We start from the raw sequence: 48,428 nt of genomic DNA, 5'->3' as shown, positions 1-48,428 counted from the left end.
GACTAATGCGCAGCTTAGTTCTTAACTAGCAAAGTCTAAAGTTCACCTCTGCTTTCCTTTGAATAAATTTAAAGTTTTTATCAAATCCAAAGTAAAGGCAAATGTCTCTGACTTTGCGCAATTTTTTTAATGTTACTATAATTCTAAATCTCTCAAAAGTCCCCCAACTTTTTTACAAAACGTTATTTAATTTACAGTACAAATTTTACAGAAATCCTTATTTAATTTATTGAACTAATTCAATCTTTTAGGAATAATTTATAAGCACGGTTCATGAAATATTTTTTTAAATAAAGTCTGTTTTTCAAATCACAAAATCAGTATTATTCTTTGAAAAAATTATAGGCCTTACCAAATCTAATAAATCTTGATTGCTTACTTTTACTGCATAATACCGAATCAATTTTGTTTTAAAATCCTCATTATGTTCCAAAAAATAACTTTTTCTTTAGCTTGTCTTTTTATTTTAAATTCATGTGCGGTTCAACAAAAAAGCCTGTCAGCAGATGACTGGTACGCTTTTACAAAAACCAGTACTGAAAGACAGCAGCCTTCAGAAGTTTATGAATTCTCAGATAACATGATTAGAATGTACGGTGAAACAAACAGTTATCTGATGTCTAAAAAAAGTTATAAAAATTTTGAACTGAGTTTGGAATACCGATGGAATACAGAAGAGAAATTTAAAAACAAGAATAAGAAAAACAGCGGTGTCATGTACAATATTCCTGCAGATTACCCTGATAAGATCTGGCCAAAAGGAATTCAGTTTCAAATTAAAGAAAATACTACCGGCGATTTTATCTTTTTAGATCAGGTAACTGCAAAAGTAAACGGAAAACTGATTGAGGCAGGCGCAAGCGTAACTTCTGCCAAATTTATTGAAAACGAAAAGCCTTATGGTGAATGGAATTCTATTGTAATCAAATCTTTCAACGGAAAAATTACACAATATTTGAATGGTAAACTAATAAACGAATGTACGGAAGCAACCGCAACAGAAGGTAAAATTTCTTTAAATTACGAAAGTTCACCTATTGATTTCAAAAATATTGTCATTAAAAATATATCTAAAGAGTAAACCTAGATTTTATATTTTCTGATTTCATTTTACTGTAGAATTCATAAGAAAAAAATACTCCAACAACTTTATTTTCAGAGCTTTATTCTATGTTTCATTTACAGGAATATAAATATCAAAAGTGGCACCTTTATTCTGTTCACCACTTGCAGTAATAAATCCGTTATGGTTTTCTACTATCTTTTTTACAATTGCCAGACCTATTCCAGTTCCTGTATATTCCAGTTTTCCGTGCAAACGCTGAAACACTTCAAATATCTTTGCACTATATTGCTGATCAAAACCAATACCGTTATCTGAGATGGTGATATGACAATAGTCAATAGTATCTTTTGCTTTTTTATTTCCCAGTGCTGATCCTTTAATTATTTCGCAACTAATTTTTATCACTGGGGAAATTTCCGGCTTAGCAAACTTAATTGAATTACTCACTAAATTATACAACAATTGCCTAAACTGAAAAGGAATAAGATCGACTTGAAAGGTATTGCCTTTTTCTATAACAGCTTTCTTAATTTCTAGTTCTTCTTTGAGGTCTTCTTCTACCTCATCTATAATCTTTGATAAATCTGTTTTTTCGAATATTCGTTCCTGAATATTCGTTCTGGAATAAGACAAGAGATCATTAATTAAAGTCTGCATTCGCTGAGCAGCATTCTGCATTCTTTGAAATTTGTCTTTTCCAAAATCTGATAAATTATCTGATTCCTTTTCTATAATCTGGGTAGCAAAAGTCTGTATTTTTCGAAGAGGTTCCTGTAAATCATGACTTGATATATAGGCAAACGACTGAAGTTCTTTATTCATCTGCTCCAGTTCAGCATTTTTCTGTTCGAGCTCCATTGCATTTTGTTTCAATTTGTCATTGGCTTGTTTTTTTTCTGTAAGGTCATGTGTCACTTTTGAAAAACCTATAACCTCCTTTTTTTTATTATGTACAGCCGTGATGACAACACTTGCCCAAAATAATGTCCCGTTTTTTCTAACACGCCATCCCTCATGGATTGCTTTGCCTTTCTCGCGGGCAATTTGAAGCACTTTGTGGGGAAGGTTATTTTTTCGGTCTTCTTCTGTGTAAAAAACAGAAAAAGATTGTCCTATAATTTCCTCACTCTTATATCCTTTAATCTTTTCGGCACCGATGTTCCAATTCTCCACAATCCCTTCATGATTCAAATACAAAATAGCATAGTCCTGAACTTCTTCAACCATTAAATGATAACGCTGCTCACTTTTTCTAAGTGATTCATTCATTAGGTTTAATTCCCTCGTGCGTGCATTAACCTGCTCTTCCAATTCATGAGCAAAAGCTTTATCGGCGTGGATATCTGTAAATGCCCCAACCCATTTAATGATTTCATTGTTTTCATTTCGAATAGGCTCGCCAATTACTGCATGCCATCTGTAAGTTCCGCTTTTACTTTTTATCCTTACATCAGCTCTGTACCTTTCACCTGTTGTTAAGGAATGGTGCCATATTTTTGTATTTTCCTCCAAATCTTCCGGGTGTATCATCTTTTCCCAACTGTCATCTTTTCCCGGATGTATCCCTGTATATTCAAACCATTTTCCTGAGGTAAATAAGGCATTCCCATTTTCATCGGTTTCCCAGATTAACTGTGGAAGACTTTCTGTTAAGGAGCGGAACCTTTTTTCGCTTTCTTCTATTGCCTCCTGATGTTTATTTTCGGCTGTAGTGTCCCTGATTGTACCGATCAGCTTTTCGGGATTACCATTTTCATCATAAAAAACTTTTCCTTTTCCTTCCATCCAGTGAATGGATTTATCTTCCCAAATCAAACGGGCTTCATAATTGAGACTTCCTGAAATGAGTGCTTCTTTAAAGGCCTTGTTTCTAATGTGCATATCATCCGGATGAAGATGTTCCAGCAGCTGTTCGTGTGTTAGATTAACATGCTCTTTATATCCACCAAGAATTTCGAGATATCTCTCGGAATAAAGGAGCTCTTTGGTCTTTACATTCAGTTCCCAGGTACCGAGTTCACTGGCTTCAACTATAATATTTAATCTCTCTTCATTCTGTTCTGTTTTTTTACGCGCCAGTACTTTTTCGCTTACTTCAGTAACAGTTACAATAATACCCGAAATAGTGCCATCTTCTTCTTTTAATGGATAATAAAGAAAGTCGAAATAAGAAATCTCCAGTTTCCCAAAACGGTTTAAGGGAACGGGTACTTCGTTTCCATGATATGGAATTCCCGTTCTTAAAACATTTTCCAGCAATGAACTCACTGTTGTTTCTACTTCGGGCAAAGATTCAAATAAAGGTTTGCCTACAAAAGTATTCTCTTTCTTATCTACTAATTTTAGATAGGCTTCATTGGCCATTTCTACAACATATTGATGTCCTCTCAGAATCGTAATTCCAACCGGAGCCTGCTTAACTGTATTTCTAAAGCGTTTATCTGCCTCTTCTATTTTTTTCTTGGCAAGATTCAAATCAGTCAAATCGACACCTGTATTCATCACCCCATATACATTTCCGTTCGTATCATACAATGGGGTAAAGCTGTAATTAAAGTAAAAAGTTTCTAATTTACCCTCTATTGTGAGATCTAACCTGGTATTTTTACTGTGAAAAGATTCCCCCGTTTCAAAAACAGTATTTAGCTGTTCAAAAACATGTTGATTTTCAAGTTCTGGCAGAATGTCTTTATATAATTTTCCTATTACATCATTTCCTTTTCCCCAAATATCCATAATAGACTGATTGGCGAGTTCGATGCGCATCTCTTTTCCAACATAAACACCAATAGGAAACGGTGCATTTTCTACTAATTGCCTTATTTTTTGTTCACTTTCCTCTACTTTAGAACGGGCTAAAACCTGTGCCGTTACTTCAATAGCAATTGCTACAACTCCGGAGATTTTTCCGTTTGGTCCTGTAAGCGCTTCATATAAGAAATTAACGTACCTGCTTTCTGTATTACCATTTCGAATTAATTGTACAAGCTGTTCATTCGCAACAAAATTTTTGCCTGTATTAAAAACATTATCTAAAATATCTTCTACTGCTTTTGATTGTGGTAAGACTTTAAAAATAGGCTGGTTTATTACTTTTTCAGCTGCGATACCCATTAACTGAATCATTTGTGTATTTGCAATTTCCACAATATGATCTTTGCCTCTAAACACACACATAGGCACAGGTGCCTGCATGATATTATTTATAAACCTTTCATTACTTTCCTTTAATGCTTCAGCTGCTTTTTTCTTTTCTGTAGTTTCGATTACGGTTACCAAAACACCACCTACTTCTCCATTTTCTTTTTTTATAGGACTGTAAGAAAAATCGAAATAACAATCTTCATCGAAACCATTCCTGTTTAACAACACCTTAAAATCAGGGAAACCAACAGCTTTCCCAATCATTACATCATGAAACATAGATCCTATCGTCTCCCAGATTTCTGAGAATGTTTTTTTTGAGCTTATTCCTAAAGCATCCGGATGTTTAGACGAACCCAAAATAGGACGAAAAGCATCATTGTACAACTGCGTGTAATCGCTGCCCCATGCAATATACATCCCAAAATTATTATTGAGCATTATCGATACTGCTGTGCGAAGACTTTGTGGCCAAGTATCAGGATTTCCTATGGATGTTTTACTCCAGTCTTTGGAGCGAATCAATTCTCCCATTTCTCCTCCATCAGCTAAAAAATAATATTCCTGATCAGTAAAAGCCATAGAAAAATGATTGATTAGGGTTGAAGAATAAATTGTTCTCTTTCAGGCTGTTTAAAGCTGCTTTCGGATGCTTTTGTGAGTGCATCTGAAATTACTTTTTTTAATTTTGAAAAATCACCGGGTTTACGAATATAGTGAGTCGCGCCCATGTCATAGAGCAAATCGACAATTTTACTATCGAGAGACGTTGAAAAAATAATGACAGGAATGTTTTTAAACTCCTCAATGTTCTTAATTTCTGCCAGACATTCATGTCCGTTTTTGCGTGGCATATTTAAATCAAGAAAAAGTATATCTGGTAAATTAGCTGCGTTTTCCAAATGATGCATAAGCTCTACTCCATCATGAACTGTTTCAAGTGTTGCAGAAAGCGAAAGCTCATCAAGTGCTTCCTTAAAAAAAATACAATCATCATCATCATCGTCAGCTAATAGAAGATTGTAAATCTGTTTGTTCATTTTATGGAGGATAAATTAATTATTTGATGGTCATTTTTTCGAACCGCACCGGTATATTATTTTTTTTAAAATAAATCCAAATTAAAACTTTTCATAACAGCTAAGATAAAACTAATTTTAATATAAGCTGTCAATGCCTTACTGTAAATTAACACTTACTCTATATTTTATCTATACTTTCTATTTCTTACCAAATGGTAATTGCTGCCCGGAAATCGGTTGGTAATTTTGTGTTAATCAAAATCAATTAAAAATGGAACATAATTTCATCAATAAAAGAGTTTTGCTTACTGGGATATCAGGCTTTCTTGGTTTACATACAGCTATTCAATTACTAAACAAAGGCTACAAAGTGACCGGTACGGTACGGAATTTAAGCAGGGCTAACGAATTAAAAACAATAATTCAAAAACATACTCCACATATTGCGCATTTGAACATTGTGGAAGCTGATTTAAATGCAGAAACCAAATGGAAGGAAGTAACCAAAAATATAGATTTTATACAGCATATTGCATCTCCGTTTCCTCGTGTACTGCCAAAACATGAATCTGAGCTAATTGATCCTGCCAAAAATGGTATGCTTAGTATCCTAAAGTATGCCTCTGTAAATAATGTTAAACGCGTTGTAGTTACATCATCTATTGCAGCTGTGGTATATGGTAAAAATAAAAATGAACTCCATACCACTTTTACTGAAAATGACTGGACGAATGAATCCAATAAAAAAGATTCGACTCCTTATTTCAGAAGCAAAACTATCGCAGAAAAGGCTGCATGGGAATTTATTAAGACAGATCAGTCCGGGTTAGAATTGGTGACCGTTTTGCCAGGCGCAATCTTAGGTCCGGTTTTAGAAGAAGACTTTGGAACTTCAGCAAATATTGTAATCAAAACTATTGATGGCAGTATGCCTGCAATTCCAAAAATTGGAGTTGATATAATTGATGTAAAGTCTGTAGCCGATTTATTGATTAAAGCCATGGAATTGCCACAGGCTAATCAACAACGCTATTTTGCATCTTCGGGATACTTATCATTCAGGGATATTGCTAAAATTTTAAAAAAAGAATATCCTGACAGAAAAATTCCATCCCGTGAAATACCTGATTTTTTTGTTAAATTGCTATCCATTTTTGAAACAGCCCTCAAGCCTATATTAATTGATTTAGGAGAAAAGAGAAAAATAGACAGATCTAAAGCTTTAAAAGAACTAAACTGGAAGCCGTTGCCAATGGAAGATGCTATTTTATCCTGTGCCAAAAGTGTTATAGAATTAGGTATCGTAAAATAACCTTTTATATGGAAAAATTAAAATCGGTCTTAGGTTTCGGAAGCATACTTGCTGACCATGATATTGAAGCAATTTCGATTTTATTTGAAAAAAAATATTTCAAAGCGAATGAAATGATTCAGAATTTGGATAAAATCACAAGTAGAGTTGGTTTTGTTGATGAGGGAATCGTTAGGGTTTACACTAATGGTAAAGATGATTTGGAAGTTACTAAATATTTTGTCCGTGAAAATCAGTTTTTTGTAGATCTGGAAAGCTACAATTGTTCCCTGCCTTCTAAAGATGCTTTTCAGGCGGTTGTCAGCACATCTGTTTTTTTTCTGTCTAAAACTACGATAGATCAATTGACAGAAAGAATCCCTAACTTTTATATTTACCTCAAAACTTTAACAGAAGCACATCTTTTAAACAAAATAAAAGACAATGATTTTTTAAATTATGGCAATGCAAAAACTAAATATTTAGAATTTATCAACGGTTATCCTATGCTCGCACAAAATGTACCTCAGCAGTATATCGCCTCTTATTTAAAGATTACACCTCAGTCGCTAAGCAGACTAAGAAATCAAATTGTAAAAAGAGATAAATCCATATAATTAAAGCCTTTGTTATGTCCCGGCATTAATCTGCGTTTTCTGGAGAAATACCTTTAAAATCCAAAAATAGTACTGAATCCTTTTTTTTGAAGATTCATGATAGCATCCTGCAAACCGGTTTCAAGGTTTTCAGCAATTGAATGTAAAATATGCTTTAAATCAGCATAACTATTGGGCTTTACAAAATAACCAATCGCACCCAGACTGAAAGCAGTCTCAATATCATTTTTATGTGAAGATGTCGAAATCATAATAACAGGAACATTTCTGTATTGCTTATCCTTTTTTAATAACTGCAAACATTCCCAGCCATTCATTACAGGCATATTGAGATCTAGAAAAATAAGTTTCGGACTTTCATCTAGTTCAGCAAGTAAATTTAACGCTTCTATTCCATTAGATGCTGTGTAATATAAGATTTGTTTATCTATATCTGCCAATGCCTCACAAAACATTTCGGTGTCATCGGTGTCGTCATCTGCTAGTAAAATTATTTTATTATTCATTTTTTAAATATCATTTTCTTTTTGTAGTAATGGAAGTGTAATAATAAACGTAGCCCCTAAGCCAATGCTGCCTGTTGCAGTTATGTTTCCATCATGTCTCTCAGCTATCTTTTTACAAAGTGACAATCCTAAACCTGTACCTTCATATTTGTCTTTAGAATTTAAACGCGTAAAAGTGTCAAATATTTGCTCTGCCTGATTTGGCTCAAAACCAATTCCATTATCAGACAACGTGATTACAGCAGATTTTCTGCCATTTTCAATAACAATTTTAGAAAGTATGGTTATTTGTGGTGGTGCATCTACTTTAGCAAATTTGATAGAATTATTGATAAGATTATAAAAAAGCTGATAAATCAATACAAATGCTCCCTCCAGAGATGGCAAATCATGGTAATGGATTCTACCTCCTGTTTTTTGCAAGGAAACCTCGAGATCGGTTTCAATGTTTTTGATGACTTCATTTAAATCAATCAATGTGGGTTTTTGCAAATCGGCATTAATTTTAGAGTATGCAAGCACACCGTCAATCATGCTGAACATTCGATCTGTTGCAACATGTATCCTTTCGATATATCGCAATGCTGCTTCGTCCAATTTGCCCTGAAGCTGGTCCTCCAGACGACTGGTAAACGTTTTTATCTTACGTACCGGTTCCTTTAGGTCATGAGAAGCTACATGGGCAAACTGCTGCAGGTCCTGATTTGAGCGTTGTAATTCTTTTGTGCGCTCAGCAACGAGACTCTCCAGTTTTTCAGTAATGGTTTTTTGTTCATGTATGTCTGTACAGGTTCCAAACCATTTTTTTATTACTCCCGCCTTATCTATAATAGGCAACGCCTTACTTAAAAACCAACGGTATTCTCCTGTTTTTCCATTTCTCAGACGAAGTTCTAACTTATAAGGATTTCCACTCTGAATACTTTTATACCATAAATCTACTACAATTGGCGCATCATCGGGGTGCATTAGGGGAATCCAGCTAGCGTCTCCAAATTCATTTTCATCAAAATCGGTATATTCAAACCAGCGTTTGTTATAATAATCAACAAAACCGTCTGGCTCACTTGTCCAGATGATTTGCGGTACCAGGTTAGCAAGCTTTCTGAATTTTTCTTCGCTTTCTTTAATAATTTCCTGTACCTCTTTTTGTGCCGTAATATCAGTTGCAGAGCCAAACCATTCAATAATATTACCTTGTTCATCCAATACAGGTATGGCTCGTGAAAAAGTCCAGCTCATCGAGCCATCTGAGTTTAACACCCGATGTTCCAGTTCTACTATACTTTTCTTTGCTATAGCCTCATTTGTAGCTTTTTCAACCTTTTCCTGATCATTAAGATGAATATATTTATCCCTCCAATTTAAAATGGGTTCGCTAATCTCAGAAAGCACTCCCCTTTGTTCCAGATTCCACATCACAGACCAGTCTGCATTCATTCGATATACCACATCAGATGAAGCATTTACCAAAGCCCGAAAACGATTCTCGCTCTCTTCAAGTTTTTTTCGGGCTCTAACCTGTTCGGTAACATCAATGGCGGTCTGAATCATACCTGTTATCAGGCCTTGTTCAATTAACGGCCTATAAGCAAGATTATAATAATAGTCTTTTATTTCTCCTGTCCTGTTGTGAGGAACCAAAACTTCACTTTGATAAAAAGGAATTCCTTTATTATAAACATTCCTAACCTGAGTCCACACATATTGGCCTTGCAATTCCGGTAAAACATCAATTAAAGGCTTCCCAATAATTTCTTCACCACGGCCAATCATTTCAAGCATGTGTTGATTAATTTGTTCTATTACCAGATCATCGCCCTTTAAAACCAGTGTCGGGCAAGGAGTCTGATCAATCATAGATCTTAACCGGCTCTCGCTGTCTTCTAACTTTTTTCGGGAAAGCACTTTGTCCGTTACATCCATAGCCATGTGCAACACTGCCGAACTTTCATCAGTTTCTTTAATAAGATCATACGAGAAATTAAAATAACGACGTTCAAGTTTCCCGTTAATCATTAAATCAACAGGTTGTTCATCTCCCCTGAACGGTATTCCCGTTTCCTGAACATCAATAACAGTCTGTATTGCAGGCTGACCTGCAAGTTCAGGTAATGTTTCCAGCATTTTTTTTCCCAGTACTTCTTCTTCCGTTTTTTTATTCATGAACTTCAGCATAGGCTTGTTTATGCTTTCAACAACAACATCCCTTCCTTTAGAAAGTAACATAGCTATTGGCGCCTGTTCAATCATGTTACGAAAGCGTGTTTCACTTTGCTGGAGCTTTTCCTCCGCCTTCTTTATATCCGTAATATCCCGGGTTGTTCCCGAAACAGCTTCGACTGTACCGTTTTCATTAATAACAGGAGTAAGAATGTAGTCATAGACACGGCTGCCTAATTCTGCATGCGGAAACGAAACTGTTCCCCTTATTGTTTTTTTATTGGCAACAATTTCATCAATTTCCCTTTCATGCATTTGTGCATGCCACTCTTCATAACCATTTTCACGTAATCCGAAGCCGATAGCGTTTTCAGCAGATTTGCCCCACATTTTAAGCAAGGCTTTATTGGCATATGTAAAATTGTAGTTTAAATCGAAAACATACACCAGGTCAGGCGTATTGTTTGTAATAGAATCGTAAAGTCTTTTTTGTTTTTCTGCTTTATCCAGTGCTTCACTAAGGGCTGTTTCAGACTGTTTACTTTCGGTAATATCATCCGTTGTGACCACTAATATTTCATGCTGCTTTACAGCAGTAAAACAAAACCAATATTTTATACCCCCTATTTCATATGAAGTTTCAAATTTGGCTGTAATTCCGGTTTCTGCTGCCTCAATAAATTTAGTAAGGATACCAGTCTCTTTTATCATAGGAAAAACATTGCTGCATGACTTTCCTTTATAGTCTGTGTCTTCAACCCAATTAAGGATGTAATTATTGAGTAGCAGAATTGAAAAGTCTTCAATCTTACCTATGCTGTCATAAAGAGACTCTAATACTGCTATACCGTTTGATACGGAGTTAAAAACGGCCTGAAAAAGATCTTTGTTTTCTGTTAATTTCATGGATGCATTTTATGACTGACTACAGGTGTTCATTTTTATTACTTTTTGTACTATCAGTCATAACGATTTAATATGAAAGAAAAAAAGCGTCTTCATAGCTAAAATATAAAAAAAAGCACAAATATACAATGCCAGTAAACAAGATAAATGCGAACATTTATATAGCGTTACGTATAATTAATCTTTACATTTGATACTCAAATTATAAAAATGAGCGAAAAAACGAAACCGTATGCCTTAATTACCGGTGCCAGCAAAGGCATTGGAAAATCTATTGCTTATGAATTGGCCAAACAGGGTTATCCATTATTGCTTATTGCTAGAAGTGCCGAGGAATTAAAAGCATTATCTGATGACCTTGAGTTTAAATATGAGATCAACGCTCCTATTTTATCGATTGATCTTTCGATAAAGGATGCCTCGCTAAAAGTAACCGATTGGATAAAAACAAATAACTATCCGGTTGGCATTTTAGTGAACAATGCCGGTTATGGAGTGTGGGGCGATTTTAGTCGGTCTGCCCTAACCGATCAGCTTGGCATGATGCAGCTTAACATGAATGTAGTGGTAGAACTTTCACATTCATTAATACCAATACTTTCACAAGAAAAAAAAGCCTATATTTTAAATATATGTAGTACTGCTGCTTACCAGGCTGTACCTACGCTGGCTGTTTATTCGGCTACAAAGGCTTTTGTTTTATCGTTTACCCGTGCTTTGCGTTTTGAACTTTCCCAAACTTCAATTTCAGTAACCTGTTTTAGTCCGGGGCCGGTTGCTACTGGTTTTGCTGATAGAGCTGGTTTAAGCGCTCTTAATAAAATGGCTGAAAAGTTTAATATGCAGCCTGATGAAGTGGCAAAAATGGCAATTAAAGCCATGTTCAGCAAAAAATCTGAAGTTATTCCGGGGATTACCAATATCATTTCGGTTTATGCCAATCGCATACTACCAAAGGCTTTCATCGAAAAAACAGCGGCCGGAATTTATAAAATTTAATTTTTTTTCAAAAAAGTAAAAAAACATTTGATTGTTAAATAAAAATTATATTATCTTTGCTTTAAACTCTACTAACTCGATAGAATATGTATAATAAAAGAAATATGTTTAATTTCCCTAAAAGCCAAATGGCCGCAAACATGCGAATGTGTTGTTGCTGTTGTTGCTGTTGCTAACTTTTAGATAAAATTTCAAACTTATTATTTCATTTATTAAATATAATTTATCATGGTATCTTCTTATAAAACATTTACCCTTGCTAATCAATTAACTGACGAGCAAATCAACTTTTTTAACCAACATGGTTTTATCCACTTCAAAAAATTTATAACTCCCGAAACTGTTTCATCCATCATTGATGCCTCGAAAGAAGTACAGCAAAAATGGATTGACAATAACCTTGAAAAAGTAAATGGTGTTCCGATTAAATATGGAAAAGATTTAGATGGATCCCCTATTGTACAGCGTTTTGCCTTTATCAATCAGCATCATCAAACCTTAAGCGGTCTTTTACTTGATCCAAGATTTGATGGTTTATTACCATTGGCAGGTGAAGGCGCAAGATTAGGTACTGAAGAAAAAGACGGAATGGTTTTCAATCATTACATTAACGGACCGGAAAGTAAGTTTGCAAAAATGGGCTGGCATACCGATGGTTTGAGAGATATTTTTTATGGTGCAAAATTAAACCCGATGCTCAATGTGGGTATTCACTTAAGCACTTTAAAACCTGAAAATGGCGGGCTTAAAATCATTCCAGGTACACATAAGCAAAGTATTTATCAAATGCTTTTTCGTAAAAAGTACTTCTTAGATCATAAAGCCGATCCAGAGGAAATTTCCATCAGTCCGGAAGCTGGGGATTTAACCATTCACGATGGCCGTTTGTGGCACAGAGTGGCAGAATCATCTATCCGTGGCGAAGAAAGCAGAAGAAGGGTTATTTACATTCCAATTATAGCCGGAAAATATGCTCCTAAAGACGAGAACAGCCCAACGGTTTTTTATCAACGTTTTGCGGGTATTGTTAAATAATTATGCTGTTTATTATCGCATTTAGTTACCTGGTTAGATCAGGTAAGCTAAAACGTACCACCGATTTTTTTAAAAATACTCAAAGAAAAATAAAATTAAAAATTGTTAAACTAGAGTTGGCTATAGTATCTGGCTTACAAATATTGAGCAATTAATGGGGAAAGAAACACAGATTGAAGGTAATACAGCAATTGTGCAAAGAACATTTTCAGACCGCAAGCGAACTAATATCTTAAAAAGTGCAGAACAGGCAACGATTGCATTTTTGCTACCAAAGGTGCCCAAATTTATTTCGCCAAACGTACTCACATTAATTGGTACGCTTGGTTCCGGACTTATTTTTTTAGCTTTTGTTTTGGGTACTTATGTAACAAACTGGTATTTGCTTCTCGGAATTATTGGATTGATTATAAATTGGTTAGGTGATTCTTTGGATGGAAGACTGGCTTATTACAGAAATATTCCGCGTCGTTGGTATGGTTTTGCACTTGACATTATTGCCGATTGGATTGGTATTGTATTGATAGGCTTTGGCTACTACATTTATGCTCAAAACGGAACACAAATAGTGGCCTTTGCTTTTGTCGCATTGTATGGCTGGTCGATCATCATCAGCCAGTTACGCTATAAAATTACAAATGAATACAGTATAGATTCCGGCTTCGTAGGCCCAACAGAACTTCGGTTTATTATTGCTTTCATTTTAATTACAGAAGTTTTATATCCGGGATCAATCGCCTATTCCGCTGGATTAATCACTATTTTATTATTGGCAATCAATATTATAGACAGTATTAAACTTTTAAAATTGGGTGATTTAAAAGATAAAAGCCAAGACTAATGTTTAAGAAAAAAGCGATTTTCACTTTTCTAAAAGCACAAGTTGCAGCATTTTTAGGCGGTATTACTGATTATGCCTTAATGGTTTTATTGACAGAAGTATTCAAATTGCATTTTACCTTTTCTATTCTAATCTCCGGAACCATTGGCGCCATTATCAATTTCAGCATCAATAGATTTTGGGTATTTAAAAACCAATCCGGTTATAGCGGCCACATCAATAGTCAGCTTTTCAAATTTGCATTGGTTGTATTGGGAAGCATTTCACTAAAATCACTTGGTACGCTTATTTTCCAAAAAGTATTTCAAATCGATTATAGAATTGGAAGATTAATCACGGATCTTTTTGTTTCTTATGGTTTTAATTATCCGCTGATCAAATATTGGGTTTTTAAGACAAACGACAAACAAAATGTAATCCAATCAAATTAATTCGTGTAGTCCAAAATAATAATTTAACACATAGAAACATAGGTTTTATATTCCTAATAAGAATATTTCAAGAAAATAGTTTCTAACACATAGCTACTATGTTTTTAAAACAAGTGAAACGCCTTTTTTAAGCGCCCTAAATTCTATGTGCCTATGTGTTTAAAATAATCGAACCGACAGGTTATATAAATATTTCGTTATGAATAAATTATCACTTAAATATTTTACAAAATCAATAATCGTTATAACGATTTTAATAAATATACTTTCAGAGGATCTATTGGCACAATCCAAAAATCCGTCGCCATTACATTTCCCAACGCCTAAGAACATAGATAATATGCTATTTTACGTTCAGCGGGACCCGAATATAAACACTGCCATTTATGCCTTAAATTACCAGGAAAACGGAAAAATAAACAATAGCAATCCTATAAAAGCGTATTGGATTCGATATGCTGAGAAAGGAGAAAAAAAAGATTTTAATTATATTCAACGCAAATTTGGATATGGAATAGAAAGTAAAACGGTAAATAATGAGGAGTTTGAGCTTCAGTTTGTCTCATATAAAAAGTTATCCTTAACTTTAAAAAAGACAGATTCAGATCAAAAATATCATGTTTTTGTAACTGTAAACCAGAAAAAAATTCAGGTAGAAAAAATATTTGTACGCATTGAAGGAGGTTCTTTTTGGCTTCCAAATGTAAAGTATGCCGAAGTTACCGGAATTGATGGTTCTTCAAATAAAACGATTACTGAAAGAATAGTATTGAAATAGATAACCATATACCTGGATAAACTAAAAAAGGCAGAAAAACAATATGTTTTTCTGCCTTTTTGTGGAGTCGCCGGTTCTTGAACTTCTTATATTTTATTTTGTTGTTAATTAATATTTAGCCCTATAAAAGCCTTATAAACAAAGGAATGTTTATATTTGTTATAAGAAAGCAATTATAACGAATTATAACAAAAACGGCAACAAAAACGGCAACTGGACGTTTTTTTAACTAAAAACGGCAACGAAAACAGCAACGATTTTTTAGCCTTAAAACATTCCAAATATGAAGTACACTTTCAAACTCAAAGAACCCAATTCAGAGAAAGAAACATTAATTCTATTTACTTGTAATTTCAAAGACGAGAATAAAAAGTTTGTTTACTCAACTGGAGAAAATATACTTCCAAAGCATTGGGATAAGGGGAATAAATTTCCGTTTATTTCCGGGAGCAGAAAGGCAAAGACAGCCGAAACAATCAAACAGCAATTAAACCGCTATTCAGATTTGCTTATTGAAACAGATAGTTTATATAAAAGGATTGATGAAAAGTTAACTTCAACGACTTTAAAAAAAGTTTTTGATGAGGAATTTAAAAAAACCGTTACTGGGAAGAATGTTTTTTTCGATGCTTTTGACGAGTTTATGGCTGAAAAGAAAAAAGGACAAACGTGGGCAAAGGCTACCATAATGCGATATGACAATATTAAGAATATTCTCGAAAACTTTGAGAAAGCCAAAAAGTACAAACTCACTTACAGCCGGATAAACAAAACGTTTCACAACGAATTTACGTCTTACTGCATGGGGGATTTGAAGCATATTAATAACACTTATGCAAGAAACTTAACTTTGTTTAAATCTTTTATGTACTGGTCGGTTGAAAAGAGGTATACTTTCAATAATGCGTTTATCGGGTTTAAGAAAGTGCCAAAAGTTATTACGAATCAAATTGCACTTACTATTGACGACCTTAATAAATTGATGCAACACAAATTTACAACCGAAAGTTTGGAGCGTGTGAGGGATGTTTTTGTGTTCGCTTGCGTTACCGGTATGCGTTTTGGCGAATTGTCCTTAATTTCAAAAAGCAATGTTTCTGACAAGTATATTACACTTAAAGAGGACAAAGACGAAACAAAGGAGGCTAGGGAAATCCCATTAACCAGCCTGTCGAAATACATTTTATTGAAGTATGATTACAAATTACCACTTATTGCGAACCAAAAGCAAAACAAGTACATCAAAGATTGTTTTCAAGAAATGGAGTACACTAGCAAAGTACAAAAGATAACCACGAAGGGGAAAGAAAATATCAAAGAGGAAATGTTTTTTTATGACCGGATCAGCACTCACACAGCTCGCCGAACATTTATTACTATGATGAAAAGGCAAGGGAAAAGCGATAAATTAATTGCTTCAATAACAGGGCATAATGACATGAAAACATTAAACCAGTATTACCAAGTCAATGACGATGAGAAAAAAGAAGCAATGGACGAGGTTTTTAATGTTGAAATCCCGTTAAAGAAAATTATTTGATTATGACAAACGAGCAACATAATATAGCTTTAAACGAGTTCATTGATAAAAACCCACGTGCAGACGAGATGTTTTATATTGATTATCAAATAGGAGTTTTACAAGATGTTTTACAAGACACCATAAAAACAGCAGATTTTGCGGAGGGAGAATATTTGGACGGCAAGGAATTAATAAACGGTAGTTTGATAACGACCAGAATGGGAACGGCTTCCGATTATTTTGATTTTAAAGAATGGTTAGTTTTTTTGCAAAAGAAAAAAGAAGCTCTTAAAGATTCACAAAGGGAGCATTTTAACAAAGGGCTGAAAAGTGCAATTTCTGAAAATAAAAAGTCTGGACTTACTTCGGAGGAGCAAGCTTTAAAAATGTTTTATGAGGGTAAAACGAATGTAACTAGAGTGAATGACGGCAATTCATTGTATAATAAATTTACAAAATGGTCGGATCGTAGTAATAGAATCGCAAACGACGGTTCAGACCGGCAGTTACAAAATAAAATCAAAAGGTTTGAAAATGTTATTAGAGTTTTAGATGATAAATTCAAACCGAAGGCGATAGATGAGCTTAAAATACTTAAATCTTATTTGATTAAATACTAACTACTTACAAAAGAGTAACCAGTTATAACCAGTTACCGTCAAGCCTTATTTATAATCTTTGTTAAACTTAAAAGTACAAAGATTATGAGCAATCCATTTGAATCAATTGACCAAAGATTAAGCAATATCGAAAACTTACTTCTCGATATTAAGCACCCACCACAAAAAGAAGAAAATAGACTTCTATCAGTAAAAGAAGTAGCCAAATTTGCGGGCTGTAGCGAAATATCCATTCGTAACTACATAAAGGAGGGTAAAATCAAAGCCAAAACGATAGGCCGCCGCATTTTTGTTGAGCAAAGCCAATTTGAAAAAGGGCTATCGGAGGTTAAATCTTTGAAGTATAAAAGATAGGGTTATGGTTCAGTCAAACCATAACCCCGATAATCACGACCACAGAGATAGTTTTAAATTCTCTTATTTCAATACTGTAAAATCAGTTAAAAAACTGAAAGACATTTACATAAATGAATATTTAGCAATCGTAAGCAATCCAGCGAGAGAATCCGAAGCTGTAAAGTTGAGAGCGTTACCCCTTGCCGATTACAGAAAAGCCAAATTATTGCAGCCTTGCATTACTGGAAGCGGAACGACTAGAAGCAGTAGAAAGATCGAGATTAAAAACGGTTTAGCAGTGGTTGATTTCGACGAATTACCAAACAGTTATACCAATTGGGATGAATTTAAAAGCGACCTTGAAAGCGACCCTTTTACTTTTATCACTCATTTTTCGTTAAGTGGTCGTGGTTTGTGTGTATTCGTGAAAGTACCAATTGAAAACAACTTCAAAGAAACCTATTTTTCATTGGCTGAATATTATGATTTCATGAATGGGGCAAAAATTGATTTTCTTGCCGATGAAACCCGGATGAGGTTTATATCTTACGACCCAGAACCATACTACAACCCCAAAGCCTCAATTTACACAGATACTTTGCAAGGTGAGCCAAAGGAAACCGAACAAAGACCAGGATCAACAAACGACTTTGATTTATTGTATAAATATTCGGATGAACCAGCAACAGCTTTTAATAATAGCGGTTTGGTTGGTTTGGAAATAATCAACGAAATATTAACCGCTTTGGGCTATACCATTACTGACGGCAAAAAGCCCGGAATCTATGAGTACCAGCGTCCGGGCGGTTCTTTAAAATCGATCGTGGCATTTTATAACCAAGATATTGTAAAATTCGAGGTTTTCAGTTCAAATACTGGATTACTCAAGCAGAAATACAACCTTTACGACTTATACAGGGAGTTGAAAGGATTTTCAGATTATGAAGCCAGCAAGGAACTGGCCAGACTTGGATTTGGCAAATTTATTGAAAGCAGTAAAAACCCGTTTCCTATCCAAGTTTTACCCCCGATTTTTAGGGATTACACCATTAACCTAAACGAATCAGTAAACTACCCTATTGATTACACGGCAACGTCTTTACTGGTTGCAATAGCTACCGCAGCAGGGGCAAATTTTAAGGTTTTGGTAAAAGCTGGTTGGATTGAACGAGGTTCTTTGTTTGCCTGCCTAATTGGAAACGCTGGAGCTAATAAAACACACCCGATTAACGCGGTATTTGCGCCGATCAAAGCAATAGACAAAGAGAGTCATCAGGAATTTGAATTTCAATTTGAAATGTATTCCAGCTATGAAAAATTATCGAAAAAGGATAAAGAGCTAATGGAAAGCGTACTTAAACCTATCTTAAAAAAGAGTGTGTTAAGCAATTTTACTACTGAAATTTTATTTAAAAGGTTATCGGAAAACGAGAGAGGTTGCACAGTTGTATCGGATGAGCTTATTAGTTTCCTTGAAGGTATGAACAATTATAGTAAGTCGGATCAGATAGGTTTTTATTTAAGTGTTTGGAGTAATCAAAGTACAACTATAGACCGTGTTGGGAGTCCAATCCCTTTGTTTATAGCCAACCCTTATTTAAGCATCATTGGCGGATTGCAACCGCGAGCCTTAAACAAAGCTTTTCCAGTAGATAAATTGAATAACGGATTTTATCAGAGATTCTTATTCGCTTTTCCGGATAGTTCCCTAAAACAGCCTATCAATGACAATGAAGCAAATGAAGAATTGGCAGAGGATTACGAAAGATTTATTAAAGGCCTTTATGAAGTTGACGAACCCCGAACACTTACTTTTTCAGTAGAGGCAAAAAGGTTCTTTTATGAATGGCAAAGTGATAATTGCGATAAAGTGAACCAGCACCAAAATTCTATAAAAGGGGAAATTCTATCAAAATTCGATAACCACTTTGTAAGGCTTGCTTTATTGGTTCAGATAATGAGCGACCCAAATAGTACAGAAATCGAAATGGTATCCGTGGAAGCCTCAAAATTGCTTTGTGAATATTATTTAACATGTTCGAGCAAAGTGCTGGCAAAAATTCAAAATACTGAAAGTTATCTTTTGACTTTACCAACTGCCAAACAGGGCTTTTTTAATTCATTGGGTGCAGTGTTTACCACGTCGGAAGCCGTTGAGGTCGGAGAGGAAAACGGACTTAATGAAAAGGCTGTAAAGAGGCTTTTAAATGATGTGCTGCTTTTCAAGAAAATAAAACATGGCGAATATCAAAAAATATCTGTTTCAAACAATTAGAAAAGGACAAAAGGACAGAAAGGACATAGGACAAAGTAAAATGACATAATACCATATTCATTTATAAGTATTTTTAAAACATATAACTACCTAATTACTAAGTGTTTGTAAGGTAAAATCACAAAGAAGATAATTTACATATAACCTTGTTCTTATTTTACCCTTTGTCCTTTCTGTCCTTTCGTCCTTTTCATTTAAAAAAATTATTAATCAATTAAATTAAATATTATGAATTCACAAAAAAGAAAAAGTTTGATAATGGAGTTAATCCCATTTTTGAACCAATTGCAAAACACTTATGCTGAGAATGAAACCTTTCAAATTGTAGCGGTTGTTAGAATGCCGATCACGTTTAGGGATTTAATGGCTTTAAGCGATACAGAACTGGAAGAGCTGGAAAAATTAATGCTAAGTGCAAAAGCTGCAAAGCGGACAGAGAGAGGTAACACCCAGTATATGAAAAACATGCCAAATTACAATTTAGTACACGAAACAGGAAAAAATTATAAAATAAAATAAAATAAATAAACAATTATGAAAAATAGAATCTTATTAGACGAGAACAAAGAAGCTGCAAATGAATTAATTACTTATCACCAGTTAAAGGTCAGTAACGGGCATAAGCTTATTTCTATGCTAGACCGCATAGGCTTAACACTTACACACGTATCAGATTGGTATTTAGAAGTAGAGCAGCACCTTTCAAAGCAATTCCCTAATGCGTCGGTAACCTTCAATGTTGAAGCTGCAGGACTAAAATCGGAATATGAAGAAGCCGAAGCCTTTTATTTAAAAAATAGGTATAATATGAGCTTTGAACCATTTACCGAAGATCAAGCGGAAAATATTAGAGAGCAGGCCCGACTTTATGCGGAGGGCGCAGGACAAATTGAAGCCCATAAACATTTTACTTCGGTAGTGGAGAGCTTAACAAGACTTAAAGAGCTTGGGATTAGGATTGATATTGATGAGGCTTATCGTCTTAGTCCTGTCTTTGCCGGAGGCAATAGGTTTGAGTCTTTGCGCCTGGTCCCAAAAGAATTAAATGCTGTTTTAATGAAACTAAAATAGTTAGAATTTAGAGTTATGAATAACACCGGGAAAAAATATGGTGGAAGGGTCAAGGGGTCAAAGAACCTCTTGACAAATTCCAGTAAGGAAATAGTAAAGAGTATAATCGAAAAAGAATTAGATAAGTTGCCGGAGCTATTGGCTAATCTAACACCAGCCGAGAGGGTTACCGCCCTTATTAAAATGCTTCCTTTCGTCTTACCAAAACAATCCGAATTAAGTATAGAGGCACCAATACACCAATTGCGACCAATAAGTCTAACGCTAATTGAAGAACCGTTAAAAATTGAAGGAAATGACTAAAAAGAAAATAACCTCATTGGACACACTGGAAAAGTTAGTACTGAATCCTAAAATATCCAAAGCAGATAAATACCAAGTATTCTCACAGGCTTTAGAAAGTTTCCCGATTATATTTATTGAAATCGTCTTGGATGATGATGAATCCCGAAACGGGATTGAGGATAAGGATAACACCTTAATACCTCAAATGCTAAAAATACTCGCTGAAATTAGGAATAATCCAGCAGCAAAACACTATTCGGGACTTTCTGTCATGCGAAACGATACCGAAAGGGTTAGTCCAGCAGATGCAATAATTGATTTTAGAGAATAAAAGCAAAACCGTTTAGACATGAGCGGTTTTTTATTTAGAAGGAAAATCTAATAAATCTTTAAGTTCTAATTCTAAAGCATTGGCAATTTTTATTAACGTTTTCAGAGTTGGGTTTATTTCGGCCCTTTCAATTCTCCCAATTTGTCTTTTAGGGATGTTACAGTCATTTGCTAAGTCTTGTTGGCTGAGATTTTTTACTTCTCTCAGTTGTCTTACTCTGCTGCCTAGTTTTACGAAAAAAGTCCCTTCTGAAATCATATTCAAAAGTCATAATATTTTTTTTTCACATGAGGACTTTAATGTCCTTAATTGCTGTATATTTGAATAAATTTTAAAATCTATAAAAATGAAAAAACTACTTTTAGCATTATTTTTGGTATTTTCTGTGGTAAATACAAATGGCCAAGTAAAAAAAGAACAAAGAGAAAAACCAACAAAAGAAATAAAAATATCTCCAATGGGTAATTTTTTTGCCTCAGCTGATATTTTTGAGGACAAAGTAATTTTATCTTTTGAAAGTACTAACCAGTTTGCAGAGACGGATACATTTACTGTTTCGAAAGATACTTATAAACAAATGTTTGAAACTATATCAAAAGATAATTTTGAAAAGGAGGATGTTTATAATGTGGAAACAATAGATGGTTCTATTGTGAAAATTATGTTTAGAAAACAAATGATGTGCTATAACGGCTACGTAGCATTATTTCTTAAAAATGGGGAGCCTAATATTCTGAACAAAAGTACAGTTATGAGTAAAAGTCAAATGAGAAAACTATTCGATGTAAAATAGTTATATTTAATGGTGAATTAAAAACTTAAATATGAAAAGAATTATTTTACAGGCGATATTGTTGGCGATATTTTGCTCTTGCTCTAAATATTCTGAGCAAGTAAAAGTTGTTAAGAAAGATACGGAGAAAAATTTATCCGAAATCGAAAAGAGTGATATAAAATATACTTGTTTTGAAATGTCTGATCGGAAAGCATACAACGAAATAACAAATTTTGATTTAATGAAGTTGCAGAAAGCCGAGAAGGACTATAATGATATTCTGTTGGAATTTAAATTAGGTAAATATCGGAGTGATCCATTAGATGAGATGTCAGATGCTGAATTGATAAACTATGAAAAGAAGTTCAATTACAGTAGGCCTTTTTCTGATAGAGTAAAAGCTTCAATGAAAAAGTACTCAAATGATGTAAAAGAACTTGCTAAGCTAAAAGGTGAAAAGATTTATTATAAAGTTGAGGTTCTTAAAACTAATACAGACACAATTATTTATCGGAATGTTTATTTAGATAATCAGAATAAAATTATTTATACCATGGCTTTCAAGTAATAATCAAAAACCGACACTATAAATGTAGTCGGTTTTTTTATGCTTTAGAAAGTTATTAACAGAGGTGAACGGCAACTAAAATGGCAACTGTAAAAATAAAAGCCTCACAATCAATTGATTACAAGGCTTTTTGTGGAGTCGCCGGGAATCGAACCCGGGTCCAAACAAGCAACTAAAGAGCTTTCTACACGCTTATTTCCTGATTAGATTTTCGATGTTGAGCAAGGCCAGAAACAGCCACTCAACACTTATCTTCTTAATTTTCGAAATCCACCCGAAGCTCATGGAAATCTAGGTTTATTTTTACGGTTCCCCTAAACAGAACGCCACAAACCAAGGCTTTCAAGGAGAATCCAGCTTCCCTACCTTGTAGGGACGTGGCTAATCGTACTATAATTCAGATTATGCAGCTAAAGCGTAGTTATTTTCGCCGTGTAAAAGTGTGAGATCTTATATTTACGAGCAAGGTCTCAATGCTCGACGTGCTTACTTTTCAATTCGACTTGCTGTCAAAACCAGTCGACCCCAAAAATGAGTTTGCAAATTTATACTATTTGCAGTTACTTTTTATTAAAATTTTCAGAAAAATTCTGTTATTCTTCATCTTTAAACTGAAAAGGGTAATCTCCAAAAATAGGAGCCAGTTTACGGACTGCATACGTATTTCTTGTCATTTTATTGGATAGGGCAATTATCGTTACGCCTTCTTTCATAAGTGGAATATAAGAAGAGGTGTTTCCGTGCCACCAACCGTTATGAAAGTAAAAGTTCTGACCAGTTTCCCAATTGATCATTCTAATTCCGAGACCATAATTTTTAGTACCTTTTCGTTCATTACTCTGTCCGGTGTAAACTTCTTTTAACAAAGCCGGTTTTAAAAAGTTGGGCGCATTTCTGGCTCTGTCAAATTTTAAAAGATCACGTACCGTCGAAAAGATATTTTTATCGCCATAAACGTTATCCAAATAATCGAAACCAATTTCTACCCCATTTCCTTTGTATGAGGGAACAATGTTTTTTCTCTCTTTATCATCATCAAAAACATACGTATGCGTCATTCCAAGAGGTTTGAAAATCATTTGGGACATGGCTTCTTTGTACGTTAGACCAGTTATTTTTTCAATAATAAGGGCCAGCATGGCATAATTGGTATTGCAATACGCGAAGCGGGTACCGACTCTTGACTCCATACCTATGTTTTTGGTCGCCAGAATATCTAAAATATCTTTGTTCGTAAGCTGGTTATGTCTGTCCCAAACCGATTTATCCCTGTCTGTGAAATAGGCGTAATTTCGCATTCCGCTGCGATGGCACAATAACATTCGAACCGTACATTCTTCGTAAGGGAAAGTTTTTAAAATGGTATTTACTTTTTGATCCAGGCCAAGCTTCCCTAGATTGATTAATTTTAAAACAGCAGTTGCAGTCAGTACCTTACTTACCGATGCAATTTGTACCGGTGTATCTGGAGTAATCTTTGTACCTTCATTTTTATTGGCAAAACCGTTATATCTTTCAAAAATAATCTGACCATTTTTTGCAACCAGAAAACTTCCGTTCATACTGTTGTTTGGCCAGTTTTTATTGTAAAAATGATTGATTCGCCCTTTAACGGAGTTAACATAGGCGGCAGTTATTTTTTTTTCCGGTCCCATCGGAACCATTTTACCTAATGTATCTTTTTCTTTTACAGCTTCATTATCACTGCTATTTTTATCTTTTCCACAGGAACTTAAAACTAAAATTGAAAAAAGTATTTGTGGTATATTTGCTTTTTTAAGGAAACTCATTTTCATTATTCTTTAAAAACAAATATATAGAATTCAATATTTATGATTAAAGATTTTAGACGACGAAAAATCTCAAAATTAACATACGATTAACAACTTTTTTAGCCAGCTTATTGTACATCAGACCTTAAGGATTCATAATCATTAAAAATAAGAAAAGTGCAACAAAATTTTAACTATATTTGTTATATTTAAAACAAAATAAACCAAAAAAGTTACATTATTAAATATCAAAAATCCTTTAAATGAAATTCGGAATTATAAAAGAAAGAAAAAATCCACCTGACAGACGTGTTGTCTTTTCACCTGATGCATTAGCTCAATTAAAGCAGCTTTATCCAGAGGCCTCTGTAACTGTAGAAAGCTCAGATATTAGAGTTTTTTCTGATTTACAATACAAAAGTATGGGTATCAATGTTGCTGATGATGTTTCGGATTGTGATATTTTATTTGGAGTAAAAGAAGTTCCGGTTGAAAATTTAATTCCGAATAAATCTTATTTTTTCTTTTCACACACGATAAAAAAGCAGCCTCACAACAGAAAACTTTTACAGGCCGTATTAGAAAAAAATATCACTTTATATGATCACGAAACGATTGTTGATGAACATAACCGCCGATTAATAGGGTTTGGTAAATACGCCGGAATGGTTGGCGTTTACAATGCAATTCGTGCGTTCGGAATAAAATTTGAATTATTCAAGCTTACGAAAGCAGAAACCCTTTCGGGAAAAGATGCGCTGATCACACATTTGAAAAGAATTACCCTGCCTCCTTTAAAATTTGTACTCACCGGAACCGGAAAAGTAGGAAGTGGTGCGCAGGAAATTTTGAAAGCAATCAAAGTAAAGGAAGTTACTGTAGAAAATTATCTATCCAAAAATTATACCCAATCCGTTTATGTACAGCTTGATGCCTTAGAATACAACAAAAGAACTGACGGGCAGCTTCTTGACTTTACAGATTTTACCCAACATCCGGAAGAATATATTTCTGATTTTGAAAAATTTACTAAAGTGAGCGATATTTATATAGCAGGACATTTTTACGGAAATAATGCACCAATGATCCTGACTCAGGAAATGCTGAATGCCAAAGATTGTAAAATAAGAGTTGTAGCCGATGTTTCTTGCGATGTAAACGGTCCTATTGCCAGTACGCTTCGTTCTTCAACCATTGCAGAACCTTTGTATGGTTATCTACCTTCAGAAAATAAAGAAGTGGATATTTTTCATCCAGCCGCAATTGTAGTGATGGCAGTTGATAATTTGCCTTGCGAAATTCCAAAAGACGCCAGCGAAGGTTTTGGAGAACAGTTTATGGAACATGTTATTCCGGCTTTCTTCAATAAAGACAAAGACGGAATTCTGGAGCGTGCTAAAATTACAGAGAATGGCAAATTGACAGAGCGGTTTAGTTATTTACAGGATTATGTTGATGGGAATTAATTAATTTTAATTTGTGTTGCTTATTAATTTGTAACTATTTTTAACACACTTAAAATAACATATTTACTATCAACGACCAACATGAAAAAACTCATCCTTACATTTTCAATTTCATTATTACTAAACGGTATTCACTTATTTGCACAAACCAATCCGGAGACTCCTTTGTATCCAAACGGTATTGAAAAAAATCCGGTAACACATCCCAATCCTGAAAAGGTAGTAGATTCTGTCATTAATCCGATGTCATTATCTCATAAAAATAGGGTAATCAGTAATATTTCGGTTCCAACCTATCAATTATTCCCAGCTTCAGAATCGAATAACAAACATATTGGAGTAGTAATTTTTCCTGGTGGAGGCTTTACCACGAACTGGGTTGACAAAGAAGGAACTGACCTTGCAATTTGGCTTTCAGGACAAGGGATCAATTGTATGGTGGTAAAATACAGAACCAACAGAAAAGATGAAAAAGGAGAGATGATTATTCCAATGGATGATTATAAAGGAGCCATTTATCAGGATGCGAGAACAGGAATTTTAAAAATGAAAGAACTGGCAGAAAGCCTGAAAATAGACAAAGATAAAATCGGAATTTTGGGCTTTTCAGCAGGAGGATGGTTAAGCGAACGCATTATCATAAAATCTACCGAAACCAAAGAAGCAGTAGACTGGAAACCGGCTTTTGCTGCTTTAATTTACCATGGTAATACACTAAGTAATTTTAAACGAATTGACAACGTTCAGGCCTTACCTCCTATTTTTATGGCGATTGCCCGCGATGATAAAAAAATGCCTGTAAAAGAAATTATTCCGGGGCTGGCTGCCATTGCTGCAGAAGTAAAAAAATCAGAATTACATATCTATTCAAAAGGTGATCACGGTTTTGGACTGGCTTACGATAAAGGTCATTCGGTTTCAAAATGGAAAGACAGTTTTTATGACTGGTTATTGGATATTCATGATAAGTAAAACATATCGAAACATTAAAAAAATCCGTCTCAAGTAAATTTAAGACGGATTTTTTATATTTTGCATTTATCCGGAGTTTTACCAGATTTTCACTCTTTTTTCCGGAGCAAGGTACAATTTGTCGGTTGGTTTTACATTGAATGCTTCATAGAATTCAGGCACATTGCGAACCACTCCATTTACCCTGAAGTTTGCAGGTGAATGAGGATCAGTTGCTATTTGTTGGCGTAATGCTTTTTCTCTGGTTTTATTTGCCCATACTTGTCCCCAACCCAGAAATACGCGCTGAATCCCTGTGTAACCATCTAAAACAGGAGCTTCTTTTCCATTTAATGAAATTTTGTAAGCTTTGATAGCAATGCTTAATCCGCCAAGGTCACCAATGTTTTCACCAAGAGTATATTCGCCATTTATATTTAAATCCGGAAATGCTTTGAAAGCGTTATATTGCTCTACTAAAGCGTTTGTTTTTAATTTAAAAGCTTTTAAATCAGCTGCTGACCACCAGTTTTTCATTACGCCATCGCCATCAAAAGTACTTCCCTGATCGTCAAAACCATGACCAATTTCATGTCCGATTACGGCACCAATACCACCATAATTTACTGCATCATCAGCATTCATATCAAAAAATGGGGGTTGAAGTATGGCTGCTGGAAATACGATCTCATTTAACGTAGGATTATAGTAAGCATTAACCTCTTGTGGATTCATTTGCCATTCAGTTCTGTCAACTGGTTTTCCAAGTTTGTCCAGATTGCGTTGATACTCAAAAGCGATTGCTCTTTCTGTATTTCCATATAAATCGTTTTTATCGATAGTTACTTTTGAATAATCTTTCCAGGTATCAGGATATCCAATTTTAATCATGAATTTGTCAACTTTTCTAAGAGCTTCTTTCTTTGTGGTTTCACTCATCCAATCTAATTCCTTGATACTTTCTGAATAGGCTTTCAATAAATTCTTCACTAAAACAGTCATTTTCTCTTTGGCTTCCGGAGAAAAACGTTTTTTAACATATACTTTACCTACAATTTCACCTAAACCACTATTTACTTTCGTCACTGCACGTTCCCAGTCTTCTTTTTGTTTTTCGGTTCCATACATTGTCTTACCGAAGAAATCAAAATTTTGATTGTCTATTTCTGTAGTTAAACTTGTAGCTGCATTATGTATAACACCCCATTTTAGGAAAGTTTTCCATGTGTCTATTGGAGTAGATTTGATTATATTGTTTAGACTTTTCGTATATTCTACCTGAGTAACGATTATTTTTTTCTCTTTATCAAAGCCAGATGTTTTTAACATGGCAGACCAATCAAAATCAGGCATTAAAGTGTTTAAATCTTTTACCGGATAAGGATTATATAGTTTAATCATGTCCCGGGTATCTTCTTTCTTCATTTGCTTCGAGGCCAAAGCCGTTTCAAGTGCCAAAATCGTTTTAGCTTTTGCAGCAGAATTTTCCAGACCTGCTAATTTTAACATAGCATCAATATGTACTAAATATTTAGCTCTTATCTCCTTCATTTTAGCATCAGCAGAAAGGTAATAATCCCTGTCAGGTAATCCTAAGCCCCCTTGCCAGGTGACAGTAGTATATTTGGTCGGGTCTTTAAAGTCGCTATAAACCGAAAGCGCTAAAGGAGTATTTATTCCTAAGCGATTAGCACGTCCAAAATAAACAGCTAAATCTTTATAGTCATTAATAGCATCAATTTTCGCAAATTCAGGCTGAATAGGAGCAACACCTTTACTGTCTCGTGTTTTTCTATCTATAAATGAAGCATAATAATCACCTATTTTTTGTTCATCACTACCTTTAACATTGTTTGCTTTTGCAGCATCTTCAATTATTTCTTTTACCTCTTTTTGTGATTTGTCATAAAGAATATAACCAGCTCCATAGGAAGCTTTATCTCCAGGTATTTGAGTTTTTTTCTCCCAATTACCATTTACAAATTTGTTAAAATCATCCCCTGGTTTAACTAGTGTATCCATGTTATTTTTTATGATCCCGGACGTAAGGGCTTCTTTTTTTTGACAGGATACTGCTACTAGTAAAATGCTTACACCAGCTATCGCGTAGTTTCTCATTTAATTATGGTTTTAATAATAGATAATATAATTTTGATCATGAATATTCTCAATGAAATAGAATATTTACCGTGTTATAATTTTAAATCCTAATTCCTCAATCAATAAAAATATAACATTTAAACCAAATATAGTGAGAATTATTTGTTTTTTTAGAGATTAGATATGAAGATCCAATAGATGATTTTAATCAACTGTTATAAAAAAACGGTAGAAACTTTAACATTTTCTACCGTTTTAATACTACTTTTCAGTGCATAACTTTTAACTCCCCTACACCATATCTTCAGGTTTAACCCAGTCATCAAAATCTTCGGGAGTTACATATCCCAAACGAACAGCTTCTTCTTTAAGTGTAGTTCCGTTTTTGTGAGCGGTTTGAGCGATTTCAGCGGCTTTATAATAACCAATTTTAGTGTTTAAAGCTGTTACCAGCATTAACGAATTATCCACTAATTCTTTGATACGCTTGTAATTTGGCTCGATTCCCTGAGCGCAATGTTCGTCAAATGAAACACAGGCATCTCCTAATAGCCTTGCCGATTGAAGAAAATTAGCAGCCATGACAGGTTTAAAAACATTCAGTTCATAATGTCCCTGCATTCCTCCTAAAGAAATTGCTACATCGTTTCCAATCACCTGAGCACAGACCATTGTTAAGGCTTCGCATTGCGTTGGATTTACTTTTCCGGGCATAATAGAGGACCCGGGTTCGTTTTCCGGAATATGAATTTCGCCAATTCCGGAACGTGGCCCTGATGCCAGCATTCTAACATCGTTGGCAATTTTGTTCAAAGAAACAGCCAATTGTTTTAAAGCTCCGTGTGTTTCTACAATTGCGTCGTGTGCTGCCAGAGCTTCGAATTTATTTTCGGCAGTTACAAATGGATGACCGGTAAATTGAGCAATGTATTCGGCCACTTTTACATCGTAACCTTTTGGAGTATTAAGTCCCGTACCAACAGCTGTTCCGCCCAAAGCGATTTCTGATAAATGTGCCAAAGTGTTTTTAAGTGCTTTTAAACCGTAAGCTAATTGTGCAGCGTATCCTGAAATTTCCTGTCCTAATGTCAATGGAGTTGCATCCATAAGGTGTGTACGGCCAATTTTTACAACGTCTTTAAATTCGGCTGCTTTTTTTACTAATGTTGCATGCAGTTGTTCGATACCCGGAATTGTGGTTTCTACAACCATTTTATAGGCTGCAATATGCATTCCGGTTGGAAAGGTATCGTTGGAGGATTGTGATTTATTGACATCATCATTGGCTTTAATGAATTGTTCGCCTTCGCCAATTTCAAAACCTTTGAGAACCTGCGCACGATTAGCAATAACTTCATTGACGTTCATATTGCTTTGTGTGCCTGAACCGGTCTGCCAGATTACAAGCGGAAACTGATCATCTAATTTACCTTCTAAGATTTCATCGCAAACTGCTGCAATTGTATCTCTTTTTTCGATTGGCAAAACTCCTAAATCGTAATTGGCATAAGCAGCTGCTTTTTTAAGATAAGCAAAACCTTCTATGATTTCTTTTGGCATGGATCCTGAATCCCCAATTTTGAAATTATTTCTGGAACGCTCTGTCTGTGCGCCCCAATATTTATCGGCCGGAACCTGAACTTCGCCCATGGTGTCTTTTTCTATTCTGTATTTCATTTGTTATTTTATAATATGTTGTTTGAAAAATGTAAAATGTTATTTGTGAGATTTGAAAACTGAAGTTTCTTTTGAAAACAAATGTCTTAGCCCTGATGGAAGCGGTATCCTTTGCTGCCGGGGTTCGGCAGTAAAGATATAGCGGACAGCAGGAAACAGCTCCTGAAAACACTCCTGTTATTCTATTTTAAACACTTGAAAAAAACCCTTATTTAAAATGAGTATAAATATAACGATAATTGTCCTTTTAGAAAAATTGATTTGGTTTTTATTGGCAAGAAAAAATATAAAACCTACATTTGTGCTTACATTCAAAAATTCCGGAAAACATGTTTGAATTTTCACAGTACTTAGGTTTTTTACTTTTCTTGACCATACTAACTATAGGGTTTTGGTTGATGTTTTTCTTAGTTGGTTTCGTATCTTACTGGGTTACGGGTGCTAGCTGGGAAATGTTCAAAGAGAAAAGAGCAAAGAAAAGACAAGAAGAACAGTCAGTTAAACTTTAATTGATTTCATAAAAAAGGACCCGTGAAAACGAGTCCTTTTTTTTATGCTAAAAAATAAAATTCCAAATTCCAATCTGTGAAATTGGAATTTGGAATTTAGTTTTTGAAGTTAAACTATATTATCCCTGGAATTCACCACCTTCATCACCGCCGTTTCCATTATTCTTTGGTGTATTTTTATCCCTGTCAGTTTTTTTCATATTCAGCCTGTAGGTAAATGACAAGTTGATTTGTCTTTTTCTCCATTGAAATTCACTGTAAGAATTCACACTTGAGAGATTCGTTTCATTTTTCATTTTTCTTGAATTGAAAAGATCACTTACATTTAAAGCAATGGTACCTTTATCTTTTAAAACATCTTTGCTAAATGCTGTATTTACTACATAGTTACCCAAACTTTTTCCCTGTGCCGTATTTCTTGGACCAAAATACATTCCGGATAATTGCCAGTCAATTTTATAAGGTAATGATAAACGTGAATTTACTCTTCCAAACCATGAGAATGTTTCATTGTTTAAATTGGTTGTAATTTCTTCGCTTTGAGTATTTGTATACGTATAACTTCCTGTCGTTTTGACATCTGAAAGATTAAAACTACTGTTTATTTTCCAGATTTTAAACGGCGTGTAATTCAGTGTAAATTCAAAACCAAATTGCTGTTCTTTTGCCAGGTTAATCGGGCTGCTTAAAACAACCGGATTATTACCTACAAATTCTCCTGTTTCAGTTCTGACAAATGAGAACACATCTGTAGTGTATTCATAAAACAGCGAAGTACTAAAAGTTACTTTTTCCCAACGTTTTAAATAACCTAAATCAAATTTATCAGTAAATGACGGATCTAAATCCGGATTACCTCTAAACAAGTTAATATTACTGGAATAATTTGTGGCCGGATTCAGGAAACGTCCTCTTGGTCTCGACAAACGCTTACTGTAGCTCAAAGAAACACTGCTCGCATCTGATATTTCATAATTTACGAATGCGCTTGGAAAGAAATTATTGTATTTTTTCGTATTATAACTTGGCGTATCCAATAAATTAACATCAATAACTGTATCCTCCCAACGCAAACCAAACAAATAAGAAAATCTATTAACCTTAAAACCATATTGCGTATAAAATGAATTGATACGCTCATTGTATTCTAAAGTGTTAGAAAGATACCCACTAATTGGATTTCCCTGATTATCAGTCTTAACACTATATTCATTATCCATAAAATTAAAGTTACCTTTATAACCCGCTTCGAACTGACCACCATTTTTTAATGGCAGCACATAATCGGCCTGAAGCTGTAACTGTTCCTGGTTTTGATTATTAAAAGTCTGGTCAATAGTTGCAGGCTGACCGCTTCCGATTGTCTCATCGGTGATGTACGCATTATCCGAATCTTTGTCTTTAGAATATGAAAAATCTAACGTTAATTTATGACCTTTATCGTTGAAGTTTTTCAGGAAATTAGATGAATATTCAAAATCCCTTCCTGTATCGTTCCCTTCACTTAAGCGGTATCGCGTTGAAGTAAATACACGATTCGGATCAAAAGAATTATAATTTACCAAATCATTATTAGAGCCGCTATTATCTCTGTAGCTTATAGCATTTGTCCAATATGTATTAGGCGCTATTGTCCACTCCAGACCTGTTTTTGTCGATATTCCTTTTCTCAGACGTTCGGTGTCTTTGTCTTCATCGGTATATCCAATGATTTGATTATCTTTAATATTGGTAGAATTGGTTACACCAGCTCCTTCACTAGTTCTGTAATCATATCCGGTAGAAGTAAAAAAGTTTACTTTCTCTGTCTTGAAATTCAAATTGGCACTTGCTCCATACGTTTCCGGAACTCCGCCTGAGACAATAAAACTTCCGTTCAAACCTAAGTTTTTACCTTTTTTCAGCACGATATTCAGGATTCCCGCACCTCCTTCAGCATCATACCGAGCAGATGGATTTGTAATTACTTCCACTTTATCAATGGCATCTGCCGGAATCTGACGTAAAGCTTCAGCCATATTTAATGCGTTTGAAGGGCGTCCGTCTATAAAGATTCGGACATTTTCGTTTCCTCTCAAACTCACGTTTCCTTCAACGTCTACAGAAACCGAAGGGACATTTTCTAATACATCACTTACAGTTCCTCCTTTTACGATCATATCCTGACCAACGTTGTAAACTTTTTTGTCTAATTTAATTTCTACAGTTGACTTTTCTGCGCGAACCACAACTTCATTCAGTTGGGCTGCATCTTCAGAAAGATTAATTACTCCTAAATTCGTATCGTCAGAAATATTTTTCCCTTTGATTTCAGTTGACTTAAACGAAATAAATTCGATTTTTATATCGTAAGTCCCAGGTGCAACAGCTACTTCAAATTCTCCTTTTGGATTTGTAATTCCACCTGCAATCACTTTAGGATCATTTGCAGCTGTAATAGAAATTGTAGCATATTCAAGTGGCTGTTTTGAAATTTTTTCTAAAACTTTACCACTAATTTTTACTTTGTTCTGACCCGAGGGTGGTTGTTGTGCATAAATGCTTAATCCCGAAAACACTAACAGGATTAATATTGCAAATCTGATTTTTTTCATTACTTTTCTGATATATCTTTTTCTCTTAGACCACAAATATAGTCTTTGGTTTAAAAGAGAAAATCACAAAAAAATGTTAATACACTGTTTTATATTCCTTCTAAAAAAGAAGCCACTTTTTCCATATCCCGGCCAATAATCGCTTTTCCGTCTTTAATTACGATTGGTCTTTCAATCAAAATTGGATTCTCAATCATAGCCTGAATGATTTCTGAATCAGTTAATATTTTTTCTTTATAATTTTCAATCCAAATTTTCTCTTTAGTCCTGACAAGTTCAATAGGTTTCAAATTTAATTTCCCGATCAATTTCTTTAATTCATCAAAAGATGGCGTTTCCGTAAGATAAGGGATAATTTCGTATTCCTGATTTGATTGATCTACAAAAGCCAGACAGGTCCTTGATTTTCCGCAACGGGGATTATGATAAATTTGTATCATTGTATTTTTTTTTAAAATGTTGTAAGATAATTGAATTTAAAAAAGGTATTTTAGCTATCCCCAAAAGTAAGATTTACTTATTAAACTCAATTCTAATCTTAAATTTTTAAATACATGTTTTTAGAACAGGGAATTAAGCCTGAAAATAGCTTTGGAAAGTATATTTTAGGGTCTGTAATCATCATAATTGCTTCGTTTGTTGGTCAGATTCCTTTCAGTGTTGCATTAGTTTACAAAAGTTTTACAGATAAAACCGCAATTCCGTCTGATAACGATTCAGCCATGAAAGTATTTGAACCTAATCTTACTTTATTTCTGCTTATGATATCATTTGCTTTTGCTTTAGCAGGCGCTTTTTATGTAGTTAGACATCTCCATAATCAAAGTATTCTCTCCATTACAACCTCCCGAAGAACAATTGATATCAAGCGTATTTTATTTTCATTTTTTTTATGGGCAGGATTTTCCATAGCAAGCTTTTTGTTTGTCTACTTACAATCTCCTGAACAATTTGTTTTGAATTTCAAACCCGTTCCTTTCCTGATTCTGTTAGTTATTGGAACCTTGTTAATTCCGATACAAACCAGCACTGAAGAGTATATTTTCAGAGGCTATCTTATGCAGGGATTTGGCGGTTTAGCGCGAAACAGATGGTTTCCATTAGTAATGACTTCCCTTATATTTGGTTCCATGCACTGGTTTAATCCGGAAGTGACTAAAATGGGTAACATTATAATGTTTTATTATATTGGTACCGGTTTATTTTTAGGAGTGATTACTTTAATGGACGAAGGAATGGAGTTAGCATTGGGTTTCCATGCTGCAAATAATCTGATTGGTGCGTTACTGGTAACTTCAGATTGGTCCGTTTTTCAAACTCATTCCATCTTTATAGATTTATCAGAACCTTCAGCAGGTTTTGATGTTATTTTCCCAATAGTCATTATCTACCCTATTTTACTTTTTATTTTTAGTAAAAAATACAACTGGAAAAACTGGAAAGAAAAGTTAACAGGCGATATAACACTTACTGAAATAATAAAATATTAAATCATGATTGAATTAACACATAAAAATGTTCATAATCATTTTAAAATAAACGGACATCACCTCAATGGAGATGAGCTCAGCAGTATAGCTTACAGCTTTATTAAAGAAGGCGATCCTAACGAACAGGCAATTGGGGAATTCTTATTAGACTGGTTCGATGAAAAAGAGCATATCGAAATGCAAACATCCGGAACTACGGGGCTTCCAAAATTAGTTCGGTTACAAAAACAAGCGATGATACAATCTGCTTTAGCGACAGGTGATTTCTTTGGTTTAAAACCCGGAGACAAAGCATTACTCTGCCTTCCAGTAAAATTTATAGCAGGTAAAATGATGCTGGTAAGAAGCTTAATTTTGGGGCTTGATTTAGATATTACAGAACCAAGTACAACTCCTTTAGCACTAAATAAGACGATTTATGATTTTGTGGCAATGGTGCCTTTGCAAGTGCAGAATTCCATTAAAGCTTTAGAAAAAGTAAAAAAACTCATAGTTGGCGGTGCAAAAATGGATGCCGAATTAGAAGAAAAACTGTTGCCTTTAAAAACAGAAATATATGAAACCTATGGAATGACCGAAACCATTACTCATATTGCAGCCAGAAAAACAGGTGAAAAAGTTTTTACGGTTCTTCCTAATGTAAAAATTGCAAAAGACAATCGGGGATGTTTAATAATTACTATTCGTGCTATTTCTGAGCAACCAATTATTACTAATGATCTGGTAGAATTAATAACAGAAAACCAATTTACTTTTTTAGGAAGAATTGACAATTTGATTAACAGCGGCGGCGTAAAATTAATTCCTGAACAAATCGAAGCAAAACTGACAGGGAAAATCAATTCCCGATTTTTTGTTACAGGGATTCCGGATTCTCTTTTAGGTGAAAAATTAATTTTGGTCATTGAAGGTGAGAAACAAGTGTTTCAAGAAGATTTCTTTGATGTTTTAGATAAGTATGAAAAACCAAAAGAAATAGTTTTTATTCCAAAATTTAAAGAAAATGAAAACGGAAAACTGCTGCGTAAACCAAGTTTACAGGTTTAAAATCCAATTAAAAAATCCCAAACTCCATTTTTATTTTAAGTTGGAATTTGGGATTTTAAATATTTAAAAATTTACACATTATTTTTTGCGTTCTAACAGCGCCATATAAAAGCCGTCAAAACCTGAATCTGACGCCAGTAATTTACGGTCTTCAATAAAAGTAAATTGTTGTCCGATTTCAGTTTTAAGGAATTTCTCTACCTGTTCCTGATTTTCTGATGGTAAAACAGAACATGTTGCATATACCAATTTCCCTCCTGGTTTTACAATTTTAGAATAACTTTCTAAAACCTCAGACTGTACTTTACGGATGTTATCAATAAATTCAGGTTGTAATTTCCATTTAGAATCCGGGTTTCTTTTTAAAACCCCTAATCCGCTGCAAGGTGCGTCAATTAAAACACGATCTGCTTTTTCATGCAGTTTTTTAATCACTTTTGTTGTATTAATAATACGGTATTCAATATTAAAAGCACCATTTCTTTTGGCTCTTAATTTTAATTGCTTGAGTTTACTTTCATACAAATCCATTGCAATTAATTGTCCTTTGTTTTCCATCAAAGAAGCAATATGTAATGTTTTTCCGCCAGCTCCGGCACAAGTATCAACAACACGCATTCCCGGCTTTACATCCAAAAACCCGGCAACTAATTGAGAGTTTGCATCCTGGACCTCAAAAAGTCCTTGCTTGAAAGCATCTGTCAAAAACACATTTGCTCTTTCTTTCAAAACCAAAGCTTCAGGCTGATCTTTTAAATATTCTGTTTCAATATTTAAATCCATCAACGTGTTTCTCAGGTTTTCTTTCGTTCCTTTAAGCGTATTAGTTCTTAAAATAACTTTTGCAGGCTGGTTTTGGGCTGCAATTTCTTTTGCCCAGACTTTTTCTCCTAATTCTTTTGCTCCTAATTCATCCATCCAGTCAGGGATAGATTCTTTTAAAGCCCTAACTTTTGAAAGCTCGTCAAAACGACCTTTTATTTTTCTTTCAGGAGTTCCTTCTAATTGTCTCCAGTCCGGAATTGGATATCCTCTTAAAACGGCCCAAACTGCAAACATTCTCCACAGATTATCTCTGTCATAGGGTTCTTTAACTTCGGCAATTTCAGCATACAATCTTTTCCAACGAACAATTTCGTATATGGTTTCAGCAACAAACTTCCTATCAGAACTTCCCCAACGTTTGTCTTTTTTTAATGCTCTGGCTACCACTTTATCTGCATATTCTCCTTCATTGAAAATTGCGTTCAAAGAATCGATGGTAGTATAAACTAAATTTCTGTGTAATCTCATTTTTATTATTTGAGTTGCAAAGGTACTATTAATTGATTGAAAGTTAAATTTTTAATTTTGATTGTTGTTTTAACTTCCATTAAAAAGAAAAACACTCTGATAAAGCTTAAAAGAGTGTTTTTAATTTTTTTTGTAAAATGATTTATTTAATAATTCTCGTTAAACCTATATTCTCCGGAGCATGAAGCACCATTGGAAATTTTTCAATTTTTACTGAGCTGCTGTCTAAACCAAAAGCACTTTCTTCAGACAAACTCAATTTTTTAATTAAGAAATAGGAGTTCATGATTATCTTCTCATGCCATAATAAATCGGAGTCATTTGACAGGAATTTCTCAGACAATACGAATTTAAAATCTCCAACAATATTATTTTTATTCAATGATTCGTAACGGCTGGTAATATCAACCTCTCCATTTTTTACCATATCCCGAATAACTTCCCTGAACATTAGATTGATTTTGGTTGGCTCCCTAAATCCTAAATTGAAATCAATTCTGTAAATATCGTCTTTAGCAATTTCAGTTACTTTATATTGCGTTTTATACGGTTCCGTTAAAATATTGACATGTACAAACCAGTAGATATCAGCTCGTTTAGGACGCTTTTGCAAAATCGAATACATTACTTTTTGCTCTAATTCATCAACGCGGTTTGCATTTGTCATGTAAACCAAATGCGTTGCATATTTAGGAATAGATAAATCTTCACTCAGCTCCATCAAAACTTTTTTGTAATCGTCGATTTTAACAATTTTAGTATAGCTTTTATTAATTTGCTTGGCCACATACCATACGGTCATTACCGAAATCAGCATTATAGCAATAATTAGGGTTACATAACCGCCTTCCGCAAATTTGGTAATATTGGCAAGTAAAAAACAGCCTTCAATTACTAAATAAATGGTGATTAAAGGAACCATAAAATAGAGCTTCACTCTTTTCATTATTAGATAATAATTCAATAAAATGGTTGTCATAATCATACACAGTACAATTGCCAAACCATAGGCATGTTCCATATTACTTGACTTTTCAAAGTGCAAAACAATTCCGACACAGCCAAAAAACAACAACCAGTTAATGGATGGAATATACAATTGTCCTTTAACTTCAGTCGGATATTTGATTCTTACTTTAGGCCAGAAATTCAATCGCATCGCTTCATTTATCAAAGTAAATGAACCGCTGATAAGTGCCTGGGATGCAATAACCGCAGCCAAAGTTGCTATTACGATACCTACAGGCTGAAACCAGTTCGGCATAATTAAGTAAAATGGATTACCATTCTCTCCACCTAATCCCTGTAGAGTCTGTCCTTCGTGATGAATTAGATAAGCTGCCTGACCAAAATAATTCAGTACTAAAGTCAATTTTACAAAAACCCAGCTAATTCTAATATTTTTTCTTCCGCAATGCCCCATATCAGAATACAATGCTTCTGCTCCTGTAGTACATAAGAATACAAATCCTAATACAAAAAAACCATCAGGATGTATCGATAATAAATGGTAAGCATAATATGGATTAATGGCTTTAATAACTTCCGGATGATCTAAAATCTGAATAACTCCTAAAGTTCCAAGCATTGCAAACCAAATAAGCATCATTGGCGCAAAAAACTTACCAACTAACTTAGTACCAAACTGTTGAATTGTAAACAATACAAATAAAATTCCAATAACAATTGGTATTGTATTTATTTCAGGGTAATATGTTTTTATCCCTTCAACCGCAGAAGACACTGAAATGGGCGGTGTAATAATCCCATCTGCCAATAAAGCACTACCACCTATAATAGCAGGTACAATTAGCCATTTTATTTTGGTTTTCTTGACTAAGGCATATAATGCAAAAATACCTCCTTCTCCATGATTGTCAGCACTTAAAGTAATAAGTACATATTTAATAGTCGTTTGAAGGGTTAATGTCCAGAAAACACAGGAAATACCTCCTAAAACAATATCTGCATCAATAGAATGGTCACCAAGTATGGCTTTCATTACATATAATGGAGAAGTACCAATATCTCCATAAATAATCCCTAATGTAATCAACAAACCACCTATAGACAACTTACTGTGTAAGTTTTTATGCGCTGCGCTCATGTATAATTTTATAAAAGACGGTTGCAAATTTACTCTTTTAAAATAAATTAGCGTCAATTATAATTTAAAATAACAAAAAAAACACAACCATTAGATTGTGCTTTTTTTTGATTTAAAAAGTTTATTTTTAATATTAAATTCTTCTTCCGCCACCTCTTGACTCTGAAGTATTTCCTCTTTGTGAATTCCCTCCTCCTCTTGATTCCTGACTTGCTCTTGGAGACTCAGAACGTTGCGAAGCTTCCTGTCTTGCAGGTCTGCTTTCAGATGACGATCTGTTTTGTGCATAACCTCTCGAAGATTCTGCCCTTTGACTTGAAGCCGCTCTGTTTTCACTCATTCTGTTTTCAGAGTTACCTCTTGAAGAATTCATTCTGTATTCATTAGAATTTCCTCTTGATTCATTTCTTGAGTTGTTTTCAACTCTTGCCGGGCTATTAACTGTTGTCGAATTTTCTCTTCCGGAAGCTACCCTGTTTGAATTAAAGTTTCTGTCAGACGTCTTTCTATTATCATTAGAATTGTTTCTGGACTCGTACCTTTGATTATTTTCGACTCTCACCGGATTACTGTTTCTGTCCGAAGCACTTCTGTTTGAATTATAGTTCCTGTCAGACATATTTCTGTTATCGTTATAACTTCTGTTTGAATTTCTGTTTTCTGTAGAAATTCTTCCAGAATTAGATCTATTAGTGCTGTAACCATTTTGGTTTCTGTTATACTCTCTGCTTGCAACACGTCTTTGATCTAAATCATATCTATTGCTTACATTCGAATGTCTGTGAGAAAAACTACGGTCAGGGTATTGTCTTTCATATCCATAAGAACGTCTGGATTCATATATTACAGGCGCTCTGTAACTTCTTCTGTTACTTACATAATTATAATGATTGTTTACATTGATACAAACATCCACATTTCTTCTATATCTATAAATTGGGTAAGGTCTCCATGCTACGTAATAGGTTGGAAAAAAATTCCATGTCCACGTAGAGTAATAAGGTCTATAGTTTGTAACCCAGAATGATGAATAAATAACTGGTGTTACGTTATAAACCGGCTCATAAATATAATTTGGGCCGTAAAAATAACTGTTACCTACAACCTGAATGCTCACTTTATTATAATTATCCCTTTCTACATCTATAGTTGCAATATCCTGATAAACATCACGATCAAGAACCGACTGTATAACAATAACGTGAGTTCTGTTTTCTACAGTTTCAATAACACGTAAATAATCAACCTGATCATCATTATTCAAATCAAGATTTGAAATTTGATATTTCGGATCATTTAAACGTCTTTCAAAATCCTGAAGATTAGCTGACTCTCCAAAAATAGAAGCCACAGCCCTTAAATCTAAATTATCACTGATATCGGAGTTTTTTGCGTAAACAGTCGTTTGGCTTTGTACTGCACAAGAGCTTAAACCTATAGCTACTAAAGCTAAAAAAAGTATTTTGGTTTTCATGGCAAATCATATTAAGATTAATATTCTGGAATATCCAATTACTGTGCCAGAAAAAAAACAAAATATATTTTACTTGTTGTAAATAGTTGTATTTTAGCAACAACTAAATCTTAACTTATATGAAAAAAGTAATGTTATTTTGTAGTGTCTTTGTTTTATTCCTATCTTTTAAACCATTGAATTACAGCAACAAAACAGCTTCTTATGGCGGTTTTACATCAATGGAAACAGACACCTTATTTCAGGACAAAATCAGTATCAGGGCAATTTCTATTGACAAAAATAAAGTTTGGTATGGTGCCGATAACTCCCGCTTTGGGTATTATGATTTAGATAAAAAAGAGAAATTTGAAGAGCATATTTATCGTGATACCTTAAAATTAGAATTCAGAAGCATCGCTCAAACTTCAAAAGATGTCTTCTTGTTAAGTGTCGGAAATCCGGCTTTACTTTATTCCGTTTCTAAAAAAACACAAAAAGTAAAATTAGTTTACAAAGAAGTTAATGAGAAAGTCTTTTACGACAGTATGCAATTTTGGAATGATAAAGAAGGAATTGCTATTGGTGATCCAACAGAAGATACTTTTTCAGTAATTATAACCCGTGACGGAGGAGAAACGTGGGCAAAATTATTATCAGATAAGTTACCAACCAATGCCAAAGGCGAAACAGCTTTTGCTGCCAGCAATTCAAATATTGTTATAAAAGGAGATGACACATGGCTCGTTTCAGGAGGAAAAAAATCACGTGTTTTTTATTCTCCGGATAAAGGTAAAACCTGGAAGGTAATTGAAACCCCTATTGTCCAGGGAAAAGCAATGGCTGGGATTTTCACAGCAGATTTTTACGATTCAAAACATGGATTTATTGCAGGAGGTGATTATGAACTTCCAAACCAAAAAAAAGACAACAAAGCTTTTACAACTGATGGTGGCAAAACATGGGAACTAATTGGTCAGGGCATGGGTTTTGGGTATGCATCATGTGTGCAGTATGTGCCCGGGGGGAATGGCAAAGAAATTATCTGTGTTGGTTCTGAAGGAATTCAGTATTCTCAAAATGGCGGTGCCAACTGGACTCAATTATCTACAGACACGAAACTTTTTACCATTCGTTTTGTTAACAGAAATACAGCAATTGCTGCAGGTTATAATAAAGTTATCAGATTACGATTTAAATAAAAATAACAAGACCCCTAAATAATAAAGTAAGTATTATTATATAGGGGTCTTATCGCTGTTGTTCCTTGTGGTATTTGGGGACGACTATGTTTTTATTAGTTTTTACCTGCTTTTTCCTTATATTGTTTCAACAATTTTCGGTTAAAATCATCTTCTGATTTTTTAAGTTTTAATATTTTCTTAGCAGAAAGCACTTTGCGAAGATTACTCATATATTTTTCTCTTAAATAATACAGTTCTTTGTCTGTACTTTCTATTTGAGACAATAAAGCAGAAGCTTCTTTTTCTGAAAGCGAATTAACACTGTCATCATTTAATTTCCGAAAATACGTTTTCATTTTTTCATGCCGTAATTCATATTGTTTATCATCAAAAGCATTATAAATTGGCCAGAATTTTTCAGCTTCATTTGATGTAAGTTCCAATTCTGTAGTCAAGAAAGACACCTTGTAAGCTTTAATCTTTTCGCGTTTTTCATCTATTTTTTCACTTTGTGCATAAAATGAAAAGCTAACTAAAAACAGTACTATGGGCAGTATATTTTTGATTTTCATCTCTATAGTTTTTATTTTTATTCTGAAATTAAATTTTCAATGTTTGGATTTGAAGACAAAACATCTTCAAGTGTTTCCTGTTCAAGAACCACATTTTTATTTATTGCTTCAATATCTTTAGTGTCTAATTCACGGATTAAATCATATTGATTTATACCAGACTGATAAGATAAATATGTTTCTAAAGTAGCCTCATCAAGTTCTTTTGATTTATTGTAATTATTTACTGCCGGAATCATTAATGCAATAAAAATTACTGCAGCCGCAATCATCGCAATAACCTTTTTACGTTTGTAAATAGGAATTACTTTCACTTCCCTTTCATTGATTTGCTGTAAAACCTTTGCTGAAAAATCATCAAAATAATGATCCGGAGTTTTAAATCCGGGAGTTATTTTAGGTTCGTTTTCTAATTTAAATGTTTCCATAATGTTTATAAGATATGTTTTATAACAAAAGGTTTAATTTGATGTAACATATAATTCAATTTTTTTTACGGCATGATGATAAGAAGCCTTCAACGCACCAACTGATGTACCTAGAATTTCTGATATTTCTTCGTATTTTAATTCTTCAAAATACTTCATTTTAAAAACCAATTGCTGTTTTTCAGGCAATGTAACTATAGCTTTCTGAAGCTTTATTTGAATTTCATCACCATCAAAATAAGTATCAGATTTTAAATTTTCAATGGTTTTGTTCTGTAAAGCTTCTGATGTCAAACCATTTAATTTTGCTTTCTGGCTTAAGAAAGTAAGCGCTTCATTGGTTGCAATTCGGTACATCCATGAAAAAAGTTTACTTTCTCCTTTAAAATTTTTCAGATACTGAAATACTTTTACAAAGGTGTTCTGCAAAACATCGTCAGCATCATCATGATTGAGAACAATATTCCGAATATGGGAATATAACGGTTTTTGATATTCTTCCAAGAGTATATGAAACGCTGCATTTTGCGTTTCAGGATTTAATAATTGTGCTATAAATTCCTTCTCGTTTGTCAAGTCTTTTCGCTATCTTGTTAGTTTGAATGAATTTATCACAAAAGGTTTAATCAGGTTTTTATATTTTTTTTTTTAAAACTCTGAATCTTCCTCTTCTGCAGCTTTAGTTTTAGCAGGAGGCGCTACTGCAGGTTTCTTTACAGCCGGATCAGTTGTGGTTTTTTGAGCGGCCGGATCAGCTTCTGGTTTGTAAACAGGAGCTTCCTCTACAACAGGTTTTACTTTGGGTATGATCGGATAATAAATTTCAGTTATTAGTTTAGAAGAACTTTTCACATCTAATTTACCCGCCGTTAGAATTTCAAGATGCGACCAGCTTAAATCCGGAACAAGTTTTTCTTTATTAATGAAAGCTGTCGTTTTTGAAATTGCTTCATTAGTATGTAAATAATCTCCTTTTAAAGTAGTTTTTACAGCTTCAAAACTATTTAACTTACCAGATAAAATATCACTTCCTGCACTTATAGAAATTTCCTTATTTATTGGTAAACAGATTGAAATTTTTGCCAAATTAGTTTTCGTATCATAAGTATGATAAATAATAAAAGGCTTTCCGCTTGTATATAAATTATTTGTTTTGCTAAACTCTATTAATTTTGGAATAACAATCCTGGCATTTTTATTTACTTTCTGAATTTCGCTTGTAAAAGTCTGTTTTATATAGAAACTTTCTGTTTTTTTCACAACACCATTTACTTTTATGGCATACGTTTTAGTTTCGTAATCCAGATTCTTATCAATATTAACAAGCGTTTTTTCATACATGGTTCCTATAATTTTATCAGAACCGCCATTCAAAACAGTGTAAATTTTAAATAAAAAACTCATTTCACCTTTTGCTTTCCAGGTAACTTTTGTTTTTCCGTTAAGGGTATCTTTAAAAATCCAATTTACATCTGCATCTGTTCCATCAAAACTGATTTTCTGATGAATGCTCTCCCCTTCTTTCGCCTGCAATGTTATTGCAGTTCCTTTTCCTTCGCTGTTTTCCCATGAAAATGAAGCTCCGTTTCCAACCGTTTTTTCCGGAAATGACATTTTTATTGACGGATCTTCAACAGCCCATGATTCAAAATCTTCAAAATTCCTAAAATCATTTACATAATGATACACTGTTGCTCTGGGTGAATTAATCACCTTACTTCTCTCAACTGTAAAAAAACCTTTTTGAGTAGCTACAAAAACAGTTAGAGCAATAAAACTTAATAATAATAGAAGAAAAAGATATTTTAGAATTTTCATTGTGTAGGCTGTTTGGTGTCGTAAAGTTATAAATTTATTGCTGTGTTATGAATAACAAAAAAAATAAAAACGATTCTTTTTATTATATCACATCAAAACATATAACAAACGATTTTTAAAAGTTTAAAGTATAATTTTATCTTTTAAAAAAGAATTTGATTAAAAACAAAATAACGATAAAAAGCAGAAAACCAATTAACACCTTATAATTTCCTTTGTAGAAAATTTTGTGTAAGGCAAGATCTTTTCGATAAGCAAAAATCATTACGATTACAAATGCAATAAAAAAACAGACTGCGAATATTAATTGTCCCTGACTAAACATAGTTGAAAATTATTTTTAGCAAATTTAGAGAATTGTATATGAATTGTTGCTAATTTGCCGATCCAATTAATAAAATAAAAAAATGAAAAAACAGCTTGATGCAGTAACCGAATTTCATACTGCTTTTAAAATAGGCCACAGCCAGGCTCCTATTGCCGACATTGGAGAAACTAAAAAATTACTTCGTTATAATTTAATGAAAGAAGAAAATGAAGAATATCTCGAAGCTGTACAAAATAATGATTTGGTAGAAATTGCTGATGCTCTTGGAGATATGATGTATATTTTATGCGGCACCATTATCGAACACGGCCTACAGGATAAAATAGAAGCTGTTTTTGATGAAATCCAACGCAGCAATATGAGTAAATTAGGCGAAGACGGACAGCCTATTTATCGTGAAGACGGAAAAGTAATGAAGGGTCCGGCTTATTTTAAACCTGATTTTTCAAAACTTTTATAAAAACAAAAACCCGACAATCAGAATGTCGGGTTTATTTTTATCAAATTTTATTTTTAAACTATTGAACTTTTACAGTCCAGCCAAAAGTATCTTCAGCAAGTTTATTTTGAAGATTAGTCAATTTTTCTTTTAATAGAGATGCATAAGAGTTCTCCACCGGAGTCATTTCATAATAAACATCCTGGTAAGAGAATCCTTTAATAACACTTATAACAGCTGCAGTTCCTGCACCAAAAATCTCTTTCAACGAACCATTTTTAGCTGCTTCAACCAGTTCTGAAACGATAACAGGACGAACTTCAACATTCAAACCTTCTTTTTCAGCCATAGCAATTAAACTTTTTCTGGTAATACCATCCAAAATCCTTTCACTTGTAGGTGCAGTCAATAATGTGTCATTAATTCTAAAGAATACATTCATTGTACCGGCTTCTTCCAGTTTAGTATGTGTTGCATCATCTGTCCAGATTACCTGTTGAAAACCATCTTTGTTGGCAAGATTGGTTGGATAAAACTGAGCAGCATAATTTCCAGCAGCTTTTGCAGCACCAATTCCACCATTAGCGGCTCTACTGTAATGCTCTGCAATGATTACTTTTACTTCACCTGCATAATACGATTTTGCAGGTGAAAGCAAAATCATAAATTTATATTCGTCAGATGGATTAGCCACAACTCCCGGGCCTGTAGCAATCATAAAAGGACGAATGTACATACTGCTTCCGTTTCCTCTCTGAATCCAGTCTTTATCAATTTTCAATAATTCATTCAGGCCATCCATAAAAACAGATTCAGGTACTTCCGGCATTGCCATACGCACCGCTGAATTGTTAAAACGCTTGTAGTTTTCATCAGGTCTGAACAACCAAACATCATTATTTTCATCTTTATAAGCTTTCATTCCTTCAAAAATTGCCTGACCGTAATGAAAGACTTTAGAAGACGGATCCATTAAAATAGGAGCATACGGCTTAATGACCGGTGTTTGCCATTCCCCATTTTTAAAATCACATTCAAATAAATGGTCTGTAAATACAGCACCAAAGCTTAAGTTTTCAAAGTCTACACTACTAATTTTAGAAGAAGTGGCTTTTCTGATTTCAATTTTGCTTGCTTGAGTTGCACTCATAATAATGTAAGTTTTACTTAATTTTCATCACCAAAGAAGCATTCTTAAAGTGATAATTTGATATAAAATAGAATTTATTGAATGCAAAATTAAGTAAAAATATATAATTTACTTGCTAAAAAACCATTAATTCCCTCATTTAACTGCGATTTATTTATCTTGTAATAAACTTAAAATTTTAGCTGGTTTTTATAAAGAATTTATGAAAAAAGCTTAGTTTTTTAGGGCTTTACGCATTTGTTTTAAGTAAATTTGGCATAAAACATATTTTTTAGTTTAAAATCGAATAATAAATTCAGGATGTAATGAAAAGAGAAATTATTAAAACCCTAGATGGCTCAACCACAATTCATTTACAGGAATGGGACGAATGTTATCATTCGAAACATGGCGCTATTCAGGAAGCTAAACATGTTTTTATAAAGAACGGCCTGAACCTGTTTGAAGGCAAACCGGTAAATATCCTGGAAATTGGTTTCGGAACAGGCTTAAACGCTTTTATCACCTTTCTTGAAGCAAATAAACAACTGCAAACTATTGACTATACGGGTGTAGAGGCCTATCCCGTTGATTCCGCAGAAGTTTTAGCCATGAATTATGTTTCAGAATTAGAAGCCGATTCTTTTGAAAACATCTTTAAAAAAATGCATGATTGCGAGTGGAACGAGAAAAACAATATCACTCCTGATTTTTCATTAACGAAAAGAAAACAATTGTTTCATGAAATAGACGATTTTGAAACTTTTGATTTAATTTACTTTGATGCCTTTGGTTACAGAGTACAACCTGAATTGTGGAGTACCGAAATTTTTCAGAAAATGTACAACAGTTTAAAACCAAATGGTGTTTTAGTTACTTATGCTGCCCGCGGAGTTGTTAAAAGAAGTATGATCGAAGTTGGTTTTACAGTTGAAAAATTAGCAGGTCCTCCCGGAAAAAGAGAAATGTTTAGAGCTGTAAAACAATTCACACAAGCTTATTTATAGTAAATCTAAATTGATTTATATTCAGTAAGAAAACGTATTCGCTCTTAATATTTTAAAAAAAATAAGTTAAAAATATCTTTTATATATGATATTTGTTTAAATTTGGCTCGAGTTTAAAAATAGAGATAACCCCCCAAAATCTTATTTTATTATGTCAAAAATGATGTTTGATTACACGAAATCAATACTCGAAAGAGTAAGTTTCGACCCGGTGCTTTTTTGTAAAGAATTAGAAAAAGCTATTAAAACACTGTTACCTTACGAAATGGAACAATTGCAAGAATGGTTATTACACTTTATCGTCGAAAAACCAGAATTAAAAGAATGTTTACTATTAGTTAAAGTATAAAAAAGGAAAGAGGCTGTCTCAAAAGGACAGCTTCTTTTCGTTTATAAAAAATTAAGATAGCTATAAAAAATTAATTCGGTTTTCGGAATTCGGCTTTAAAGATGATTTTCCTTTTTTTGACTGATTTTTAGGC

General features: G+C 33.9%; 46 protein-coding genes and 1 other RNA gene. 27 read left to right on the top strand and 20 right to left on the bottom strand.

Annotation, left to right across the window (positions count from 1 at the left end):
• Window positions 1–424 precede the first annotated feature (424 nt).
• Window positions 425–1,081 carry a 3-keto-disaccharide hydrolase gene (locus K8B81_RS19360; RefSeq protein WP_223683195.1) on the top strand — a complete coding sequence of 219 codons (657 nt, stop codon included), beginning with the start codon at window positions 425–427 and terminating at the stop codon, window positions 1,079–1,081.
• An 87-nt stretch (window positions 1,082–1,168) separates the two neighbouring features.
• Here K8B81_RS19360 and K8B81_RS19355 read toward each other — a convergent pair whose 3' ends face one another.
• Together K8B81_RS19355 and K8B81_RS19350 are read right to left on the bottom strand one after the other, a co-directional pair.
• Complete coding sequence (locus tag K8B81_RS19355; protein ID WP_223683194.1) at window positions 1,169–4,792, bottom strand: PAS domain-containing sensor histidine kinase; 3,624 nt, start codon at window positions 4,790–4,792, stop codon at window positions 1,169–1,171.
• A 14-nt stretch (window positions 4,793–4,806) separates the two neighbouring features.
• Window positions 4,807–5,250 carry a response regulator gene (locus tag K8B81_RS19350; protein WP_223683193.1) on the bottom strand — a complete coding sequence of 148 codons (444 nt, stop codon included), beginning with the start codon at window positions 5,248–5,250 and terminating at the stop codon, window positions 4,807–4,809.
• A gap of 253 nt (window positions 5,251–5,503) precedes the next feature.
• Between K8B81_RS19350 and K8B81_RS19345 the strand changes: the two genes are divergently transcribed.
• Window positions 5,504–6,544 carry an SDR family oxidoreductase gene (locus K8B81_RS19345; protein ID WP_223683192.1) on the top strand — a complete coding sequence of 347 codons (1,041 nt, stop codon included), beginning with the start codon at window positions 5,504–5,506 and terminating at the stop codon, window positions 6,542–6,544.
• Between the two features lie 8 nt (window positions 6,545–6,552).
• Window positions 6,553–7,140: a Crp/Fnr family transcriptional regulator gene (locus K8B81_RS19340; RefSeq protein WP_223683191.1), complete on the top strand. Its 588-nt coding sequence runs from the start codon at window positions 6,553–6,555 to the stop codon at window positions 7,138–7,140.
• Window positions 7,141–7,193: 53 nt separating this feature from the next.
• Here the strand turns inward: K8B81_RS19340 and K8B81_RS19335 are convergent, their stop codons facing one another.
• Window positions 7,194–7,646, bottom strand: a complete 453-nt coding sequence (locus K8B81_RS19335) for a response regulator (protein ID WP_223683190.1) — start codon at window positions 7,644–7,646, stop codon at window positions 7,194–7,196.
• Window positions 7,647–7,649: 3 nt separating this feature from the next.
• The gene (locus tag K8B81_RS19330) at window positions 7,650–10,715 is read right to left on the bottom strand and encodes a PAS domain S-box protein (RefSeq protein WP_223683189.1); all 3,066 of its coding nucleotides are present in this window, start codon (window positions 10,713–10,715) and stop codon (window positions 7,650–7,652) included.
• Between the two features lie 210 nt (window positions 10,716–10,925).
• On the opposite strand from K8B81_RS19330, the gene K8B81_RS19325 reads away from it, so the two are divergent.
• The 13 genes from K8B81_RS19325 to K8B81_RS19265 all read left to right on the top strand — a co-directional run bounded on the left by K8B81_RS19325 (window position 10,926) and on the right by K8B81_RS19265 (window position 21,239).
• The gene (locus K8B81_RS19325) at window positions 10,926–11,714 is read left to right on the top strand and encodes an SDR family NAD(P)-dependent oxidoreductase (protein ID WP_223683188.1); all 789 of its coding nucleotides are present in this window, start codon (window positions 10,926–10,928) and stop codon (window positions 11,712–11,714) included.
• 228 nt (window positions 11,715–11,942) lie between these two features.
• Window positions 11,943–12,749, top strand: a complete 807-nt coding sequence (locus tag K8B81_RS19320) for a phytanoyl-CoA dioxygenase family protein (RefSeq protein ID WP_223683187.1) — start codon at window positions 11,943–11,945, stop codon at window positions 12,747–12,749.
• A gap of 154 nt (window positions 12,750–12,903) precedes the next feature.
• Window positions 12,904–13,590, top strand: a complete 687-nt coding sequence (locus K8B81_RS19315) for a CDP-alcohol phosphatidyltransferase family protein (RefSeq protein ID WP_223683186.1) — start codon at window positions 12,904–12,906, stop codon at window positions 13,588–13,590.
• Window positions 13,590–14,021 carry a GtrA family protein gene (locus K8B81_RS19310; protein WP_223683185.1) on the top strand — a complete coding sequence of 144 codons (432 nt, stop codon included), beginning with the start codon at window positions 13,590–13,592 and terminating at the stop codon, window positions 14,019–14,021. The genes K8B81_RS19315 and K8B81_RS19310 overlap by 1 nt, the downstream gene beginning before the upstream one ends.
• Before the next feature lie 199 nt (window positions 14,022–14,220).
• Window positions 14,221–14,799 carry a DUF4833 domain-containing protein gene (locus tag K8B81_RS19305; RefSeq protein WP_223683184.1) on the top strand — a complete coding sequence of 193 codons (579 nt, stop codon included), beginning with the start codon at window positions 14,221–14,223 and terminating at the stop codon, window positions 14,797–14,799.
• A 283-nt stretch (window positions 14,800–15,082) separates the two neighbouring features.
• Window positions 15,083–16,339 carry a tyrosine-type recombinase/integrase gene (locus tag K8B81_RS19300; protein WP_223683183.1) on the top strand — a complete coding sequence of 419 codons (1,257 nt, stop codon included), beginning with the start codon at window positions 15,083–15,085 and terminating at the stop codon, window positions 16,337–16,339.
• A gap of 2 nt (window positions 16,340–16,341) precedes the next feature.
• Window positions 16,342–16,941, top strand: coding sequence for a hypothetical protein (locus K8B81_RS19295; protein WP_223683182.1), 600 nt, complete (start codon window positions 16,342–16,344; stop codon window positions 16,939–16,941).
• An 84-nt stretch (window positions 16,942–17,025) separates the two neighbouring features.
• Complete coding sequence (locus K8B81_RS19290) at window positions 17,026–17,295, top strand: helix-turn-helix domain-containing protein (RefSeq protein ID WP_223683181.1); 270 nt, start codon at window positions 17,026–17,028, stop codon at window positions 17,293–17,295.
• A gap of 4 nt (window positions 17,296–17,299) precedes the next feature.
• Window positions 17,300–19,552, top strand: coding sequence for a DUF3987 domain-containing protein (locus K8B81_RS19285; protein ID WP_223683180.1), 2,253 nt, complete (start codon window positions 17,300–17,302; stop codon window positions 19,550–19,552).
• Between the two features lie 228 nt (window positions 19,553–19,780).
• A complete protein-coding gene (locus K8B81_RS19280; RefSeq protein ID WP_223683179.1) occupies window positions 19,781–20,071 on the top strand; it encodes a hypothetical protein in 291 nt (96 codons plus the stop codon).
• A 15-nt stretch (window positions 20,072–20,086) separates the two neighbouring features.
• Entirely contained in the window at window positions 20,087–20,623 is a 537-nt protein-coding gene (locus tag K8B81_RS19275; RefSeq protein WP_223683178.1) for a hypothetical protein, read from the top strand.
• A gap of 15 nt (window positions 20,624–20,638) precedes the next feature.
• Window positions 20,639–20,926, top strand: coding sequence for a hypothetical protein (locus K8B81_RS19270; RefSeq protein WP_223683177.1), 288 nt, complete (start codon window positions 20,639–20,641; stop codon window positions 20,924–20,926).
• On the top strand, window positions 20,919–21,239 hold the full coding sequence (locus tag K8B81_RS19265) for a hypothetical protein (protein WP_223683176.1): 321 nt from the start codon (window positions 20,919–20,921) through the stop codon (window positions 21,237–21,239). Before K8B81_RS19270 ends, K8B81_RS19265 begins: the two co-directional genes overlap by 8 nt.
• Window positions 21,240–21,269: 30 nt before the next feature.
• Here the strand turns inward: K8B81_RS19265 and K8B81_RS19260 are convergent, their stop codons facing one another.
• On the bottom strand, window positions 21,270–21,497 hold the full coding sequence (locus K8B81_RS19260) for a helix-turn-helix domain-containing protein (RefSeq protein WP_223683175.1): 228 nt from the start codon (window positions 21,495–21,497) through the stop codon (window positions 21,270–21,272).
• 88 nt (window positions 21,498–21,585) lie between these two features.
• Between K8B81_RS19260 and K8B81_RS19255 the strand changes: the two genes are divergently transcribed.
• A complete protein-coding gene (locus tag K8B81_RS19255) occupies window positions 21,586–22,032 on the top strand; it encodes a hypothetical protein (RefSeq protein WP_223683174.1) in 447 nt (148 codons plus the stop codon).
• A 31-nt stretch (window positions 22,033–22,063) separates the two neighbouring features.
• Entirely contained in the window at window positions 22,064–22,582 is a 519-nt protein-coding gene (locus K8B81_RS19250) for a hypothetical protein (protein WP_223683173.1), read from the top strand.
• Between the two features lie 130 nt (window positions 22,583–22,712).
• Here K8B81_RS19250 and ssrA read toward each other — a convergent pair.
• Window positions 22,713–23,109: a transfer-messenger RNA gene (ssrA, locus tag K8B81_RS19245) on the bottom strand.
• A 66-nt stretch (window positions 23,110–23,175) separates the two neighbouring features.
• Window positions 23,176–24,378, bottom strand: coding sequence for a serine hydrolase domain-containing protein (locus K8B81_RS19240; RefSeq protein WP_223683172.1), 1,203 nt, complete (start codon window positions 24,376–24,378; stop codon window positions 23,176–23,178).
• Window positions 24,379–24,617: 239 nt separating this feature from the next.
• Here K8B81_RS19240 and K8B81_RS19235 point away from each other — a divergent pair, with 239 nt between their 5' ends.
• Both K8B81_RS19235 and K8B81_RS19230 read left to right on the top strand, forming a co-directional pair.
• Complete coding sequence (locus tag K8B81_RS19235; protein WP_223683171.1) at window positions 24,618–25,820, top strand: NAD(P)-dependent oxidoreductase; 1,203 nt, start codon at window positions 24,618–24,620, stop codon at window positions 25,818–25,820.
• An 81-nt stretch (window positions 25,821–25,901) separates the two neighbouring features.
• Entirely contained in the window at window positions 25,902–26,792 is an 891-nt protein-coding gene (locus tag K8B81_RS19230; protein ID WP_223683170.1) for an alpha/beta hydrolase, read from the top strand.
• A 78-nt stretch (window positions 26,793–26,870) separates the two neighbouring features.
• On the opposite strand, the gene K8B81_RS19225 is transcribed toward K8B81_RS19230, so the two are convergent.
• The gene (locus K8B81_RS19225) at window positions 26,871–28,889 is read right to left on the bottom strand and encodes a M13 family metallopeptidase (protein ID WP_223683169.1); all 2,019 of its coding nucleotides are present in this window, start codon (window positions 28,887–28,889) and stop codon (window positions 26,871–26,873) included.
• 273 nt (window positions 28,890–29,162) lie between these two features.
• Window positions 29,163–30,548, bottom strand: a complete 1,386-nt coding sequence (fumC, locus tag K8B81_RS19220; RefSeq protein WP_223683168.1) for a class II fumarate hydratase — start codon at window positions 30,546–30,548, stop codon at window positions 29,163–29,165.
• A gap of 329 nt (window positions 30,549–30,877) precedes the next feature.
• Here fumC and K8B81_RS19215 point away from each other — a divergent pair, with 329 nt between their 5' ends.
• Complete coding sequence (locus K8B81_RS19215; RefSeq protein ID WP_078226371.1) at window positions 30,878–31,057, top strand: hypothetical protein; 180 nt, start codon at window positions 30,878–30,880, stop codon at window positions 31,055–31,057.
• Window positions 31,058–31,176: 119 nt separating this feature from the next.
• Here K8B81_RS19215 and K8B81_RS19210 read toward each other — a convergent pair whose 3' ends face one another.
• Both K8B81_RS19210 and K8B81_RS19205 read right to left on the bottom strand, forming a co-directional pair.
• On the bottom strand, window positions 31,177–33,651 hold the full coding sequence (locus K8B81_RS19210) for a TonB-dependent receptor domain-containing protein (protein WP_223683167.1): 2,475 nt from the start codon (window positions 33,649–33,651) through the stop codon (window positions 31,177–31,179).
• A gap of 89 nt (window positions 33,652–33,740) precedes the next feature.
• Window positions 33,741–34,091: an arsenate reductase family protein gene (locus K8B81_RS19205; protein WP_223683166.1), complete on the bottom strand. Its 351-nt coding sequence runs from the start codon at window positions 34,089–34,091 to the stop codon at window positions 33,741–33,743.
• 114 nt (window positions 34,092–34,205) lie between these two features.
• On the opposite strand from K8B81_RS19205, the gene K8B81_RS19200 reads away from it, so the two are divergent.
• A complete protein-coding gene (locus tag K8B81_RS19200) occupies window positions 34,206–35,141 on the top strand; it encodes a CPBP family intramembrane glutamic endopeptidase (protein WP_223683165.1) in 936 nt (311 codons plus the stop codon).
• Window positions 35,142–35,144: 3 nt separating this feature from the next.
• Window positions 35,145–36,188 carry an AMP-binding protein gene (locus tag K8B81_RS19195; RefSeq protein ID WP_223683164.1) on the top strand — a complete coding sequence of 348 codons (1,044 nt, stop codon included), beginning with the start codon at window positions 35,145–35,147 and terminating at the stop codon, window positions 36,186–36,188.
• 78 nt (window positions 36,189–36,266) lie between these two features.
• On the opposite strand, the gene K8B81_RS19190 is transcribed toward K8B81_RS19195, so the two are convergent.
• The 3 genes from K8B81_RS19190 to K8B81_RS19180 form a co-directional block, all read right to left on the bottom strand.
• Window positions 36,267–37,481, bottom strand: coding sequence for an RsmB/NOP family class I SAM-dependent RNA methyltransferase (locus tag K8B81_RS19190; RefSeq protein WP_223683163.1), 1,215 nt, complete (start codon window positions 37,479–37,481; stop codon window positions 36,267–36,269).
• A 142-nt stretch (window positions 37,482–37,623) separates the two neighbouring features.
• Window positions 37,624–39,588, bottom strand: coding sequence for a KUP/HAK/KT family potassium transporter (locus tag K8B81_RS19185; protein ID WP_223683162.1), 1,965 nt, complete (start codon window positions 39,586–39,588; stop codon window positions 37,624–37,626).
• Window positions 39,589–39,721: 133 nt separating this feature from the next.
• Window positions 39,722–41,062 (bottom strand): hypothetical protein, encoded by a 1,341-nt coding sequence (locus K8B81_RS19180; protein ID WP_223683161.1) that lies wholly within the window; start codon window positions 41,060–41,062, stop codon window positions 39,722–39,724.
• Between the two features lie 119 nt (window positions 41,063–41,181).
• On the opposite strand from K8B81_RS19180, the gene K8B81_RS19175 reads away from it, so the two are divergent.
• Window positions 41,182–42,243: a beta propeller repeat protein gene (locus tag K8B81_RS19175; RefSeq protein WP_223683160.1), complete on the top strand. Its 1,062-nt coding sequence runs from the start codon at window positions 41,182–41,184 to the stop codon at window positions 42,241–42,243.
• Window positions 42,244–42,338: 95 nt separating this feature from the next.
• Here the strand turns inward: K8B81_RS19175 and K8B81_RS19170 are convergent, their stop codons facing one another.
• The 5 genes from K8B81_RS19170 to K8B81_RS19150 all read right to left on the bottom strand — a co-directional run bounded on the left by K8B81_RS19170 (window position 42,339) and on the right by K8B81_RS19150 (window position 45,368).
• The gene (locus K8B81_RS19170; RefSeq protein ID WP_223683159.1) at window positions 42,339–42,797 is read right to left on the bottom strand and encodes a sensor of ECF-type sigma factor; all 459 of its coding nucleotides are present in this window, start codon (window positions 42,795–42,797) and stop codon (window positions 42,339–42,341) included.
• 17 nt (window positions 42,798–42,814) lie between these two features.
• Entirely contained in the window at window positions 42,815–43,225 is a 411-nt protein-coding gene (locus K8B81_RS19165) for a hypothetical protein (RefSeq protein WP_223683158.1), read from the bottom strand.
• 33 nt (window positions 43,226–43,258) lie between these two features.
• The gene (locus K8B81_RS19160; RefSeq protein ID WP_223683157.1) at window positions 43,259–43,801 is read right to left on the bottom strand and encodes an RNA polymerase sigma factor; all 543 of its coding nucleotides are present in this window, start codon (window positions 43,799–43,801) and stop codon (window positions 43,259–43,261) included.
• Window positions 43,802–43,873: 72 nt separating this feature from the next.
• On the bottom strand, window positions 43,874–45,043 hold the full coding sequence (locus tag K8B81_RS19155; protein ID WP_223683156.1) for an SRPBCC family protein: 1,170 nt from the start codon (window positions 45,041–45,043) through the stop codon (window positions 43,874–43,876).
• Window positions 45,044–45,179: 136 nt separating this feature from the next.
• On the bottom strand, window positions 45,180–45,368 hold the full coding sequence (locus K8B81_RS19150) for a hypothetical protein (protein ID WP_223683155.1): 189 nt from the start codon (window positions 45,366–45,368) through the stop codon (window positions 45,180–45,182).
• Between the two features lie 82 nt (window positions 45,369–45,450).
• Here K8B81_RS19150 and K8B81_RS19145 point away from each other — a divergent pair, with 82 nt between their 5' ends.
• Window positions 45,451–45,831: a pyrophosphohydrolase domain-containing protein gene (locus K8B81_RS19145; RefSeq protein ID WP_223683154.1), complete on the top strand. Its 381-nt coding sequence runs from the start codon at window positions 45,451–45,453 to the stop codon at window positions 45,829–45,831.
• 58 nt (window positions 45,832–45,889) lie between these two features.
• Here the strand turns inward: K8B81_RS19145 and K8B81_RS19140 are convergent, their stop codons facing one another.
• Entirely contained in the window at window positions 45,890–46,960 is a 1,071-nt protein-coding gene (locus K8B81_RS19140; RefSeq protein ID WP_223683153.1) for a branched-chain amino acid aminotransferase, read from the bottom strand.
• 305 nt (window positions 46,961–47,265) lie between these two features.
• Here K8B81_RS19140 and mnmD point away from each other — a divergent pair, with 305 nt between their 5' ends.
• Together mnmD and K8B81_RS19130 are read left to right on the top strand one after the other, a co-directional pair.
• Entirely contained in the window at window positions 47,266–47,946 is a 681-nt protein-coding gene (gene mnmD, locus K8B81_RS19135; RefSeq protein WP_223683152.1) for a tRNA (5-methylaminomethyl-2-thiouridine)(34)-methyltransferase MnmD, read from the top strand.
• 151 nt (window positions 47,947–48,097) lie between these two features.
• Window positions 48,098–48,295 (top strand): hypothetical protein, encoded by a 198-nt coding sequence (locus K8B81_RS19130; protein ID WP_223683151.1) that lies wholly within the window; start codon window positions 48,098–48,100, stop codon window positions 48,293–48,295.
• Window positions 48,296–48,428: the final 133 nt, after the last annotated feature.

The organism is Flavobacterium hibisci, assembly GCF_020026925.1.
Lineage (GTDB): Bacteria > Bacteroidota > Bacteroidia > Flavobacteriales > Flavobacteriaceae > Flavobacterium > Flavobacterium hibisci.
This window is presented reverse-complemented; position numbering and strand designations above follow the sequence as displayed.

What these genes read in the sequence shown, in the direction of transcription:
- K8B81_RS19235 (WP_223683171.1), top strand. Translation starts at nt 24,618, where the DNA reads ATGAAATTCGGAATTATAAAAGAAAGAAAAAATCCACCTGACAGACGT.
- K8B81_RS19155 (WP_223683156.1), bottom strand. Translation starts at nt 45,043, where the DNA reads ATGAAAATTCTAAAATATCTTTTTCTTCTATTATTATTAAGTTTTATT.
- K8B81_RS19140 (WP_223683153.1), bottom strand. Translation starts at nt 46,960, where the DNA reads ATGAGTGCAACTCAAGCAAGCAAAATTGAAATCAGAAAAGCCACTTCT.
- K8B81_RS19285 (WP_223683180.1), top strand. Translation starts at nt 17,300, where the DNA reads ATGGTTCAGTCAAACCATAACCCCGATAATCACGACCACAGAGATAGT.
- K8B81_RS19200 (WP_223683165.1), top strand. Translation starts at nt 34,206, where the DNA reads ATGTTTTTAGAACAGGGAATTAAGCCTGAAAATAGCTTTGGAAAGTAT.
- K8B81_RS19205 (WP_223683166.1), bottom strand. Translation starts at nt 34,091, where the DNA reads ATGATACAAATTTATCATAATCCCCGTTGCGGAAAATCAAGGACCTGT.
- K8B81_RS19250 (WP_223683173.1), top strand. Translation starts at nt 22,064, where the DNA reads ATGAAAAGAATTATTTTACAGGCGATATTGTTGGCGATATTTTGCTCT.
- K8B81_RS19145 (WP_223683154.1), top strand. Translation starts at nt 45,451, where the DNA reads ATGAAAAAACAGCTTGATGCAGTAACCGAATTTCATACTGCTTTTAAA.
- K8B81_RS19190 (WP_223683163.1), bottom strand. Translation starts at nt 37,481, where the DNA reads ATGAGATTACACAGAAATTTAGTTTATACTACCATCGATTCTTTGAAC.
- K8B81_RS19345 (WP_223683192.1), top strand. Translation starts at nt 5,504, where the DNA reads ATGGAACATAATTTCATCAATAAAAGAGTTTTGCTTACTGGGATATCA.
- K8B81_RS19315 (WP_223683186.1), top strand. Translation starts at nt 12,904, where the DNA reads ATGGGGAAAGAAACACAGATTGAAGGTAATACAGCAATTGTGCAAAGA.
- K8B81_RS19295 (WP_223683182.1), top strand. Translation starts at nt 16,342, where the DNA reads ATGACAAACGAGCAACATAATATAGCTTTAAACGAGTTCATTGATAAA.
- K8B81_RS19335 (WP_223683190.1), bottom strand. Translation starts at nt 7,646, where the DNA reads ATGAATAATAAAATAATTTTACTAGCAGATGACGACACCGATGACACC.
- K8B81_RS19175 (WP_223683160.1), top strand. Translation starts at nt 41,182, where the DNA reads ATGAAAAAAGTAATGTTATTTTGTAGTGTCTTTGTTTTATTCCTATCT.
- K8B81_RS19230 (WP_223683170.1), top strand. Translation starts at nt 25,902, where the DNA reads ATGAAAAAACTCATCCTTACATTTTCAATTTCATTATTACTAAACGGT.
- K8B81_RS19260 (WP_223683175.1), bottom strand. Translation starts at nt 21,497, where the DNA reads ATGATTTCAGAAGGGACTTTTTTCGTAAAACTAGGCAGCAGAGTAAGA.
- fumC (WP_223683168.1), bottom strand. Translation starts at nt 30,548, where the DNA reads ATGAAATACAGAATAGAAAAAGACACCATGGGCGAAGTTCAGGTTCCG.
- K8B81_RS19305 (WP_223683184.1), top strand. Translation starts at nt 14,221, where the DNA reads ATGAATAAATTATCACTTAAATATTTTACAAAATCAATAATCGTTATA.
- K8B81_RS19360 (WP_223683195.1), top strand. Translation starts at nt 425, where the DNA reads ATGTTCCAAAAAATAACTTTTTCTTTAGCTTGTCTTTTTATTTTAAAT.
- K8B81_RS19150 (WP_223683155.1), bottom strand. Translation starts at nt 45,368, where the DNA reads ATGTTTAGTCAGGGACAATTAATATTCGCAGTCTGTTTTTTTATTGCA.
- K8B81_RS19185 (WP_223683162.1), bottom strand. Translation starts at nt 39,588, where the DNA reads ATGAGCGCAGCGCATAAAAACTTACACAGTAAGTTGTCTATAGGTGGT.
- K8B81_RS19280 (WP_223683179.1), top strand. Translation starts at nt 19,781, where the DNA reads ATGAATTCACAAAAAAGAAAAAGTTTGATAATGGAGTTAATCCCATTT.
- K8B81_RS19255 (WP_223683174.1), top strand. Translation starts at nt 21,586, where the DNA reads ATGAAAAAACTACTTTTAGCATTATTTTTGGTATTTTCTGTGGTAAAT.
- K8B81_RS19210 (WP_223683167.1), bottom strand. Translation starts at nt 33,651, where the DNA reads ATGAAAAAAATCAGATTTGCAATATTAATCCTGTTAGTGTTTTCGGGA.
- K8B81_RS19300 (WP_223683183.1), top strand. Translation starts at nt 15,083, where the DNA reads ATGAAGTACACTTTCAAACTCAAAGAACCCAATTCAGAGAAAGAAACA.
- K8B81_RS19130 (WP_223683151.1), top strand. Translation starts at nt 48,098, where the DNA reads ATGTCAAAAATGATGTTTGATTACACGAAATCAATACTCGAAAGAGTA.
- K8B81_RS19170 (WP_223683159.1), bottom strand. Translation starts at nt 42,797, where the DNA reads ATGAAAATCAAAAATATACTGCCCATAGTACTGTTTTTAGTTAGCTTT.
- K8B81_RS19270 (WP_223683177.1), top strand. Translation starts at nt 20,639, where the DNA reads ATGAATAACACCGGGAAAAAATATGGTGGAAGGGTCAAGGGGTCAAAG.
- mnmD (WP_223683152.1), top strand. Translation starts at nt 47,266, where the DNA reads ATGAAAAGAGAAATTATTAAAACCCTAGATGGCTCAACCACAATTCAT.
- K8B81_RS19215 (WP_078226371.1), top strand. Translation starts at nt 30,878, where the DNA reads ATGTTTGAATTTTCACAGTACTTAGGTTTTTTACTTTTCTTGACCATA.
- K8B81_RS19180 (WP_223683161.1), bottom strand. Translation starts at nt 41,062, where the DNA reads ATGAAAACCAAAATACTTTTTTTAGCTTTAGTAGCTATAGGTTTAAGC.
- K8B81_RS19275 (WP_223683178.1), top strand. Translation starts at nt 20,087, where the DNA reads ATGAAAAATAGAATCTTATTAGACGAGAACAAAGAAGCTGCAAATGAA.
- K8B81_RS19340 (WP_223683191.1), top strand. Translation starts at nt 6,553, where the DNA reads ATGGAAAAATTAAAATCGGTCTTAGGTTTCGGAAGCATACTTGCTGAC.
- K8B81_RS19265 (WP_223683176.1), top strand. Translation starts at nt 20,919, where the DNA reads ATGACTAAAAAGAAAATAACCTCATTGGACACACTGGAAAAGTTAGTA.
- K8B81_RS19350 (WP_223683193.1), bottom strand. Translation starts at nt 5,250, where the DNA reads ATGAACAAACAGATTTACAATCTTCTATTAGCTGACGATGATGATGAT.
- K8B81_RS19240 (WP_223683172.1), bottom strand. Translation starts at nt 24,378, where the DNA reads ATGAAAATGAGTTTCCTTAAAAAAGCAAATATACCACAAATACTTTTT.
- K8B81_RS19290 (WP_223683181.1), top strand. Translation starts at nt 17,026, where the DNA reads ATGAGCAATCCATTTGAATCAATTGACCAAAGATTAAGCAATATCGAA.
- K8B81_RS19310 (WP_223683185.1), top strand. Translation starts at nt 13,590, where the DNA reads ATGTTTAAGAAAAAAGCGATTTTCACTTTTCTAAAAGCACAAGTTGCA.
- K8B81_RS19225 (WP_223683169.1), bottom strand. Translation starts at nt 28,889, where the DNA reads ATGAGAAACTACGCGATAGCTGGTGTAAGCATTTTACTAGTAGCAGTA.
- K8B81_RS19320 (WP_223683187.1), top strand. Translation starts at nt 11,943, where the DNA reads ATGGTATCTTCTTATAAAACATTTACCCTTGCTAATCAATTAACTGAC.
- K8B81_RS19355 (WP_223683194.1), bottom strand. Translation starts at nt 4,792, where the DNA reads ATGGCTTTTACTGATCAGGAATATTATTTTTTAGCTGATGGAGGAGAA.
- K8B81_RS19195 (WP_223683164.1), top strand. Translation starts at nt 35,145, where the DNA reads ATGATTGAATTAACACATAAAAATGTTCATAATCATTTTAAAATAAAC.
- K8B81_RS19165 (WP_223683158.1), bottom strand. Translation starts at nt 43,225, where the DNA reads ATGGAAACATTTAAATTAGAAAACGAACCTAAAATAACTCCCGGATTT.
- K8B81_RS19325 (WP_223683188.1), top strand. Translation starts at nt 10,926, where the DNA reads ATGAGCGAAAAAACGAAACCGTATGCCTTAATTACCGGTGCCAGCAAA.
- K8B81_RS19330 (WP_223683189.1), bottom strand. Translation starts at nt 10,715, where the DNA reads ATGAAATTAACAGAAAACAAAGATCTTTTTCAGGCCGTTTTTAACTCC.